The sequence below is a fragment of the Burkholderia sp. Bp8998 genome, from assembly GCF_003854235.1.
Classification (GTDB): Bacteria; Pseudomonadota; Gammaproteobacteria; order Burkholderiales; family Burkholderiaceae; genus Burkholderia.
Genome location: NZ_QTQF01000047.1, coordinates 1 through 55,755, shown reverse-complemented (window position 1 = coordinate 55,755; position 55,755 = coordinate 1). Strand labels below are relative to the sequence as shown.

Genomic DNA, 55,755 nt, shown 5'->3' with positions numbered 1-55,755 from the left:
GTATTGCCCGCGACGTCGACCTGCCGGACCTGCACGTTGTTCAGCCCTTCGACCGCGCTGAAGCTGGTGTTCCAATGCGAACCGCCATCGATGCTGTACTGCACGGTGGCGCCGGTTTCGATGCCGGTGAGATTCAACGTACCGACGTTGGTGACGTGGTCGGTGGCGCTGCTACCGGAGTCGGTGGTCAGCGCGACGCTGGGTGCAGCGGCCGACGTATCGAGCGTGAAGCTGAACGACGTAGCCGACGATGTATTGCCCGCGACGTCGACCTGCCGGACCTGCACGTTGTTCAACCCTTCAACCGCGCTGAAGCTGGCGCTCCAATGTGCGCCGTTGTCGACGCTGTACTGCACGGTGGCACCCGTTTCGACGCCAGTGACATTGAGCGTGCCGACGTTGGTGATGTGATCGCCAGCACTGCTGCCCGAATCGACCGCCAGCGCCACCCCAGGTGCTGTCCCGGCCGTCGTATCCAGCGTGAAAGAGCACGAACATACGCACGACGCGTTGCCAGTCACATCGATCTGCCGCACCAGTACGTTATTCGTTCCTTCGACCGCGCTGAAACTCGTGTTCCAGTGTGCGCCGTTGTCGGTGCTGTACTGAACGGTCGCGCCGTGCGCCACCCCGCCGACCGACAGCGTACCGTCGGATGTGATGCTGTCGGTGGCCGAGATCCCGCTGTCATGTGCCAGCGCGACGACAGGGGCGGGCGGCGCAATATCGACATAGGCCGTTGCCCAACTCAGCGTACCGTTGCCCAGCCGGATCGCGTACGTGAAGCTGTCCTGCGCGTAGCCAAGCGTATTGAAGCTGTTCGACAGCCACGATGCGTCGAGGTGGCTCGCGTCATACCCGACCTTGCCGTCCGACGTGATCCAGATATGCGCGCCGTGCGCGCTGAAATCCGCGCTCACCGATTCCGCCCGGCCCGTATCCTGCGTCAGCAACGCGGTTTGTTCGAGCGCGACGGTGGTTTCGGTGCCGGAGTCGAGCGAGTAGAGCGTCTTGGCGGCCCCGCCGAGATCGTTCGCCATCACGTTCAGGTAAACGGTGGTGAGCGTATTGTCCGTGAGCCCCGTCTGAGCCGACGTAAACACGTCGTTCGTTGCCTGCGGCGTATTGCTCATGGAAACCGTGGTTCCGCTTGAAGTCGTCGCCATGTCGTGCTCCCCGTCCTGTCATGTTTTGATGCGGGCGCTGCGCTACCCGATGCGGCGCATGCCCGATGAACTGCAAATCGGTTCTCGTGTCAGCGCTCGCGCAATGCCATTTCCTTGGTCTTGATGACGGGCTTGAGCAGGTAATGCAGTACGGTCCGGCGTCCGGTGCGGATGTCGACGGTCGCGATCATGCCCGGCACGATCGCGACCGGCTGGCTCCGGCCGCTCGGCTTGCTTTGCCGGGTCCGCACCAGTACGCGGTAATAGCTGTCCGGTTTCTCGCCCGGACGGTCCGGCACGATCGTGTCGGCGCTGATATCCTCGACGACGGCGGGAAAGCCGCCATAGATCGAGAAGTCGTACGCGGACAGCTTGACCGTCGCGTCCTGCCCCGGATGCAGGAATGCGATGTCCGACGGTCGCACGCGTGCCTCGATCAAAAGCGTGTCGTCGAGCGGCACGATCTCCAGCAGGTCCATTCCCGGCTGGATCACGCCGCCCACGGTGTTGATCTTGATCTGCTTGACCATCCCCTTCAGCGGTGCGCGCACCAGCGTGCGCGTGACGCGGTCCTCGAGCGCGACGTTGGCCGCACTCAGCGCCGATTGATCCGCGCGTGCGAGGTTCAGTTCCTTCATCGCGTCGGCGCGAAAATGCGCGGTCGTTTCGTCGATTTTCTGGCGCGCCTCGCGATAGGCGGCTTCCAGCCGCGGCATCGCGAGCCGCGTCGCATCGAGGTCGCCCTTCATGTCGGTCGCCTGCCGTTCGAGCCGTAGCACCTCGACGTCGGATACCGCGCCTTTTTCCACGAGCGGGCTCGTCAACGCCAGTTCCTTCGCGACGAGCCCGTAGCTGTGCTGCAGCTGTGCCTCGCGCGAGCGCTTCTCCGCGAGTTCCTGACGGTGCTGGTCGGCCTGTTGCCTGAGCACGTCGAGATTGGCCTGCAATTCGCGCTGACGGGACTCGAACAACGAGCGTTCCTCGTTCAGCAGGCCCGGGTTCGTCCGTGCCAGGCGATCGGGCACGACGAATGCGGTGCCGTTCGCTTCGGCGCTGAGGCGCGCGATGCGGGCAAGGAGTGCGGCATCCTTCGCCTGTCCTTCCTTGTACGACGACGTGAACCGCGTATCGTCGATGCGCATCAGCGGCTGGCCTTTCTGCACGACCTGGCCAACGCGCACCATGATCTCGGAGACGATCCCGCCCTCGAGGTTCTGCACCACCTGCACGCGGCTGGACGGGATCACCTTGCCTTCCCCGACGGTGACTTCGTCGACTTCGGCGAACGCGGCCCACACGAGGGCGACGACGAAGAACGCGAGCGTCGCCCAGAGGATCCAGTGAGTGAAGTAGCGCGGCCCCTCCAGCGCGGCCGCGCAGCGTTCGCGCATGAACGCGGTATCGTCGGTGCGCGGCTTCAGCGCGGCGCCGATTCGCCCGCGCAGCGCCTTGAGCGCGGCGATGCGCGTCGTCGTCGGCGCGCCGGCGCCGTCGGGTTCAGCCAGCAGCGACATGGAGCTTTCTCCCTGCAAGAGCCGCGAGAACCTGGTTCTTCGGGCCGTCGGCGACGACGCGGCCCTGTTCCATCACGATCAGGCGATCGACGAGCGTGAGCAGCGACGGACGGTGCGTGACGAGCAGCAGCGTGCGGCCGGTGAGCTGGACCGACAGACGTGCCTTGAACAGCTCTTCGGAGCGGTTGTCCATCGCGCTGCTGGGCTCGTCGAGCAACAGCACCGGCGGCGACAGCAGCATCGCGCGGGCGATCGCGACGGCCTGGCGCTGCCCACCGGACAACGCTTCGCCGCGCTCGCCCACCGCGAGATCGAAGCCGTTCGGCAAACGGTTGACGAAGTCCGCGACGCCGGCGACCTGCGCGGCGCGCAGCACGGCGTCGTCGTCTGCGCCCGGCGTGCCCAGCACGATGTTGTCGCGCACGGTGCCGTTGAACAGCATCACGTCCTGCGGTACATGACCGATCCCGCGCCGCAGCGCGGCAGGGTCGTACTGACGCAGCTCGACGCCGTCGATCAGCACGTTGCCGGATGCAGGAGGGTAGAGCCCGAGGACGAGTTTTTCGATCGTGGTCTTGCCCGAGCCGACGCGCCCGATGATGCCGACGCGCTCGCCCGCGGCGATGCGGAACGACACGCCGTCGAGCGAGACGCCGCTCTGGCCCGGGTATGCGAAGCTGACGTTGCGGAATTCGATCTCGCCGCGCAGTGCCGGCCGATGGACGAAGTGCTGCTCGGGCGGACGCTCGCCGGGCAGGCTCATCACGCCGTCGATCGACGCCAGCGCGCTGCGCGACTGGTGGTAGCGGGTCAGCAGCGACGCCACCTGGCCCATCGGCGCGAGCGCGCGGCCGGTAAAGATCGTGCAGGCGATCAGTCCGCCGGTCGTGAGCCGGTCGTCGCCGATCATGTACACGCCGCACAGGACCACCGCGAGATAGGCCGCCTGCTGCGCGAACATCGCGAAATTGACCGCGCAGCCCGACAGCAGACGCGACTTGAGTCCGAGCCGCGCGATCTCGCCAAGCAGCTGCTCCCAGCGCGCCTGCATCGGTCCTTCCGCGCTGTTGACCTTGATCGTCTCGAGCCCGACCAGCGTTTCGATCAGCAGGGCCTGGCGCTGGCTCGCGTGGCGCTGGCTGGCCTGCACGGCCCGCGCGAGCGGCCCCTGCACGGCGATGCCCGCGCCGATCACGAGCGGCAACGCCAGCAGCGGCAGCCAGCCGAGCCCGCCGCCGACCCAGAACATCGCTGCGACGAACACGATCGAAAAGGGCAGGTCGATCAGCGCTGCCGCCGTCGCCGACGTGAGGAATTCGCGCACCGCTTCGAATTCCTGGATCTGCGATGCAAACCCGCCGACGGACGGCGGCCGCGCCGCCATCCGGATGCCGAGCACCTTCTCGTACAGGTTCGCCGACAGGATCACGTCGATCTTCTTGCCGGCCACGTCGATGAAATAGCCGCGCAACGTGCGCATCACCACGTCGAACACGATTACCAGCGCGATGCCGGCCGCCAACGCCCACAGTGTCTCGAGCGCCCGGTTCGGCACGACACGGTCGTAAACGTTCATCGTGAACAGCGGCATCGCCAGCGCGAACAGGTTGACCAGCGTCGACGCAAGCATCACTTCGGCATAGATCGGCCACGATTGCGCGACCACGCCCCAGAACCAGTGCCGCGGGCGCGGCACGACGCTTTCCGCGTCGCGCGCATCGAACCGGTGGGCCGGGCGCGCGAACAACACATGGCCGGCATGGCGTCGCGCGAGTTCGGCCGCGTCGACGGCTTCCTCGCCGATGCCCGTTTCAGGGAGGATCACCTGCAGGGTGCCGCACGCGTTGCGGCGAACCAGCACGCAGGCTTGCCCGTCGTCGAGCAACAGCACCGCGGGCAGGACCGCATCCGGGATGTCGCGCAGCGCGCGCCGGGCCAGTTTGGCCGAGAGGCCGGCGCGCGCCGCGGCGCGCACGAACAGTGCCGGCGTCAGGCGCCGGCCGGCGAGCGGCAGGCCTGCCACGAGCGTGTCCACACCCACCGGCCGGTCGAACAGCCGCGTCAGCACGAGCAGGCAGCCGAGCAGCGGATCGTCTTCGATACCCGATCCGTGCGGCAGATTCCAGCCGTGCGCGGCGCACGGCTCCCCAGCCGCGGCGGCGGCTTGCGTAGTGGCGGCCTGCATTACAGCGCGCCGCCGGCCTGGTGACGGCTCGACCGCCGCGGCAACGCGCCGCGCGCGCACATTCCGGCCATCAAGCGCTCCGTCTTGCTCATCGCTCACCCCGATTTTGTTTATGTGCTGTTTGTCGCTTGGTGCGACTGCTTGTGTGTGCGTCGGAGCAACAGCAAGGAGCGGGCCAGATGCGGCGACTGGCACGTGTGGCGGCGGGAAGGAGGCGTGTCGCGGGCGACAGCGGGGCCCGAATGCTGATTTGGTTTCAGGTCTGATACGTTTCGTCTGCGCGAGCGCTGTGCGCTTTCGTGCCGATGCAGCGGCAAGGGCGCGCGGGAGAAGCGGCGCACGCGACGGCACATGCGGAAACGCGGCCGGCGCGGGGCCGGATCCGGTATCGAAAATGTTTCAGTCGTGAAACGTTGGGTTTTAGGGGCGTATCGCGGGTGAGCCGAACAGTGACCGGTCGAAAGACCTCGTCGCTGCAATCAATCCACAACCTTGAACACCCGATTCTTCTCGATCACGCCGGCTTTCGGCAGTTTGCCGTCGTCCTCGGCCTCGGTGCGCAGATGCCGTTCGTCGAGCGCCGGCCCGGTATAGCGGCTGCGCGGCCGGATCACCTTGGCCACGCGCAGCTGTTCGATGCAGTGGGCCAGCAGCCCGACGCTGCGCGCGATCGCGAACAATCCGAAAGCCGCGTCGCGCGGCAACCGAAGCTGCACCGACAGCATCGCGAGCGCAACATCGATGGTCGGCCGCTGGCCAGTCAGTGTCGTGACCTTGTCGATGAAGCGTGCCAGTTCCGCCGGCGGATCGAGCCGCGCGAGCAACGCGGCCGCGCGCGGATCGCCATCCGGGTAAAGATGATGGCCGAAACCGGGAATCGGGATCGCGGACTTCAGGTGATGATCGGTCACGTGCTCGGCGCCGAGCCGTTCCACGTCGTCGAAGACCGCGCGCACGCGTCCCGATGCGTCGCCGTGCAGCGGCCCCGACAGTGTCGCGAGTCCGGTCAGCAGGCAGCCCGCGAGCGACGCGCCGGTCGATGCGGTGATGCGCGCGGCGAACGCCGAACTCGTGATCTCGTGATCGGCGACCAGCACCATCGCGCGGCGCAGCAGATCCGCGCCATGGTGGTCGAGGCCCCAGCCGGCTGCGAGCCGCTGATGGGTCCAGCGCGGGCATGCATCGGCGTCGTCATGCGCGCCGAACGCGCGCGCGACGATCGCGACGAGTTGACCGGCCTCGGTATGCAGCGCGCTGTCGAGCCGGCCGAGCGTCGAGTGGCCGTGTGCCGCCAACGTGGCCAGCATCGTGAACGCGCACTGGCGATCGCGATCGCCGGCCGGCATTGCGACCGCGGGCGTGTCGAACGACACGGGCACGGTGGCCTGCCAGAGCAGCGCGGCCGTTTCCTCGAGCGTGGCGGTGTCCGACAGTTGAATGCTGTCGCGGCCGCGATACCACGCACGGCCCTTGGAGAAGGTGGTGATACCGCTGTAGATACAAGGCTCGGCACCGAAGATCGTGCTCGCCGCCAGCGCCGCACGCTTGCGGCCGACCTGTTTCTTGCGGCACAGCGCGATTACGTCCTCGGCGCGATACAGGCTCTTGCGCGGATCGTCGGGATCCTGCATCACGGCGATGCTGCCGCGGCTCGCATACGCGTAGACGGTCTGCGCCCGCACGCCGAGCCGCCGCGCGGCTTCCGTCAGGGTGATCCAGTTGTGCATGGGGAGTCGTGATGAGGGCGCGGCCGGTGTCCGGCCGCTCGCGCCGACTATAGACCGGGTTCAGCTGAATGTCATCTCGGCCGGACGCCGCTCGAGCACCTCGACGAGAATCTCGCCAGGCGCGCGCACGAAACACCCGCGCACGCCGGCACGGATGCGCGTCACGGGCTGGACGATCTCGGCGCCGTGCTCGACCAGGTGCGCGTACGCGGCATCGAGATCGTCGACCAGCACGCCGAAGTGATCGATGCCTTGCACGCGGGCGCCGTCGGGCACGGCGGCCGATCGCGCGTCGGGCAGGGCCGTGATGAACAGGTTGATGGTGCCGATCCGCAGGTCGACGCGGCCGGGGCGCCGCACCACTTCGGCGTTCAGGCAGCGCGCGAACCACGCGGCGGTGGCCTCGGCGTCAGCCGAGCAGAGTTGCAGGTGATCCCATTTGAATTCGATCATGGTCGTCGGCTGGATGAGGGGGAGCCGCCGGAGCGGCAGGGGGTGAGCGGGGTCAGAGCTCGATGCGCGACAGCTTGCCGAGCAGCACGGAGTACGACAGCGTGCCGGCGAGGCAGATCGCGCCCATCAGGTTCAGCGCCCAGAAGAAGCTGCCGGTGTGCTGGGTCACGTAGCCGATCATCAGCGGTGTGGTGACGGCCGCGATATTGGCCGCGAGGCTCGTGATGCTGCTGGTGAGCCCGACATAGCGTTTCGGCGCGATCTCGGATACCGCCGCCCAGGACATCGAGCCGATCCCCTGCGCGAAGAACGCGACGGTCAGGATCGCGATCACCAGCGCGTTCGAGTGCACGAAGTTGACGAGCACGATCGACGCGCCGAGGAAAGTGCCGATCACGAGCGGCGCCTTGCGGGACGACGACATCGACGCGCCGCGCCGGATGCAGAGATCGGACAGGTAGCCGGCGATCAGGATCCCCAGCGTCGCGCCGATGAACGGCATTGCCTGGAACAAGCCGACCTTGATCATCGACATGTGCCGTTCCTCGACGAGGTAGGTCATGAACCAGGTCGTGAAGAACACCAGCAGCGTGTTGTTGCAGAACTTGCCGAGACAGATCGCGAGGATCTGCCGGTAGCCGAGCAGGCGCAGCGCCATCCGCCAGTCGAAACGATCGCGTGCGGTCACGACCGGACGCCCCTCGGTGATGTACTGCAGCTCGGCCGCGTTGACGCTGCGATGCCGCGACGGATCGCGATAGAGCCGGTACCAGACGACGCTGAACAGGATGCCGAAGCCGCCGGTCGCGAAGAACACGGCGCGCCAGCCGAATGCCGACGAGATCCACAGCAGCAGCCCGGTGAAGAGCGGCGTGCCGATGTACTGGCCCATCACGTAGACGCTCGTCGCGAAGCCGCGCTCCTGCACCGGGAACCACATCGTCACCGCGCGGGCGTTCGACGGGAAGGCCGGCGCCTCCAGCGCGCCCATCGCGAGACGCGAGCCGAGCAGCATGTGGTAGCCGTGCGCGAGCCCCTGCGTCAGCGTCGCCAGCGACCAGCCGACCAGCGACAGCGCATAGGCGACGCGCGAGCCGAGCAGGTCGGCGAGCGCGCCCGCCGGCAGCAGCGCGATCGAGTAGGCCAGGCCGAACACGGCGAACAGTTCGCCCATCTGGACGCGGGTGAGGGCGAGGTCCTTCGACAGGGCCGGTGCGACGATGCCGAGCGCCGAGCGGTCGACGTAGTTGAGGATGGTCGCCACCAGCAGCATCGACAGCACGCCGTAGCGCACTCGCGATCTTCTGGCGACGCCCGCGTGCGAGTCGAACTCGCTCATGATCGAAACCTGTTCTTCTGCGGTTTTCAATGTCGTCTCCTGTCTCCTGATGGGTGGGCCGGCGCGTGGTTGTCATGTGCGCCGGCGAGCGTCCGGTCAGCCGCGCCCGACGAAGGGCATCGCGGTTGCCATGATCGTCATGTTCAGAATGTTGGCGTCGAGCGGGAGGCTCGCCATCTGCACGATGGCGTCCGCGACGTGCGCGACGTCGACGCGCGGCTCGGGCGCGACGCGGCCGTCGGCCTGCAGCACGCCGCCGTTCATGCGCTCGGTCAGCGACGTGGCGGCGTTGCCGATGTCGATCTGGCCGCACGCGATGTTGAACGGCCGGCCGTCGAGCGCGAGCGAGCGCGTGATGCCGAGGACGGCATGCTTCGTGGCCGTGTACGCGATCGTGTTCGGGCGCGGCGTGTGCGCCGAAATCGAACCGTTGTTGATGATGCGGCCGCCTTGCGGCGTCTGGCGCTTCATCTGGCGCCACGCGGCGCGTGCGCAGAGGAAGACGCCCGTCAGGTTGGTCGCGACCACGTCGTTCCAGAATTCGAGCGAGTAGTCGTCGAGCGGCACGGCGCCCGCGTTGCGGCCGGCGTTGTTGAACAGCACGTCGAGGTGCCCGAACTCGCGCTCGATCCGTGCGAAGCTCGCATCCACCGATGCCTCGTCGGCGACGTCGGTCGGGATCGCTTTGGCCACCCCGCCGGCCTGCCCGATGATCTCCTTCGTCGCCAGCAGCGGCTCGATGCGCCTGCCGAGCAATGCCACGCTGAAGCCGGCTCGCGCCAGCGCGACGGCTGCCGCCTGGCCGATTCCGGTGCCGGCGCCCGTCACTGCCGCGATTTTTTTCCGTGCCTGCATTTTCACGACCTCGTCTTCAGTCCGTTGAACATGCAAAAAGCATTGCGCGGTGACGGTTCCCCAGCAATCTTGATTCTTTCAATCAATATCAACCGCCCTGTCGCGACGGGGCGGCGTCAGGGTTTTCCTGAGTTCGCGGGCACGTCGTTCACGCGGTCTTCACGGCGGAGGGCGCAGCGGGTGACGCGACCGAAGCGGCCCTGCAAGCAGATGACCGATGCCGCGCCGACACGTTGATTGAATCAATCAATATTGACCCGCGCCGAGTGCGCTTCGTAGGCTGTGCTCCGTTTTCCGACCCAAGGACGAGACCATGCCTGACAACCATCTCCCCCGCCTGCTGGTAGCGCGACGGGTTCCCGCGGCCGTGGCCGCACGTGCCGAAGCCGAATTCCATGCGTACGTGACGGATGCCGACATGGACGCGCCGTCCGTCGTCGCGTTCTGCAACCGCTACGAAACACCGGCGGTGCTGATCGGCAAGAAATCGGGGTTGCAGGCCGAGCACATCGCGGCATTGCCGCCGAGCGTGAAGATCATCGCGAACGCGAGTGCAGGCTACGACCACATGGATGTGGCCGCCGCGCACGCACGCGGAATCGTGGTCAGCAATGCGCCCGACGCGCTGACCGATTGCACGGCCGATTTCACGATGCTGCTCGTTCTGGCCGCGTGCCGGCGTGCATCGGAGTACGAGCGCATCGTGCGCGCGGGGTGGGGCAAGTCGTTCGGCATGACCGACATGCTCGGCACCCGTGTGAACGGCAAGACGCTCGGGATCGTCGGTTTCGGCCGGATCGGCCGCGCGGTCGCGCAGCGCGCACGCGGGTTCGGGATGAAGATCGTCTATACCGACCGGCGGCCGGCTCCGCCCGAGATCGAGGCGGGCGCGCGCTATTGCGCGGATCTCGACACGCTGCTGCCGCAGTGCGACATCCTCACGCTGCACGTGCCGGGCGGCGGCACGCCGCTGATGACGCGCCGCGAGTTCGGTTTGATGCGCGACGGTGCGGTGTTCGTCAACGCGGCGCGCGGGAGTCTCGTCGACGAAGATGCGCTGTACGATGCGTTGACGTCGCGGCGGCTGTTTGGCGCGGGGCTCGACGTCTATCGCAACGAGCCCGACATCGATCCGCGCTTCGCCACGCTCGACAATGTGTTCCTGTCGCCGCACATGGCCAGCGCGACGATCGAGACGCGCGACCAGATGGGTTTTACCGCACTCGAAAACGTCGCGGCGGTGCTGGACGGGAGGGTGGCGCCGAACGCGCTGTGAAGGCCAGCGCAGCCGTGCATTGGGCCGGCGACAAACTTCGGCACGTAATGAACGCGTGTCGTTTGGTCAGCAGCGAGTCTGATGCAGAGGCCGCGCCCCGCGAATGCGCGTTTCGAATACGCCGGTTGGTGGCAACGCACCAATCGGCCCGTTCTCTCGCAGGGCTTCTGGCACGATCCGTCTGGAGCCTTGCGCTCAATCGCATACTTCATGTGCGACGCTTCGCAGCGCAACGATCTTGAACATCCCCGGCACGCCCACCCGTGGGCCTATTCCCGGCTTTGTGGTATATCTCCAAAGTTATGGCAGCACGCCAGGGGCATCAGCAGCCCACATTTGATGCGCCCCTTTTTAGCGTGCTCCAGGGCCCACGGGCGGCTCCAGCGACATTTTCGCGGCCGGATCGCCGGATAACCAAAAACAATGCAGAACACGGCACAAGCCCTGAGAGACCTTGCGCTGGGGCCGCAGCACAACCGGCAGGTACAGCTTACCTTTCCGGACGACAACGCGCCCTACAAGATCCTGCTACCGAACGCATTCGAGGCGATTGAAGCGCTATCGAAGGATTTTGCGTACAAGATCGAAATTCTGTCGGATAACGACCATCTCGACCCGAAGGACTTCATCGGCAAACGCACGACGATCGAACTGCTCAGGGGTGATGGCAGTCGACAATATTTCAATGGTCATGTCTTTGCATTTAGACACATTCGTACCGATGGCGGATGGGTTTTTTATGAAGCACATGTCGGCCCGTGGGTGCGCTACCTGAAGTACGGTCAACACAATCGCTTGTTCCTCGATCAGAACCTCCACGATCAGACGGCAACGGTTTTCCAGGACTACGGCGTACTGCCCGACTGGGCGTGGCAGGTCGGCGAGGACGATCCCCGCATGACGATGGCCTGTCAGTTCGACGAAGACGACCACAACTACGTTCATCGGCGCTGGGAACATGCGGGCTATCTGTACTGGTACGAGCACACGGTCACGTCGCACAAGCTGACCGTCTCCGATCCGACGCGTCCCGCGCCCGCGATCGACGGCAAGGCGCACGAAATCCGCTTCCACAACGGCATGGGGGCAGAGGAGTCGGACAGCATTCTGAGCTGGTCCCCGTTCCAGCAGACCACGTCGACGCACGCGGAACTGTCCCGTTTCGACTTCAAGAGCCCGACGCCGACCCACGTTCAAACGAGCCTGTTGAGCCCCGAAGCCACGCTGCCGCAACTCGAATGGAACGAGTACGCCGGTGCGTACGGTTATCGAAACATGGAACACGGGTATCAGATCGCCAATCGCCGGATGGAGGAAATCGAAGCGACGATCAAGCGCTTCGACGCGAAGGGCAATAATCGCTTCGTGCAGCCGGGCCGCTGGTTCCGGCTCACCGACCGTTACGGCTCGGCGCTGAGCCGCGATCAGAGCGACGATGAATACCTGATCGTCTCGGTCCGGCACGCGGCGACCAACAACTATCTGCAGGACACGGGTGTGCTGGCGGAATACCGCAACGAGTTCACGTGCATCCCCAAGGCTACGCCGTGGCGGCCCGGACGCGGCTTCAACAGCGTCGACACGAAGATTCTCGCGCCGCAGACAGCGACGGTTGTTGGCCAATCCGGTACGAGTATTCATACCGACGAACACGGTCGCGTCCTGGTTCAATTCCATTGGGATCGCGACGGCAAGTACTCGACATGGGTGCGAGTCGCGAGCGGTTGGGCTGGCGGTGGCCAGGGGATGGCGGCATTACCCCGCATCGGTTCCGAAGTGATCGTGCAATGGCTCGATGGCAATCCGGACCACCCGATCATCACGGGCCGCGTGATGAACGCGCGCAACGTGCCGTCGTGGAAGCTGCCGGACGAGCATGCGCTGATGGGCATCCGTAGCCGGGAACTGACCGGCGCGGACGGCAACGCATCGTCGGGCCGCAGCAATCACCTGATTTTCGACGATACGGCGAACGCCATTCAGGCGCAGCTCCGGTCCGACCATGCGGCCAGCCAGCTCTCGCTCGGCAAGATCACCCGCATCGAGGACTGGCAGGGACGCAAGGACGCTCGGGGAGAGGGTTTCGAACTACGCACCGATGAGGTCGGTGCGATCCGCACCGGCAAGGGCATGGTGATCAGCACCGAGGTGCGTCCTGCGGCCCATGGGCACCTCTCTGACGTGAGCGAACCGGCATCGCGGTTGACCAAAGCGCAAACGTTACACGGGCAACTTGGCAAACTCGCGCAGCAGTATCAGGCGCAGGACAGCGGTTCGGGCCAGACGCCTATCGCTGACGCGTTGAAGTCTCAGGTGGACGGCATTCAGGGCGCCGGTGCGACGGGCAGCAGCGACAAGGGCGACTTCCCGGAGCTCAACGAAGCGCATCTGCTGCTGGCGGGTGCGGCCGGCATCGCCGTCACGACGCCCGCGACGGCGCACGTGACGGGCGGTCAGCACGTGGCTGTCACGGCCGGTGACAGCATGTCGGTTGCGACCGGGAAGTCGTTTTTCGCCAGCGTCTCCGACAGGTTCTCGCTGTTTGTGCACAAGATGGGCATGAAGCTGATCGCCGCGAGCGGCAAGGTGCAGGTGCACGCGGAAAACGACGAACTGGAACTGCTGGCCAAGAAGGTCGTTGCGATCATCAGCACGACGGACTGGATCAACATCACCGCAAAACAGGGGATACGCTTGACTGCAGGAAACAGTCAGCTTGAGGTCAGTGCGAAGGGCATCGTGGGCTACACGCCCGGCGAGAACAAGATTCACGCCGGCAGCCACGATACGGTGGGACCGGAAAGCGTGCCGGCCAAGTTTCCCGGCAATGATCTGTGTGAACAAGTTGCAAGTGGTGCCGCCCAGGCTGGCCAAGCATCGGTCGCACTGACATGAGCGAAGGAATATGACGATTTCTCCCCTGCAAGTCGCCCCTGACGCCTCGGGGCCGCTCACACATGGTTTCCTGTTGGTCGAACCCACGACGCTGGCTCATGCACCTGAGCTGGCGGCACTCGATATGCGTCCGTGTACGCCGCGCATGCTGGCACACCGCGAGGAATTGATGCCCCGACTCGTCGACATCGCTGCGTTGGACGACGAAGCGCGTACGCTGGCAACCGCGTACTGGGTCGCGGAAACCCATATCGAACGCCCGCCCGTGGTGTGCGCATGGCTGGACAGCGAAGCGACTGCCGACGCAATCTGTGAACACCTCGCGCGCAATCTGGTTGGTCCGGGAGCGGACGGTAACCCGGCATTCTGGCGTTACTACGATCCGCGTGTGCTGAGCCTGATGCTCGCGGTGCTCGATTCGACTCAGCAACGGGCATTGTTTGGCCCGATTCAGGCGTGGCAGTTCGCGTGGGCCGGATATCGCTGGCGCGTATCGCGTCCCGGCGCTGGCGCCGCGAATGCCGATCAACAGTCGGGCTGGCCTCGCCCCGAGCAATGGCCGCGCATCAATTGCAGTGAAGCCGCGGATCGAGTGCTACGCAGGCTACCCGCGATGTCAGCCGAGCAGGCGGCGCAATTCCCCATCGCACTGGACCGGGTGTTCAATGAAGCGACGCTGAGCGGCCACGCGATGGATGTCGATGTGCTTGTCGAGTATGCGTCGCAGCACTTGCGACACGATCTTGCACGCGACGCCGAAACTCTAGGATCAAAACCATGACGACCAAAGGTTGCCCGCTGTGCGATCGCCAATCGCTGCTGATCTATCCCGTGCGATACGCGATCGCCTGTCCGCGTGGCGCGGCGAAAGCCCCGGCGCTGTCTGGCAATTTCAAAATTGACGGCCGTGCGCCCCAAGCCGTTGCCTCCGCCAAATACACGTTGCGTGCACTGCGCCAAGGCTATCTGTACACCTACGACGAGAAGCGCAAACGGCTCAGTGCTTATATGGTCCTGGATGATGGCAGTCTGTGGTATTTCCCGCCCGACACGACACCGCCGCCGGGGGACGCCAAAAGCGCACTCACCCAAAGCTGCATCGCGGGCTGAACGCACGCACAGCCCCGGTTCGGTTTCAGTCGACCTATGATGTGACCGTCTCACCATTGCAAATTCGATCGGCGCGGTATGCGCCGACGACGTTGGCGCCGTCGGCGGTGAGATTGCCCGCCGACGCGACCGGCGTGCTGTCGGTCAGCTTCACGTCAGCCGCCGGTCGGTTCACGACGGCCATTCCGGACGGTCCTGTACGCGTCTACCTCGCTGGCGAGCGGCCATTCGTCTCGTCGCTGCTGGACGCGTTGCTGCTGCGTTCGGCCGCCGCGTACGTCGAGGTGGATCGATGCGGGCGGTGGCAGGCGCTGTCGAAAGTGCCATTTGGAGCAGTGGGTTTCGCCGACGACGAACGCTTGTTGCCGGACAGCCAAACCGTTAGTCGGACTGCGACGACGTTCCGTTATCTGTTGGAATATTTCGCGTTTCCCGAGCTGTTCGACTTCGTCGATCTCGACATGGGACGCGTGCGGCGCGCAGCGCACGCGCCCGATGCTCGGGAACTGACCTTGCACATTGTGTTGCGCGGCACACCCGCGGAGTCGTTTGCCGCGCAGGCGCTCGCGTCGCTCGACGCAACAGCGTTCAAGCTATTCTGCACGCCTGTCGTGAATTTGTTTCCGGCAGCCGCTCGCCCCATCGTTCTGAAGGGGCAGGATGCCTATCCGGTCCGGCCGGTGCGACTTGCAAACCATTCTCCGCTCGGCGTGTATTCAATCGACGCGGTCTACCTGGGCGAGTTGTCCAAGAAAACAGACAAAAACGAGGACATGCCGCTCGAAAGCGAGCAGCCCAGAATTCCGGTGCGGCCGTATCAGGCCCTCGGCCACCATCCACGTCCCGATTCGTCGACGGTCTACTGGGTTGCGTTCCGTGATCGCGACGCTGGATCGCCCGACCGTCAACGCATGATGCTGTCGCTGGTCGGGCTGGACGGACGATCGACGCGGCCAACGCTACCGCAAATCGATGTAATGACTACCGTGACGAATCGCGACCTGCCAGCGCGCTTGCCGATCGGCAATTCGGTAGGCGATCTGCTGCTTGAAAACAAGAAGCTGGAATGTCCGATTCAGTTGATCACGCGGCCGACGTTGACGGCTGAACTTCCACGCGGCAACGGTGCATTGTGGCGTGTGCTTTCGACATTGTCACCGCATCCGCTCGATCTGACGCGCGATGGCCTGTCAGCCTTGAAGGCATTCCTGCGACTTCACGCGGTGCGCACGACGCCGCTCGCGCAGCGTTGCATCGACGCGATCACCGATCTGAACTACAAGCCAGCGATCAAATGGATGTCGCTGGATAATCAGTTCCCGTCGTTCGTGCGGGGCATCGAAATCATGCTGTCGATCGACGAAACCGCGTTGAGAGAAATCAGCCTGATCGTGTTCACGAAACTGCTCGAACGATTCTTCGCGCCGTATGGGCCGATGAACAGCTACGTTCAGTTAGTGGTGCGCTCGGCGCAGACTGACCAGGAATTGATGCGCGGCGCGGCCACGCCCGGTGCGCAGCCGCTGATTTGATTGGGGTGACACGCCAAGGTTGCCGCGTCGTCGAGTACGAATGTGCGGACTGCCGCGCGCATTGCGATTCGACACAAGTACAGAGTATGGAGATCGGGCGCGATCTCGTCACCAAATAGCCGGGCCCGGGGGGCGTCGGTCTAGCGCGTTTTGCATGCGCAGCCCATGTCTGAGTACACATCGCGTCGCGCCGGCTCGCAGCGCTCCCAGATCCGTCACTTCAACGCGCCTTCAGCCACCAGCACCTCATGCGCCGCCTTGAACGCACTGAGCCCATGCGGAATACCCGAATAAGCGGTTGCATGCAGCAGCGTCGCCTTGAGCTCGTCGACGCTCACGCCGTTGTTCAGCGCCCCCTTCACATGCAGCTTGAGTTCGTTGGTATGGCCGCCGGCGGTCAGCATCGCGAGGTTGAGCAGGCTGCGCGTCTTGCGGTCGAGCGTGTCGTCGCCCCATGCCCAGCCCCACGCCCAGGCGGTGGTGGCCCGCTGGAACGCCATCATGAAGGCGTCGGCTTTTTCCATCGACGCATCGACGTATTCGGGGCCGAGCACTTCCCGGCGGATCGGCAAGCCTTTCTGAAACAGCGCGTCGTCTTCATTCATGATTGATCTCCTTCGTTAATCCAAAGCCCCGGCGCCCGCCGGACACCGGCCGCGCGCACGCGAGGCGTCCTTCGACGCGAACAGGTAGCAAGCCATTGCGGTGGCGACGAGGCCCACCATCCACGACACGTCCGCGCCACCGAGAATCGATGCCCATGGGCCGTGGAAGAAGCTTTCCTCCATGAACGGCACCTGGACCGCGACGCCGAACACGTAGATCGCAATGGCCTTGACGTTGAACGAACCATACACGCCGCCATTGCTGCTGATGATCTCCGCGACGCGGTAATGCCGGTTGTTGACCAGGTAGAAGTCGATCAGGTTGATCGCGATCCACGGCGCCAGCACGATGCGCAACGCGAATCGGTACCGCAGGCGAATGCTGTCGCCCTCAACGCATCACGAACGGGTCGCTGATCGGCTCGTCCGACGTGCGCAGCCACACGGATTTCGTCGTCGTATATTCGAGCGCGGCGCTCAGGCCGCCTTCACGGCCGTGCCCGGACAGGCCGAAGCCGCCGAACGGCACGAGCGGCGACACGGCCCGATACGTGTTGATCCACACGATGCCCGAGCGCACGCGCTTCGACACGCGGTGCGCACGCGTGAGATTGGTCGTGAAGATGCCGGCGGCGAGACCGTAGGCCGTGCTGTTTGCTTTCTCGATCGCTTCCTGCTCGGAGTCGAACGTGTCGACCGACAACACCGGGCCGAACAGCTCCGTCGTGATGCTGTCGGCATGTTCGACGCCGGTGCAGTCGAGGATCGTCGGCGCGTAGTAATAGCCGTCGCGCGCCAGCCGCTTCCCGCCGGCGAGTACCTTCGCGCCCTGGCGCACCGAACTGGCGACGACCGCCTCGATGTTGCGAAGCTGGCGCTCGGTGCACAGCGGCCCGTACTCCGTTTCCCGCTCGTCGGGCGACCCCACGCGAATGCGCGACACGCGCTCGACCAGCAGGGAAAGGAACCGCTCCTTGACGGAAGCCTCGATCAGCAGACGCGAACCCGCGACGCAGCTCTGGCCGCTCGCCGCGAAGATCGCGGCGACCTGCGCATTCACCGCGCTCTGGATGTCGGTATCGGCGAACACGATGAACGGCGACTTGCCGCCGAGCTCCAGCGACACCTTCGCGAGATTGTTGGCCGTGTTCCGCACGATCTGGCGCGCGGTCTCGGGGCCGCCGGTGAACGCGACCTTGTCCACGCCCGGATGGCTGCTCAGCACCGCGCCGCATTCCGGGCCGAAGCCGGTGATGACGTTGACGACGCCTGGCGGAAACCCGGCTTCGTGCACGAGGCGGGCGAACTCCAGCAACGGCCCCGGCGCTTCCTCGGACGCCTTGAGCACGACCGTGCAGCCGGCCGCGAGGGCCGGGCCGACCTTGACCGCGGACAGGAATAGCTGGCTGTTCCAGGGCACGATCGCGGCGACCACGCCAACGGGCTGCCGCTCGAGCCACACCTGCATGTCGGGCTTGTCGACGGGAATGCTGCTGCCTTCGAGCTTGTCGGCGATACCGGCGTAGTAGCGGTAATACTCGGCGACATACGCGATCTGGCTCGACGTTTCCCGGATGATCTTGCCGGTGTCGTTCGTTTCGATTTCGGCGAGCCGCGGCGCGGCGCGTTCGACGAGTTCGGCGAGCTTGTACAGCAGCTTGCCGCGCGCGGATGCGGACAATCCCGCCCAGGCCGGATCGGTCAATGCGCGGCCGGCCGCCGTGACCGCGCGGTTGACCTCGTCGGTGCGCGCTTCGGGCATCTGCGCCCATACGGTGCCGGTTGCGGGATTGATGCTGCCGAAGGTCGCGGCGCCGGGTTCGAACTTGCCGTCGATATACAGCTGAAAGTGCGCGTTCATGGCATCACCACCTTATTGGAACGCAGGCATCACGTCCCGGATCATCCGCTCGAGCGAAGCCTTCTTGCGCTCGAAGCTCATGCCGGTATCGATCCAGAACGAGTACTCGTCGAAGCCGAGCGCTTCGTAAGCCTTCAGGCGCGCGATGACTTCCGCGGGCGTGCCGATCACGTTGTTCTTGCGCATGGCTTCCGGCGTGTAGAACGGGTGCGCGGCGATTTCCTCGCTGGTCAGCGGCTTGATCATCCCGCGGCTGATCGGACGCTCGTTCTTGAACCACGCACCGAAGTAGTTGTAGAACACGTTGACTTCATCGGCGGCCACTTGCGCGTCGTCCTCGCTGCTCGCCACATAGGTGTGACGCAGCAGCATGATCTTCGGGCGCGGCATGTCGCTGAATTTCTCGCACGCGGCGTTGAAGTGGCCGACCAGCTTCTCGACTTCCTCGTCGCCGAGGTGCAGCGGCGTGACCTGCACGTTGCAGCCGTTGGCCACCGCGAACTCGTGGCTGTTCGGATCGCGCGCGGCCACCCAGATCGGCGGATGCGGCTGCTGCAGCGGCAGCGGCGACGACGTCGTCGCCGGGAATGTCCAGAACTCGCCGTCATGCGCGTAATCGCCTTCCCACAGCTTCTTCACGGCGGGAATGAGTTCGCGCATGCGCTGGCCCGCACCCCATGCATCGAGCCCCGGTATCAGGCGCTCGTATTCGAACGCGTATGCGCCGCGCGCGATCCCGAGTTCCAGGCGGCCGCCCGAGATGATGTCGGTCATCGCGGCTTCGCCGGCGAGCTTGATCGGGTGCCAGAACGGCGCGACGACCGTGCCCGTGCCCAGCCGCACGCGCTTCGTCTTGTTGGCGAGATCGGCGAGGTTGATGAACGGGTTCGGCGCGATCGTGAAATCCATGCCGTGGTGCTCGCCGGTCCAGACGGCATGCATGCCGCCGCGATCGGCGATCTGGCACAGCTCGACCATCTCGTCGTACAGCTGCTTTTGGCTGGTCTGGTCGGAGACGCGCTCCATGTGAACGAAAAGCGAAAAACGCATGATGTGACCTTTCAGGAAAGAAGCGGGCGGACGGTGCCGGTGCTGTGGTCGCCGAAATAGAGGCCGTAGCTTTTCAACTGGCTCTCCCTGCGATAGCGCTCGAGCATGCTGGCGACGGCGCTGTCCTGGAACGCGCTGGTCTCGATGTCGTCGAGGCTCACGAATTCACCGGCGACCGCCACTTCGTCCGGTGCGCTGCAGAGGAACGAGATGTACTGGTAGTGCGTCTCGGTATTGTTGTAGACCGAATAAATGAAGCTTGCCGAAGCGTCCGGCTGGTATTGCCTGAAGAGTTCGGCGAGCGCCTTGTCGGCGCCTTCGTTGCCGATTTCCCTGGTGGGCAGCGCCCACTTGCCGTCGGCCGTCTTCACCATGAGCACCTTGTCGTCGCGCGTGATGATCGCGCTCACGATCACCTTCGGGCCGGCGATCACTTCGGCCGACAGCTTCGCCGGCGTGAAATAGCCGCCGCGGTAATAGCCGAGCCCCGCGTAGCCGGCGGAATGGAACGCCTCGACCTTGCCGATGATGAGCGCGTGATCGCCCGCGTCGATCACCGCGTGCGTCGTGCAGTCGAACCACGCGCTGACGTCGTCGATCAGCGGGTTGCGATGGTTGCTCAGGTGCCAGCCGACCTGCGCGAAGCGATCGTCGCTCGGCCGCGCGAAGGTGTTGGACAGGTCCTTTTGCCCTTCCGCGAGGATGTTGATCGCGAAGTGGCCCGTGGTCGAGAACGTCTGGAAATTGCTCGATGTCTTCGCGATGCTGACGAGCAGCAACGCGGGGTCCAGCGACACGGACGAGAACGAGTTCGCGGTGAAGCCGAGCGGCTGGCCGTCATCGCGCGCGGTGGTGACGATCGTCACGCCGGTCATGAACGCGCCGAATGCATCGCGCAGCTCGCGAGTGTTGATCGTCGGGGCTTCCTGGCGGGTTGCTTGGCTCATGTCACACTTCCGATTTCAGGGTTTCCGCGTGCGGCACGGTCTGCAACCAGGCACGCAGCGCGCGATTGACTTCCTCGGGCGCGGTCAGGTTCACCATGTGGCGCTCGTTCTCGATCACGACGGCGTTGCCGTCATGCGCGGCCTGCGCCATCTGCCGCGCCATCTCGGGCGTCGAATTCGGGTCGTCCGATCCCGTCAGCACAAGGGCAGGGCAGGCGATCCGGTGCCAGCCGTCGGCATACACGTCGTCGCCCCTCGCGAACGCGGTGTACGCGGTGGCGTAGCCCGCGAGGTCGACGGACTGCAGCCACGCTTCCACCTTGTGCGCGGCGGCCTGCTGCGCTTCCTCCGCGTTGAACCAGCGCCGCAACGGCGTATCGACGTCGATGGTGCCCGAGCGCAGTTCGGCGGCGCGCTGCAGGACGGCTTCGCGCGCCTGCTCGGTGCGGCGGTACACACCGTTCAGGACTGCCACGCGCTTGACCAGATCGGGCCGCGTCACCGCGACGCCGGCGGCGATCAGCGAGCCCATCGAGTGGCCGGCCAGGTTGACGGGGCCGACCTGCAGCGCCTCGATGAACTCGATCGCCCACTGCACGAACTGCTGCAGCTCGGCGTCGGTGTCGAGCGCATCGCTCGTGCCGTGGCCCGGCATGTCGACGGCGATCACGCGGAAATCGCGCGACAGGTCATCGATCTGCGGATACCACGCGCCCGCCTGCATGCCCACCCCGTGAATCAGCACCAGCGGTTCGCCGGCACCCTGGTCGAGGTAGTGGGCGATGCGCTTATTTGACAGCGGCAGGGTTCTTGACGTCATTTCCGAGCTCTGCGAGATCCTTGTAGCGGTCGCCGATGCGGTGATGCGGACGGCCGGCGGTGGCGGCGCCGATGGCGATGACCAGTTCGTCGGCGGCCGGTGCGTCCGCGATCGAGAACTGGAGCGTCAGGTAGTGCGAGCGGCGGCCTTCGTCGTTCTTGTCCATCATCGGAATCAACAGCGGCGCATTGGCCGGGCCGCGCGTGTTGTTGAACGCGAGGTACGACTTCGCGCCGACGGCGGTGCGATAGGTGTTGCCGAAGTGCAGCGTGTGGATCAGCGCGGACGCATGCTCGATCTCACCGTCGAGGCCGACGATCGCGCTCTTGCCGAACGCCTCGACCGCGTCGCCCGAACCGGCTTCGTCGAGGATCATCTTCGTCAGGTGTTCGCTGAGCTGCGGCGCCAGCGCGCGGATCTCCGGCGACAGGTCCTCGACGTACCCGCGGCCTGCCCACGGGTTCTTGATCACGGCGACCGCACCAATCATCTTCAGCGGCTTGGCGGCGACCTTGTCGCCATCCACGTAGAGCGTCTCGACATGGAGGACGGATTTCCGAATCAGGCTCATGGCACCTTCCTTTCGTGCGTTGATTGTGGGATTCATTGTGGTATACCATGTTACGGCATGCCATGAGTGTTAACCCGTGTCTCAGAATTTCCCGAAACTGGAGGCGAGAAATGAGTGCGTACTGGATTGCCCACGTGCAGGTGCTGGATCCCGCGAAGTACAAGGACTACACGGACATCGCGCCGCTGGCGTTCCGGAAGTTCGGCGCGGTGTTCCTGGCGCGCGGCGGCGCATCGCAGGTGCTGGAAGGCGAGGCGTTCGAGCGCCACGTCGTGATCCGGTTTGCCGACATGCAGACGGCGCTCGCGTGCTATCACTCGCCCGAATACCAGGCGGCGAAGGCGAAGCGGGATGGACATTGCCGCGCCCAGATCGCGATCGTCGAGGGCCTCGAAGGCTGATCGCGTGGCTGACGGCGCGTGCGCGGGCGCGGGATGGAAAGCGCGGACAGTTGGGTCATAATATGGCATTCCATGCCTGCGCCCGGCGCATCGCCGGGTTCGGGCCACCCATCCGCTTCCAGAGTGCCGCTTATGCAAGACCTCAAAATCGACCGCAATGCCAAGACCTTGCGCGAACTGACGCTCGACAAACTGCGCGGCGCGATCGTGCAGGGGTATTTCCGGCCCGGCGCACGGCTCGTCGAACGCACGCTGTGTGACGAGCTTGGCGTGAGCCGCACCGTGGTGCGCGAGGTGCTCCGGCATCTGGAGACCGAAGGGCTGGTCGAGACCGTGTCGCGGCAAGGGCCGGTGGTCGCGCGGCTCGACCCCGCGCAAGTCGGCGAGATCTACGAGTTGCGCGGCCTGCTCGAAGCGAATGCCGCGCGCGCATGCGCCGAGGGCGCGACACCTGAAGTCGTGCGGCAGCTGCGCGAAGTCCGCGCGGTGATCGAGGATGCGTTCGAGAAGCAGGATCTGCCGCGTGTGCTCGAGTACACCGAGCGCTTCTATGAAACGCTGTTCGAAGCGGCCGGCAAGCAGGTGTCGCTGACGGTCGTCAAGACGCTCAACGCGCGCATCAATCGCTTGCGCGCGCTGACGATCGCGATGCCGGGGCGCGGCGGCGATTCGAACACCGAGATGAACCGGCTGCTCGACGCGATCGAGCGGCGTGACGGCGAGGCGGCTGCGGCGGCGTCCGCCGCGCACATCAAGCGGGTTTCCGAACTCGCACTGTCGGCGCTCGCGCAGCAGCAGGACGAAGCTGTCACCGACAACTGACGGAATCCCGGGCGCGCGATCGAAGCGCGCTTGAACTGCAAAGGCCGCCGGCATCATGCCCGCGGCCTTTTGTTTTGTCTGTCAATTGACCGGACGGAATCAGATGCAAGACCCGCTGTCGTTGCCTCATGGTTTTCCATGATTATTGACGCATTGTTGTGGACCATAAGATGGCATACCATAATCTCATCGAGTAACGCAGTGATCACGGAGTACGTCATGGCTGAGTCGACGACCGGACAAATCGCGCAACAGGCATTCGTGTCTGCGGTCGGGGCGCGCCCCCGTGTAGGGGCGATTCTCGAACATCGCGACGGACTCGTGCTCGTCGATACGCCGCAAGGCCTGCGCTTGCCGTCCGGCATCCGGCTCGAACCGGCGAGTGATGCGGCGAGCCTGCGCGGCGTGCTCGCGAAGCTCGGCCTCAACGCACATCTCGACTGCCTGTTCGCCGTATTCGAATCGGCCGGCGAGCGCGAGCCGGGCGTCCATATCTATTACCGCGGCCGCGTGATTCAGTCCGGGTCGCCGTGGTTCGACAGCAGCATCCGCATCGTGCCGCTCTGGCAGGTGCCGTGGGACGAGATCGCCGACACCGCCGTGCGCTCGATGCTCGAACGCTACGTGCGCGAACGCCGGCAGGACGCGTATGGCATCTATGTCGGCGACACGGAAGCCGGCACGGTGCAGCCGCTCGCGCTCGCGCACTGACGGCGCCGGCCGGAACCGGCGCGCCGCCGCGCGCGGATGGCCCGCAACGCCACCGCAGCTGCGACACGACGATGAACGACAAGATCGAGAAGCCGGCGCGGCTGGCGCCGCCGGCCTGAACACGTGTATTCGAATGGCTGCCGTTTCGGTGGCCGCGAGCCGCAACCGTTTCCCCCTGGAGAGAGACCATGAGCAGCAGAAGCAACCCGCGTTTCGCAGCATCGCGCCTCGTCTGTATCGCCCCGTTGGTCGCGCTGTGCGCCACGCCCGCGCTGGCCGCGGACCCGATCGTGTTCACGAGCTGGGGCGGCACGACCCAGTCGTCGCAACAGAAGGACTGGGCGCAGCCGTTCACGCAGGCGAGCGGCATCAACGTGCTGATGGACGGGCCGACCGACTACGGCAAGCTCAAGGCGATGGTCGACAGCGGCAACGTGAGCTGGGACGTGGTCGACGTGGAGGGCGACTTCGCGTACGCCGCGGAAAAGGCCGGGCTGATCGAGCCCATCGACTATTCGGTGGTGAAGAAGGCCGAGCTCGACCCGCGCTTCGCGACGCCTTCCGCGGTCGGCAGCTTCTATTACTCGTTCGTGCTCGGCTACAACAAGGCGAAGTACACGGGCGCGCAGCCGCAGAACTGGGCGGACCTGTTCGATACCAAGCGCTTCCCGGGCAAGCGCACGTTCTACAAGTGGTCGGCGCCGGGCGTGCTCGAGATCGCGCTGCTCGCCGACGGCGTCGCGCCCGACAAGCTGTATCCGCTCGACCTCGACCGCGCGTTCAAAAAGCTCGACTCGATCAAGGGCGACATCGTCTGGTGGAGCGGCGGCGCGCAGTCGCAGCAGCTGCTCGCGTCGGGCGAAGCGCCGGTCGGCATGTTCTGGAACGGCCGCCTGCATGCGCTCGCGCAGACCGGCGTGCCGGTCGGCATGTCGTGGAACCAGAACCTGACCGCCGCCGACATGCTCGTGATCCCGAAGGGCGCGAAGCATCGCGACGCGGCGATGAAGTTCCTGGCCGCCGCGACGAGCGCGCAGGCCCAGGCGAAGTTCGCGGCCGATACGGGCTATGCGCCGATCAACGTGAAGTCGGCCCCGCTGATGCCGCCGGCGATCGCCAAGACGCTGCCCGACCAGTACAAGACCTCGCAGATCAATCTCGACATGAAGTACTGGGCCGAGAACCGCGACGCGATCGCGAAGCGCTGGTACGCGTGGCAGTCGAAGTAAGCTGGCCGGGAAACAGGGAATCGGCACGCGTTCCGGTCAGGATGACGAACCGAATCGAACCGGACCGGCCGGGCAACGCATCTGCATGGGGCCAGGGCAGCCGGCGCTGAAGCGCCGGCCCTGGCCGAAAAAGGAGAAACCATGCCAAACGTATTGAGTACCATCGCGCATCCGCCCGCGGCGAAAGCGCGCAAGCGGCGCGACTGGCGCAGCATGCGGCTGCTGACGCCCGCGATGCTGCTGCTCGTGATTTTCTTCCTGTTGCCGGTGCTGTCGCTGCTGTTGCGCAGCGTGCTCGAGCCGACGCCCGGGCTGCACAACTACGCGCAACTGCTCGGCTCGACGACGTACGTGCGCGTGTTCGGCAATACGTTTCTCGTGGCGACGGTCGTGACGCTCGTCACGTTGCTGGTGGGCTTTCCGATGGCGTGGCTGCTCGCGATCGCGCCGCGCCGGCTCAGTGCCGTGCTGTTCGCGATCCTGCTGCTGTCGATGTGGACCAACCTGCTCGCGCGGACGTTCGCGTGGATGGTGCTGCTGCAGGGAACCGGGCCGATCAACCGCGCGCTGATGGCGATCGGCGTGATTCACGAGCCGCTGTCGCTCGTGAACAACCTGACGGGCGTGACGATCGGCATGACCTACATCATGCTGCCGTTCCTCGTGATGCCGCTGCACGCCACGCTGCGCAGCATCGACCCGTCGACGCTGCGCGCCGCCGCGGTGTGCGGCGCGAGCCGCTGGCAGGCGTTCTGGCGCATCCTCGTGCCGCTCGCGATGCCGGGCGTGGCCTCCGGCGCGCTGATGGTATTCGTGATGGCGCTCGGTTACTTCGTCACGCCCGCGCTGCTGGGCGGCCCGTCCTACATGATGCTCGCGGAACTGATCGCGCAGCTCGTGCAGGAACTGCTGAACTGGGGCCTTGCCGGCGCCGCGGCATTCGTGCTGCTCGCCGTGACGCTCGCGCTCTATGCGTTGCAGCTGCGCTTCACCGGCAGCGCGCGTGCCACCACCGGAGGTCGCTGAAATGTTGCTCGATTTCGATCGCCTGGGCGCGCTGCGCTGGGTTCTCGTGGCCGTGGGCGCGGCCGTCGCGCTGTTCCTGCTGTTGCCGATCTTCTTCATCGTCGCGCTGTCGTTCGGCGATTCGCAGTGGCTGATCTTTCCGCCGCCGGGCTGGACGCTCGAATGGTACCGGCAGCTGTTCACCGATGCGGGCTGGATCGACTCGCTGCTGACCAGCGCGAAGCTGGCGGTGATCGTCACGGTGCTGTCCGTCGCGATCGGGTTCCTCGCTTCGTTGGCGCTCGTGCGCGGCAAGTTCCGCGGCCGCGAGGCCGTGCGGGGTTTCTTCCTCACGCCGATGGTGCTGCCCGTCGTCGTGCTTGCCGTCGCGCTCTATGCGTTCTTCCTGCGCATCGGCCTGAACGGCACGATGACCGGCTTCGTGATCGGCCACCTCATCATCGCGCTGCCGTTCTCGATCATCTCGATCAGCAACTCGCTCGTGAGCTTCGACACGGCGCTGGAAGACGCCGCGCTGATCTGCGGCGCGTCGCCGCTCACGGTGAAGCTGCGCGTCACGCTTCCCGCGATCCGGCTCGGCCTCTTTGCCGCCGCGATCTTCGCGTTCCTCGCATCGTGGGACGAAGTCGTGGTGTCGATCTTCATGTCGAGCCCGACGCTGCAGACGCTGCCCGTGCGGATCTGGGCGACGTTGCGGCAAGACCTGACGCCCGTCGTCGCGGCCGCGTCGTCGCTGCTCGTCGCACTGACGACCGTATTGATGCTGGCGGGCGCCGTCGTGCGCCGCGCACGCGCTCACTGAGGTAACACGCCATGACTGCATTCCTGCAAATCCAGCGCCTGCGCAAGACTTACGACGACGTCGTCGCGATCGACCAGGTGTCGCTCGACGTCCGCAAGGGCGAATTCATGACCTTCCTCGGACCGTCGGGTTCGGGCAAGAGCACCACGCTCTATATCGTCGCGGGCTTTCAGGAGCCGACCGACGGCCGCGTGCTGCTCGAGGGCAAGTCGCTGCTGTCGGTCGCGCCGAACCAGCGCAACATCGGGATGGTGTTTCAGCGCTATACGCTGTTCCCGCATCTCACCGTGGGCGAGAACGTCGCGTTCCCGCTGCGGGTGCGCCGCCGGCCTGAAGCCGAAATCCGCGCGAAGGTGGAGCAGATGCTGAAGCTCGTGCATCTGTCCGAGTGCCGCGACCGGATGCCCGCGCAGCTCTCCGGCGGCCAGCAGCAGCGCGTCGCGATTGCGCGTGCGCTCGCCTACGATCCGCCGGTGCTGCTGATGGACGAGCCGCTTTCCGCGCTCGACAAGAAGCTGCGCGAGGAAATCCAGCTGGAGCTGCGCCGCATTCACCAGGAAACGGGCGTGACGATCCTCTATGTCACGCACGACCAGGAGGAAGCGCTGCGCCTGTCGGACCGCATCGCCGTGTTCAACCAGGGGCGCATCGAGCAGGTCGGCACCGGCGAGGAGCTCTATGCGAACCCGGCTTCGCGCTTCGTCGCGAGCTTCATCGGCAATTCGAATTTCCTGCCGGTCAAGGTGACGAAGCACGGCGACGGCCGCATGGGCGGCGTGTTCCCCAACGGCCTCGAGATGGCGTCCGACATGTTCCATCCGACGCTCGCCGCCGGCGACGAAGGCGCGCTGATGATCCGCCCGGAACAGATGCGCATCAGCTCGCTGCAACGCGCCGGCGATTCGCATGGTTCGAGTGGTACTGCGGGCCTGCCCGTGACCGTGCGCGACGTCACCTATCTCGGCGATGCGATGCACTACGCGGTGGCGACGCCGTGGCAGCAGGAGATCTCGATCCGAATGCCGGCCGCGCATCGGCACGACAACGGCATCGTGATCGGTGCGCAGGCGCTCGTCGACTGGGACGCGCGCGACGTGCGCCTGTTCGCGCAAGCCTGACGGCGGCAGCCATGTGTCCCGCACTGCCGTCCCTGAAAGTGCAGCGGCCCACCGCCACGCTGCGCGAGCTCGCGCTCGAGAAAATGCGCAACGCGATCCTGGATGCGCACTTCCAGCCGGGCGAGCGGCTGGTCGAGCGCGCGTTGTGCGAGATCCTGGGCGTGAGCCGAACCGTCGTGCGCGAGGTCCTGCGGCATCTGGAAACGGAAGGGCTGGTCGCGTCGATTCCGAACCAGGGGCCGATCGTCGCAATCCTCGACTTCGACACGGCGGCCGAGATCTACGAGATGCGCGCGTTGCTGGAAGGCGAGGCGGCGATGGCCTGCGCGCAGCATGCCGACGCGCCTCTGGTCGCCGACCTGTCGGCGTGCATCGACCAGATCCGGCAAGCGTTCGACGCGCAGGATCATCAGGCGGTGAAGGCGCTCACGTCGGCATTCTACGAGCGCATGTTCATCGCCGGGAAAAAGCATGTCGCGTGGGAGATCGTGCAGACGCTGATCGCGCGGATCAACCGGTTGCGTGCGCTGACGATCGCCTCCGACGATCGCGGGCACCAGGCGGTCGAGGAGATGCGCGCGATCCTCGCGGGCATCGAGACGGGCAACGGGGAGGCGGCGCGCGAAGCCGCCATCGCGCACGTGCACCGGGTGGCCGAGATCGCGCGCAAGCTGCTGGCCCATGGTCACGAAAATGCTTCGTGGCGTCAGGCGGGGTAGTGCGTTTTACTTCGTGACGCCGTTCTTGTCATCGCTACTTTGCACTGCGGCATTCTTATCCCGGAAGGAACGAACGTGGAATTGAACACGCTGTTGAAGGATCCGGCGCTCTTGCGTCATCAGGCTTATATCGACGGGCAATGGTGCGAGGCCGACTCGGGCGAGCGCTTCGACGTGCTCGATCCGGCGACGGGCGCGACGCTTGGCGGCGTTCCGTCGATGGGCGCGGCAGAGACGTCGCGCGCGATCGACGCCGCGAATGCGGCATGGCCGGCGTGGCGTGCAAAGACGGCGAAGGAGCGCGCGCGCATCCTGCGCCGCTGGTACGCGCTCATGATCGAACACGCCGATGACCTCGCGCTGATCCTCACGGCCGAACAAGGCAAGCCGCTTGCCGAGGCGAAGGGCGAAATCGTCTACGGCGCTTCGTTCATCGAATGGTTCGCCGAAGAGGGCAAGCGCGTGGCCGGCGACACGCTCGCGACGCCCGCGTCGGACAAGCGGCTCGTGGTCGTCAAGGAGCCGGTGGGCGTGTGCGCGGCGATCACGCCGTGGAATTTCCCGAACGCGATGATCACCCGCAAGGTGGGGCCGGCGCTCGCGGCCGGCTGCCCAATCGTCGTGAAGCCGGCCGAGGCGACGCCGTTCTCGGCGCTCGCGCTGGCGGTGCTTGCCGAGCGCGCGGGGGTGCCGAACGGCGTGCTCAACATCGTCACCGGCGACCCGAAGGCGATCGGCGGCGCGATGACGAGCAGCCGCGTGGTGCGCAAGCTGTCGTTTACCGGATCGACCGGCGTGGGGCGGCTGCTGATGGCGCAAAGCGCGCCCACCGTGAAGAAGGTCACGCTCGAGCTCGGCGGGAACGCGCCGTTCATCGTGTTCGACGATGCCGATCTCGATGCCGCCGTCGAAGGGGCGATCGCGTCGAAGTACCGCAACAACGGGCAGACGTGCGTGTGCACCAATCGCTTCTACGTGCACGACCGGGTTTACGACGCGTTCGCCGCAAAGCTGGTGGCGGCGGTGAAGGGCCTGAAGGTCGGGCACGGCATCGAAGGCGGCGTGACGCTGGGGCCGCTGATCAACGAAGCGGCGGTCGGCAAGGTCGAAGCGCATATCGCGGACGCCCTCGGCAAGGGCGCGACGCTCGCCGCCGGCGGCAAGCGGCATGCGCTCGGGCATGGCTTCTTCGAGCCCACGGTGCTCCTGAACGTCACCGCGCAGATGGACGTTGCGAGAGAGGAGACGTTCGGGCCGCTCGCGCCGCTGTTCCGCTTCTCGAGCGACGACGAGGTGGTGACGCTCGCCAACGATACCGAGTTCGGGCTTGCCGCGTACTTCTACAGCCGCGACATCGGGCGCGTGTGGCGGGTGGCCGAGCAGCTCGAATACGGAATGGTCGGCATCAATACGGGCCTCATTTCGAACGAGGTCGCACCGTTCGGCGGCGTGAAGCAGTCGGGGCTCGGCCGCGAAGGCTCGCATTACGGCATCGACGATTACCTCGTCATCAAGTACCTGTGCATGGCGGTCTGATCGTCGGTTGGCCTGGCTGACGTGTGTACGTGGTTGTCCGGAGACGTCAACGTACGCGCGGTCGCACGGGGAAACACATCGGAGCGTGGCCGGGCACGGAAATCGCTCCGACATGCAAATGAACGCTGCACTGACAAACGTCCGTGGTTCAGGCCGCCTGCATTGGTAAAAATCTCCCGCCCATGCGGGAATCGCGTGCAGCGTTGAAAAAGAGCGGCGGCGAAGCACGAGCTGATGCCGTACGGTGTCAAGGGGCAACGCCATGCACGCATTTACGAATTGGAGCCCATTGGTCTCGCTGATCGCCGGAATTCTGATCCTGGTGGTCCCGCGCCTGCTGAATTACATCGTTGCAATCTATCTGATCGTCATAGGGTTGCTCGGGCTTTTCGCCGGACATATCCACTGACGAGTCGCCTGGCCATTCGGTCTTCGGCAACGAACCCGGGCGCGTCGGAATCTAGATCTGTTCGACGCGCACCTCGGCTGAATCCCTGGGCACGGTCAATCGCGTGCGGCCAAGCAATGCATCCGCCGGCGCGCTTCCGTCCGGGTTCAACGGCTTCACCTTGTTGAACGTGACGGAAAAGTGTTCCGGCGTGACGGTGGCCGACGCATAACCCTGCGCGTCGTGGTCGGCGTGGCACAGGTCGGGGTTGTTCGCCATCAGGAAGCTGTCGAGTTTGGCCGGGGTGGCCGCCATCGACGCGAGCGGCGTACCGTTCCATGCGACTTTCATGTAGGAATAGAAGGACGCGCTGCTGATTCCGGCGCAGACGAAATCGACGATCACGGGCACCCCCGTCGCGGGATCGGGATCGTCCCGCACGACGCCGCACTGAAATGCATGCAGATCCCCGGTGATCGCGACGACGTTACGGATCCCGTGCTCCCTCAAGTAAGCGAGCAGTTCGTGCTTGTGTGCGGGATAGCCGTCCCACGCGTCGCAATCGACCACGAGGCGAGCCGCCGGTGTCTTGGGTGCGCCTGGCATCAGGAGCCACAGACGGTTCAGCATCACCTCGTTGCCCCACACCTTCCAGGTTGCCGGCGAGTCTTTCATCGCGGCCTTCCACCATTGCGTCTGTTCCGGGCCGAGCATCGACGGCGGGCGCCCCAACTGCTCGGAATCGCGCGCCTGGTAACGTTGCAGCACGTCCTGCTTGACGAAGTAGCGCGAGCCGGCTGCATCGTCCCCATGCACCGGGTCGTGCGCGTTCGCGCGCGCGATGGCTGCCTCGCTCACGACATGGTCGTCCCGATACAGCCGCTCGTCCGTCATCACCAGGTGCATTAGCAGACCGAAACGAAAATCGCGGTAGATGCGAATGTTCGTGTACGACGGATTATTCGGCTCGAAGCGCACATCGCCCCAGTCCACCGGCATGTACTCCGCCCACGCGCGACTCGCGCTGCGGCGCCGCCGGGTTTCCTGCCGCTCCTCGTTGGTGTAGACCTGATGATCCTGCCAGCAGTCGTCGGAAAACTCGTGGTCGTCCCAGATCGCGATCATCGGCAGGCGCTGGTGCAGCGTCTGGAGGCGCGGATCGGTACGATAGGTGCGATAGAGCGTCCGGTAGTCGTCGAGCGAATCGGCATACGCGCGGCCGTTCGCGAGCGGCTTGCCGTCGGGCAAGCGCAGCGGAGGATGCGCCGGCTCGGCACGGCCGGGGGGAGAGGTCCCGACCGCTTCATAGATGTAGTCGCCCACGTGCACGACGAAATCGAGATCGCGTTCGGCGGCCAGCAGCGTCATCGCCTGCCAGTGGTTGACGCTCCAGTCCTGGCAGGTGAGCCACGCGAAGCGAACCTGTTCGTTGGCCTCGTTTGCCTCCGGCGCCGTGCGTGCGACACCCGTCATGCTCACGTGGTCACCGGCGACGAACCGGTAGTGATAGGTGGTCTTCGGCGAGAGCGTCGTCACCTTCACGCGCACCGTGAAGTCGAAGATGGCCAGCGCCCTCAGCGGGACGCTGGCGACGCGCGTCGAGAAATCCGGCAGCGTCGATACTTCGAGTCGAAGCGGTACCGCGCGCACGCTGCTTCTTGCAGGGTGCTGGACGTCCCGGGATACCGGCACGCATCGCGTCCAGAATACGATGGAGCGATCGCGCGGATCGCCGCTTGCGACACCTTGCGGGAATCGATCGGGATTCGTGCGCACGGCACCGACCGACAGCTTCGCCCGTGGCGCGTTGTGCATGGCGGTGGCAGCCGCAATGGTAAAAAACGCCGACGACTTGAGGAAATGGCGACGATCCATTGGTCCTCCCGATCGACATGCGGTGGGTGCGGGAAGCACTGCGGCAGGCGTCCGCTTCTGTCGCTCGATACGCTTGCCACCGCCCCATGGCGCGCGCAGATGGAGCAGTCGATCCGGAACATTACTGCGAAGATCGACGCCTGAAAAGGCGTGGGAACCCCATTTCGAGCCGCACGCGACCCGGCGGCGGGCACCTTGTCTGCAATCGCCACGAAATTCCGCACATATCGCGGATTGCCCGGAAATCTGATTTCGCGGTATCCGCCCATGGCTCGCGCAAACGATCGGCAGGTCGAACGTGATGGTGCCGGCGAAATCATCAGACATGCTCATTCGCGGAGGATTCAGGAACACGAATTGCTCGATACCGTGTAGCAAACTCGGGGAGTGTGAAATGCACATCGGCCACACCGTCGGCAAGGCGGCCGCATGGCTTTCCGTTGTCGTCGCCCTGGCGCTTGCAGTACTGGTGATCGTCATTGTGACGTTCGACTGGAATCGAGCCCGGCCTTGGGTCGACGACAAGGTGTCGGACGCAATCGGACGGCAGTTCGCCATCAATGGCGACCTGCGTGTCGGGTGGCGCCGGCCCGTGAGCGAGCAGGGCTGGCGTGCATGGGTGCCATGGCCGCGATTCAGCGCACGCAATGTCACGATCTCCAATCCCGATTGGGCGCGCACGAAGTATTTCGTCACGCTGGACGAGATCAGTTTCGAAGTCGAGGCGCTGCCGCTGACGGCACGCCGCATCGTGATTCCGGCCATCGATCTGGTCAATCCGTCCGTCGACCTCGAACGCCTCAAGGACGGTCGGGTCAACTGGACGTTCAAGCTCAAGGAGCCCGCGCATCGGGGCGGATGGACGCTCGACCTGCATCAGATTGCATTTGCCCAAGGCAATCTCGGCTACTACGACCAGCAAAAGCAGTTCGACCTGAGCGCCGTGATCGACACGCTCGGCCGGCCGATCCCGTTCGACGCGGCGGTGAAGCAGCAGGAGGCGCTGGCGCACCACGAATCGGCACAGGCTGTCGGGCCGGCAGGTCAAAAAAAGCTCGCGGCCCAGACGCACGCCGGTGCGACGCAGCCGGGGGTGCCTGCGTCGGGTGCCGACGCGGCGTCCCGCGCATCGGCAGCGGCCTCGCAAGCGGTGGTCGCCGCTTCGCATGCCGCAGCGACGAAATCCAGCAACACGATAGCCCCGGCGCCGGCGGCGTCGAGCGCATCCGCAGCCGCCGCACCGGGTGCAACGGCCTCGGCGACAACGAGCGCATCGGCGGGCGCGGCGCCCGCGGCATCCGCCACCGTCGGCACGTACACGATCGGCTGGACCGTCAAGGGGACCTACAAGAAGGGGCATGTCGCCGGCACGGGCAAGATCGGCAATTTGCTGGACGTGCAGGGCACGCAACGCCCATTTCCGGTTCAGGCCGATTTGCGCTTTGGCGATACGCACCTCGCGCTCGTCGGCACGGTGACGGATCCGTCTCACCTGGCGGCGGTCGATCTCCGACTGTGGCTCGCGGGCACCAGCATGGCCCACCTGTATGACGTCACGGGCATCACCCTGCCCGAAACCTCTCCGTATGCGACCGACGGCCGACTGGTCGGCCAACTCCGGGCGTCAGGCAACGTCTTCAAGTACGAGGGCTTCACGGGACGCGTCGGCGGCAGCGATCTCAACGGCACGTTGGTGTACGTTTCGCGCGAACCGAGGCCGCTCTTGTCCGGTACGCTGGAGTCAAGGCTGCTGCAGTTCTCCGACCTTGCCCCGCTGATCGGTGCCGACACGAATGCCAGCAAGGCGCGGCGGGGCGCCGCCGTCGCGCAGCCCGCGAACAAGGCGTTGCCGGTCGAGCGATTCCGAACGGAGCGCTGGAAGAAGATCGACGCCGACGTCCGGTTTACCGGGCGGCGCATCATCAAGACCGCGAGCCTGCCGATTACCGACCTGTCGACCCACGTCATCATGCAGGACGGTGTGCTGACGCTCAATCCGCTGAACTTTGGCGTCGCGGGCGGTACGCTTGCTTCGAACATCCATCTGGACGGCAGCGGCGTCCCGCTCAAGGGGCGGTTCACGCTGCGGGCGCGGCATCTGAAACTCAAGCAGCTGTTCCCGACCTTCAAGGTGATGCAGACAGCGCTCGGCGAGGTCAACGGCGATGCCGCGCTATCGGCCACCGGCAATTCGCCGGCGGCACTCGCAGCGACTTCCAATGGCGAAGTGAAGACCTTGGTCACCGACGGCACGGTGAGTCTCCTGCTGATGGAAGCCGCCGGGCTGAACGTTGCCAACGTGGTGTACGAGAAACTGTTCGGCACACGTGACGTCAGGATCAACTGCGGCGTGGCCGATTTCGTGGTCACCAATGGCGTGCTCGACTCGCGCGTATTCGCGCTCGACACCGATGATGCAGTGATCGGCATGGACGGTAACGTGAACCTGCGAGACGAGACCATGAATCTCACGATTCATCCTCATACCAAGGGATTCCGGGTGATATCGCTGCGCTCGCCACTGTATGTCACGGGATCCTTCAAGCAACCGCACGTCGGGGTCAAGGCCGGGGCACTGATCGCGCGTGGCGGGGCCGCGATCGGGCTGGGCTTGCTGAATCCGGTTGCAAGTCTGCTCGCGTTGGTGCAGCCAGGCCGCAATCGCCCGTTGCCGTGCCAGCAGATGCTGACCGACATGGAGAAGCGCCCGACGGCGCCGCCGCCGGGAATCCGGCAGAAGACGAAGGCTGTGCCGGCGTACATGAACGGGCTGCCGGGTGCTGCGGCGGCATCGGCAGCTTCGGGAGCTTCGGCAGCTTCCACGCCGGCTGGTGCGAAACACAAGTAGTGATCGTGCACGTCCGCTCCCGTCGAACTGACGTGGCGGCCGGCATTCAGGTAGTGCGGGGCATGGATGAGCGCAGGTTTCTTTCAGATGGCCTGCGGGCATCTCCATCCGGCATCGATCGGTGGTCGGCCGGATTCGGTCGCGCTCGTTGGAGCGTTCAACATTGAATGGGTCAGGTGACTTGAAGGAGGGGAAAGAAAATGATGCGATTAATTGCATGGATATTGATTGCCGGCATCGCCGGTCTCGCCGGCTGCAATACGGTGGCGGGCGCAGGTCAGGACATTTCCAAGGGCGGCCAGGCAATCAAGAATGAGGCACAAGAAGCCAAATAGCGGCGCGAATGAACGCGCGCGCCAGTGAAACATGGAGACAGGTTGATCGGGAGAGCCCGCTCGCGGAGGCGAAAGCCGGAGAAGTGAGTGGGCTGGTCCCTATGGTCCCTGTTGCCCGAGGCCACCTATAATTGCTGTCAGCTTGTCCAGTCAATCGCGGTTATCAAGATGAGGGGGTGTCCAAATGGGGCAGTGCCGTCGCATCTATTCGCGCTTCGTCCTCTCAACCTCGATCGCCGGCCTGGCAATGCTGGCCGGCCCGGGCGTCGCGCATGCCGAGGACAGCCCTTCGAGCGTAACGCCCGGGTTCAAGCCATCGGAAAGAACGATCGACGTCTATGCGGTGTATGGCGACGGACGCTCGACCGAAGGCGGCGATATGCATTGGCGTGCATACGAAGTCGGTTTCGGCGACGTCTTGAATGACTATCTCTCGGTCTACCTCGCGTATGTGAACGAGGGGCATCCCCTGGATCACCACCGTGACGGCTTCGCCGCCCTGGGTTCGTTTCGTTGGCCGGTCGGCAATCGCCTGGCGCTCGAATTGTCGGCGGGGCCGTATTTCAGCATGGACACGACCCATGTCGACAATCAGGCGCGTAATGAAAAACGATGGGGTGTGCGTGCGTCGGCGGCGGTGCGGTATTACGTCGTTCCCGAGCGCTTCTACCTCAAGGTGCAGTACAACCACGTCCAGATGATTGGCGGATTCAATTCCGACGCGGTGCTTTTCGGCATCGGCTCGGATTTTGGCGGCGATCCTGGCCCGGCATTTTCGGACGGCAAGACGCAGGTGAGCGTTTGGGCAGGGACGTCGCAGACGAACCGTCCGCAAGTGCCGATCGAAAAGGGATATATGGTCGAAGTCAAGCGGCCGCTGGGCAATGCGTGGGCCTATTCGGCGAGTTTCATCTACGAAGGCAACAATGGCGTCGCCGGCCGACGAGGTGTGGCCGCGCAACTCTGGTACGTCGCGCCGATCAGGAGCAAATGGGCGCTTTCGGCAGGTGTCGGTCCGTATCTCTCGCGTGATCGGAACGAGCCCTCGAGTAAAACGAGACTCAATGCGTTGCTCAGCGCGCAGGTGACCTATCAGGTCACGAACGATTGGGCGGCGAGCTTGCGTTTCAATCGAGTCGCAACCGGCAACGACAAGGACCAGGACATGTTCATGGTCGGCGTGGCGCGCAATTTCTAGGGGTTATTCCCATGCGCAGGCCCGTTCTGTTTAGCGCGTCGAGAAGCGGCACATTAGCCGCTTGCTACTCGAGCCTGGCGCCGGAACGGTATCGACTCGAAAGCGGATATCTCCGTCCAGCCACGACACTTTAAAAATGCCGCAATGGGATCGATGTAAAGACGCTAAAACATACTACCGACATCGGTTGATGAAACAGAAAATGCCATCCGCGCGGCAGTACAGAAGCCAAAACCGGATGAACCGCATTCCTGGTCGGCATGCGTTTAGCTGACGCTATCGATTGTCATCACGGTTGTGCATATAATATCGACGGAGTAGTCGATGGCCTTGTGCCTCGACATGGGTGGCTGTTCGGCCATTTATCAATTTTCAAGGAATCCTTTCATATCCATGGCTACCTACCTCGAACTTAAAGCGCAGGCAGAAGCGCTGGCGCAGCAAGCGGAAAAAGCGCGGCTCGCCGAACTGGAAAGCATCATCACGGCGATGCGTGAACAGATTGCCGAGTATGGCCTCACGCCGGATCAACTGTTCGGGCGACGCCGTTCCGCGCCATCGGGCAGCGCCGCCGCGCCGGTCGCACCGAAGTATCGCGATCCGAAAACGGGTGCAACGTGGAGCGGGCGCGGCAGGGCCCCGCAATGGATTGCAGGCGCGAAGAACCGGAATCGGTTTTTGATCGAGCAGTAAACGGAGTCGACGGTTGAGTCCGATGCCGTCAACACTACCCGATGGGAAATACCGCGCGACGTGTCGTGAGCGGACGATCTTTGCCGCCAAGGCAATGGGACACGGCGAGGTATTTCCGGACGCCGAATTGACCGTAACGGATGGATGGGCCACCTTCACCCGCAATGGCGTTGAAGTGTGGAATTGCAGTGCGCGCTACGCCGCGGCGCACTTCGACGTTCAATCCGCCTAGGAAGCGCCGCAGATGAGCGAACTGGTTCAGATTGCGCCGGGTGTCGTGTTCTCATCCGACGTGCTTGGCATCGCGTGGGTGCGAAAATATCGGCTGGACGGCGGGAATGGGCCGCCAACCGGCAATGCACAGTCCGCAGCCCGGCCGGGCCGACCTGACGAGGAGGGCGACCTGGCCGGTCACGCAAGCCTGTCGGGCCAATTGTCGTTGCTGTAGGCCAGGCGATGGCGGGTCAGGCATTCCGCAACCAGATGTCAACTTCACTTGATCTTGAACGAATAGTCACCGTGCGTGCGATGTCCGTCCGGCGCGACTGCGACCCAATGCACCGTGTACGTGTCGGGCGGTAACGTTGGCAGCGCAACACGTATCGACTTCGTGTCGTTCGGATCGACTTCGGCCTTTGCAGTATTCACTTGCTTGCCATTTGAACTCCTGACGGTCAGCGAACTGAACGCAGGCTCGAGCGGTCCGTCGAACTCGATCGCCACGCTGGTCGGCGCTGCCACTTCGGCTCCCGCCGTCGGAGACTGCTTTTGCGGAAACACATGGGCGAATGCCGTCGACGCGATCAGGGCGCCTGTCGCGATGGCTGCTGCGCGCGAACCGTGACGAAGTCGCTTGAATGTTGCCATGGTTATTCCCCTTTGCCGAAAAATGGCTTGCCGACCGAGTTCGGCATCACGTCATCCAGAAACAGATGTGCCTGAAACAGGACGCCTACGCCCTTTCCGCTTGCATGATTGACTGGAATGACCGCTTCGGCGCCAAACTGGCCCCATCGGTTGAGCCAGAGCAGGCCGGGATTGATGCTGCCGGTCGTATGTCCCGAACAGGGGCCGCCGGTACAGGTGCTCATCGGGAACTCGACGACCGGGATCAGGTGATTGAACGGCGCCTCGAGTCCCACGTCCTGCACGAAATTCTGCAGATACGGCAGGCTGTATTGCACGGTGACGCCCCAGCTTAGCGAATCCGGATCGGCGCTGTTCATCGTCACGCGCGGGCCGAGGGTCCCAGTGATCGCGAGCGGCTTCAGATACTTCAAGCTATCCGGCAAATCGCCGAATCCCTTGCCGACGTAAAGCGTTGGCGTGATCGCCGAGTGCGGGTCGGCGATCGACCTTGCTCCGGTGCCGCCCAGCTCCGCGACCGCGCCAACCGAGGCCATGAGTTCGTGCTTTTCATTCACGTAAAAGCGGTATTTGACGCCGATCGCGACGTTGTCGAATCCGCGGGCCGAACCGCCATTCGGCGCGTTGATGTTGACGTAGGTTCCCACCACTGACAGGGCAAAAGTGGGCGTGATCAGCTTGTCCCATTCGAGCGACGTCGTGTTGGCGTTCTGCTCGTCGCCATCGTCGGTCAGCGATTTGGCGTGGCCAAACTCGAGATTGATCTCGTCGCCAACGCCAGGGTCGTCGACCGCCATCGTGGCGGGGAACCCCCGGTTGCCGGCGATGGCGTGCGCGGACGCAAGCGAGGGCAACAGTAGCGGGACGGCGATGGTAGCCGGAGCAAGCAAGGCTGCAAGCATCGGCATCGTGCCGAGTGCGGGAATGGCGCGCATGGTTCGATCCTTGTGAGGGCGCGTGAATGCGCTCGCGAGCCTGTCGACAGACGCGCGAGGACGCTGCGATGCAATGGCATTTGCATCGCAGCCGGGCTGACTCGATCAGGATGAGAACGGGGGCGCGCGCGGCTGCGCCGCGGCGAAGCGGAAAATGCGGTATGACGACTGAAGCGGGGGCGTCGTAGCCGGATGGGCGGCCCAATCCGTCGGCACGAATCCCGAGGCTCCGCCCAGTAACGCGGGCATGTCCGCAAGCAGCCCGCAATACGCGCATGCTTGCCAGTGAGTCGCCTTGCCGGGCAACGGCGCGTGATCGGGGCCAGCGGTGTCCGCGCGGTTCTGCGCGGTACAGAATGCCCCGGATAGGGCGTCGAACTCATGCTCGGACGAAAGGCTTTGCGATACCGTTGGCGCGAGCGTCGCCATCAGGATTGCAAGCAATCCCAGGATGCTGCCAATCTTCCTGTGAAATAGCGCTGACATGACCCTGGCGGAATCGCACACCACTCGGCACGTTGCGGGGATTATGGCACGGGCGCCGCACGGTCCGGATGGGGAAGCTCCCTACTTGTGCGTGGGCATCGGGAGGTGCTTCGCACCTGTTCGGACAGTTCGCCAGCGTCTGCATTTGCACATGCGAGCGCCAGTTCCACGCGCAGGGTTTGGACCGAAACTTGCTGGATCCAGAGCGTTGAGCGACGTCCCGAACGGAGACAACCATGGAACAGGAGTTGAAGTTACGAATCGCCCCCAAGGATCTTGCCAAGCTTCGCCGCGCGCCTTTGCTTGCGCACGGTCGGGCTGAGCCTGATCCGCCGACACGCCTCACCAGCACCTATTTCGACACGCCGGATCTGGCTCTACACGGGGGCAGGGCATCGCTGCGCGTGCGGGCCGATGGCCGGCGGCGGGTCCAGACATTGAAGCTCGAGGGCGTTGTCGAGGCGGGTGTGTTCGACAGGAGCGAGTTCGAAGTGCCGGTCGATAGCGACGCACCCAATCTCACGTTGTTGCATGAGGCGATACCCGCCGACACGGATTGCGGCAAGCTGATTCGCGATCCCGCCGTTGCCGCACGCCTCGCGCCCGTGTTCGTCACGCACATCAATCGAACCGCGATCCCGCTGCAACTTGCATCGGAAGACCAGATCGAAGCAGCGCTGGACGAGGGAACCATTGACGCGCCAGCGGGCTCCGTGCCGCTTGCCGCGGTCGAACTCGAACTCAAGCAGGGTAACAAGCAAGCGCTCCATGCGGCGGCACTCGAACTCCTGAAGGCCGCGCCGTTGCGAATCGACTATCGCAGCAAGGCCGACGTCGGTTACGAATTGCTTGCCGCGGAGCACGCGTATGCGGTAAAGGCGAGACCCGTCTGCCTTGGAAAGCGCGATTCGATTGAAGACGCGTTCTGCACGATCTTGCGCAACTGCCTCGATCAGGTTCACGCCAACGCGCGCGGCGTCGTTTCCGGTCACGCGCCGTCGTGCGTGCACCAGATGCGGGTCGGACTCCGGCGTTTGCGCTCGGCGCTGGACTTGTTCGCCAAGGTAATTCCCGCGTATTCCGGGCTCGACGATGAACTGCGCTGGATTGCGGCGGAACTCGGCGCGGCGCGCGATTGGGAAGTCCTCGCCGGGGCCACGCTCGATCATGCCGGAGCGGACATCAACGCAAAAGAGCTGGAGCCGATACGGCGGGCCTGCACGCAGATGGCAGCGACCACCCGCCAACGCGCGGCGACCGCGGTCGAGTCGGTTCGCTACACGCGGCTGATACTGGAGCTCACGCTATGGCTGGACGTCAAACGATGGCGCGACGCGATGACCGACGAACAGCGCACGGCGATCGACGGCCCCGCGAGGAAGTTCGCCGCCAAGGTGCTGCGCAGCCGACACCGGAAGCTGATCAAGCGTGGCAAGAAGCTTGCCGATCTGGACGATCACCGCCGGCACCGCGCCCGTATCGCGGCGAAGAAGGTTCGCTATGCGACGGAGTTCTTTCAGTCGTTGGCTTCCAGACGGGCCGTGCGTCACTACGTCGATGCACTGACGGAACTTCAGGACGATCTCGGCTGGCGCAACGATGCGGTTGTCGCGGATCGACTTCTGCGCATCGTGTCGCGGAAGTCGACCAAAGCCGCTCGTGGCGCGGCTTTCGCCAGAGGCTATCTGGCGTCGCGCGTTGCCGCCGATCACCGAACGCTAAGTCAGTTGTGGAAGCGTTTTGAACGCCTATCGCCACCGCACTGAATCGGCCCGGGATTCGGTTGGCGATCCGATACAAACGCGCCCACACATGGGAGCGCAGGAGGGACAACCGTATCAGGTGCCTGCTCCTGCGCGACTGTCACGACGCGACGGAAGGTTTTGACTATGGCGTCGGTCACGCCTTCAGAAGTGATGCAGCAGCGCGATACGCGTGACATATTGATTGGGGCCGGACGAGATGTCCGCCGCGCCCGGCACGTACGCGTAGTCGAAGTCGGTACCGGTATGCGCGTTCACCGCGCGCTGGTAGACACCTTCGACGAAGACCGAGGTCCGCTTCGTCAGGTCGTAATTGAGCTTCGTGCTCAATTGATGCCACTTCGGGTTGAATGCGCCGATGGTCGAATCGACCCGCGCCTGCGTGTAGGTGTACGCTGCGCCGACGGAGAACGCGGACGTGAAGTGATACAGCCCGTTGACTTCGAAATTGTCGAACTTCCACGACTTCCACGTGCCGCCCGGCGGTTGGGTCGTACCGGTGAAGTAGGCGTTCGACGTCGGATCGTAGACGTCGACATGTGAATACGCGAAACCGATCAATGCGTTCGAGAACGCGTAGTTCACGCCAATCCCGATGTTTTGCTGCGACGACGCGTCGAACGTGTTGTCACCCGTGATCGCCCCGTTCGAATCGGCGTTGCGTGCGTTGCCGATCTTGAGGTACGACGCGCCAATCGTCAGGTCGCCTTGCTGAAATTGCAGCGCCGCGCTGTAGAGCCGGTTGTTTGCAAAACCGCCTGGCTGGTTGCTGAAGCCATACATGGCCTCGGCGGTGAAGCCGTGCCAGACCGGCGACACATATTTGACCGCGTTGTTGACGCGAAACGAGTAGTCGGTGTTGTCGTTGTCGTACGGATGCGCGAACAGGTATCCGGTCCAGTTGCCGTTCGCGGTCAGCGGAGAGAACAGATCGACGCTTGGATCGTACTGCCGGCCGAGCGTGACGGTGCCGTAGCGGTTCGACGCGATACCGACGAACGCCTGCCGTCCGAAAGCGCGCCCGCCCTGGCTCATTTTCCCGTTGTTCACGTCGAAGCCGCTTTCGAGCTGAAAGACCGCCTGATAGCCGCCGCCCAGATCCTCGATGCCCTTGATGCCCCAGCGGCTGCCGTAGTCATAGCCGCTTTGCAGTTGCACGGTGCCGTGGCCGCGCGCGTTGCTCGTGTAGTTGATACCGTCCTCGATCTTGCCGTACAGCGTCACGCTGCTCTGTGCGTGTGCGGTCGCAGCCAGCACGGCGACGGGAAAGACGATTCCCCAATGTTTGATCATCGTGATTTACCCCCCAGGGTCATTTGTTTGCCGGTCGGACGCATGTCGCCTCGCGTTGCGCGATATGGGGCCGGCCCGAGGCGACGCGACGGGCGCAGTGTAATCAGCCGTTTTTCCGGCGTTAGTCCCCCGGCATGGAAAGGTGCTCTCCATTTACGTCGCTGTTTGACGGCGCGGAAAGCGGGTAAGCGTGGGAGGCGGACACGGACATTGCCTGCAGAGGCGCCTCGCCATTGCAAGGCGATCTTGATCGTGACGAGGAGGGTGGTCGCGGCCTTGTGCTCACTATCGCGACGGTCCGCGCAGGCACACGCAGCGGCCGCGACACTCGCGCGGTGGCCGAGATCGATATCGGTCTACTTCAGGTCCCGGGCCACGCGAAACCCGTTTGCCGAAAAACGTACGCTGCTGTCGTATTTGAAGCGTGTCGAGACGGGCATGTAGGCCGCACCATCCCGCCACGAGCCGCCGCGGATGACACGTACCTGGCAATTCGGCTCGTCCCACGAGCGGCCGTCGGCAGGCGCATTCTTGTACGAGGTGTGCCAGCAATCGCTGACCCATTCCCACACGCCGCCAGCCATGTCGTAGAAGCCGAGCGGATTGGCCGCGAACGTGCCGACGTTATCGGGTGCGTCGGCACGCCACGGTGGGCCGCAGTCCTTGCAGTTCGCGTTGCCCGTGCGCATCTCGTTGCCCCACCAGTAGCGTGTCGCGGTGCCGCCACGCGCCGCGAATTCCCATTCCGCCTCGGTCGGCAGCCGGTAAGTCTTGCCGCTTATTTTCGACAGCCACTTCACGTATTGTTGCGCATCGTCCCAACTCAGGTCGCGCGCAGGCGCGTTCGCGACCGTATTGCTGTCGCCGGGGAGGCGCGGGCACGCACCCGCATCACGGCACGCGTTCCATTGCGCGACCGTCACCACATACTTCGCCAGCGCGAAGGAATGATCGAGCGTCACGCGATGCGCAGGTTTTTCCGACGGATCGCCGGAATTGCTGCCCATGGCGAACGTCCCCGGACTGACGATCAGCATCGCGGGGCAGGCAGGGCAATCCCGGATTTCATTGGCGGCCGTCGCGCCACCTTTCTGCGGTGGTGCCGATGGGGCCGCCACTGCAGCGGGTGGCGGTGCTTTCGGCGGTGAGCCAGCCGTGTGCGCAGGCTGCGCCGACGTCGATGCCGGCGCCGGCGCCGGAACGGGGGCCGGGGCCGGCGTGGGGCTCGCCGTCTGTGCGGGCGCGGACGCCGCGGGCGCCTTGGGCGCGGCCGCGCGCAGACGTGCGAGACGGGCCTGCGCCAATTGCGCGAAGCGGCCGTTCGGGTAAGTCTTCAGATAGGCCTCGTAATCGCCGGCCTCCTTGCTGTCCTTGATCGATTCCCAGAACGTGATTTCGTATTGTTCGGTGCTGTCCTTGGGCATCACGCCGCGGCTATCGAGCGCGACGATGCCGACGTCGGCCAGCATGCCGGATCGTTGCGCCGTGCCGCCGCCGGTATGCACCACGCCGGTTCCGGCGCGACGCGACCCGGTGAACGCAAGCGTCGCGGCCGTATCGGAAAGGGACGACGCGATCCACGGCGTCTGCCGATGCCCGGTGGCGCTTGCGACCATCGCGCCGACACGGTCGAGGACCTGTTCGATACCGAGTCCCGGCATCGCGAGCGCCTGCAGCAGCGCAGCCGTGTAGACACCATGCGTGGCACCGTCGGCCGCGCCTTTGCCCGGCGCTGCCGCGTAGGCGACGAGCGTATGCGGCGGTGGCTTGCGGGCCGCGACGTTGCCGGCACCGGGAGGCGCGATCAGGCAGGAATCCAGAATGATCAGATCAATGCGGTCGCCGTGCGGCCGCGACGTCGCATCGAACACGGTCTGCAGGTCGATACCCGTGCGCGACAGGCCGGCCGGAGAACCGACGTCGGCATCGACCGGCGCGAGCCAGGTCGTTCCGCCCGCGCTGGCGCCGTGGCCCGCAAAATAGACCAGCCCGGTGCCGCTGCCCGCGATGTGGCGCGCGAAGGTGGCAAGCCCGTCGAGCATTTGCTGCCGGGTCGCGTCGCGCAACGTGATGACGTCGAAGCCGAGCGCCTGCAGCGCATCGCCCATCGCATCGGCATCGCGAACGGGATTGGCGAGCGGATGATCGCGATATGCGCCGTTGCCGATCACGAGCGCGACGCGATGCGGCGCAACTGACGGTGCGCGCGCGGAAGCTGCCGGCGGTACTGCAAAAGGATGCATGTCCTCGCCGGAGCAGGGGCCCGAGGCCACCGAGATCGACGCAAGCAGGCATGCGGGCAAGAGTATTCGCCACATATTCGGCCCCCCAGGGTGCGCCGTCGGACGAGGTGCCGAAGGCGGAGCGCAGCCGTTGCCGGGTGTCCTGTCGCGACGCGCGCAATGCCGATGTGCGGCGGGCACGGGCAGGACACATTCAAGATAGCACGTGCGCTCAGCGGCGATCTCCGGATCCACCCGCGTGTTTTGCAAAAAACAGACATACGCGGACACGCATCGCGGTCGGCCCGTCACCCCGGGACATCGTTATGTGTCTTCCTGTCGATTACGTCCTAAGCTGATAGACACGCTCCACTGTCCGACGCCGCGCGCCGCCACCAACGCGAGGAGCAATACGATGCGAAGAAGGGCTACGTTGTTGGCTTTGGCCGCCACCGTCCTGGCGCCGAGGATCGCGTTTGCCGCCGGGCGTACGTCTTCGCCGCCCGGCGCCGAGGCATACATCATCTGGCCGTCGGACGGTGCGACGATCACGGGCGGCAAGTTCTGGGTGCGCATGGGCCTGCGCAACATGGGCATCTGCCCGAAAGGCATCGAGCGGCCCAACGTGGGCCATCATCATCTGCTCATCGATACCGATCTCCCGCCGCTGGACCAGCCGATACCGTCGGACCGGAATCATCTCCATTACGGCGCCGGTCAAACCGAGGCGCGCATCGAGCTGCCACCCGGCAAGCACACGCTGCAACTGCTGATGGGCGACCACGACCACGTGCCGCACGATCCGCCGGTGTACTCGAAGAAGATCACGATCACGGTCAAGTAGCGCGCCATGCCGCGCCTGCCGCCCGAACCGGGAATTGCCGCCATGAACAAGCTCATCCTCTTCGCCGTTGCCTTGACGCTGCTATGGACGGGGGCTGCGACCGCGGAGACCAGCACGCATCCCCCGAAGGCCGTCGTCTACATCGGATGGCCCAATGATGGCCAGGTACTGCCGGCCGGACGTCCGTTCCGGGTGTGGTTCGGCTTGCGCGACATGGGTGTCGCCCCGTCGCACGTGTCGTTTCCGAACACGGGCCACCATCACCTGCTGGTCGATACGGACCTGCCGCCGATGGACCAGCCGATTCCGTCCGACCGGAATCACCTGCATTTCGGCGCGGGCGAAACCGAAACCACGCTGGAGCTTCCGCCGGGCAAGCACACGCTGCAACTGCTGATGGGCGACGCCAACCACGTGCCGCACAATCCCCCCATCTACTCGAAGAAAATCACGATCAACGTGAAGTGACGTTGCGTACATCGGGCCACGGACGCGCGGCATGCGCGTGCGGGCGCGCTTCGGACGTCAACGCTGCCGCCCGTCGCGCGCACATGTGTCTGTGCATGCCCGACATCCTGAGCCGGAACTGTCGGCGACGACCCGTCATGCATCCTTGATCCGTGCGCCACGCACACGTCGCTCCATCCCCGTCTTCATCGCCCGGACCCGCACCGGCAAGCCGCCCGGCGAGATTCCCGCTGATCCCGCGCACGGCTGGCACGCCCCATGCGGTATGAGACGCGAGCGGGCCACGCTGCAGCAGCCACACCAACACATCCACCCGATCCCGCATCGTCGCCGCGTTTCTCCGAAGGAGTCGATCGTGAACATCCGCCTGTCGCCGACCGTCACGCGCAACCGCCAGGGTCTCATGCGGTCGCTGGCCCGCATCGCCGGTTCCGCCGGCGCATGCGCGGCGTTGCTGTCCGGCTGCATGGACCTGAACATGCCCGTCTACCAGCGCCCGGAGATGCCGGCCAAGACCACGTGGGCGCACGCGCACGGGCCGGTATCCGCGTCGGACGCGGTCAATGCCGAATGGTGGAAGCGCTTCGACGATCCGACGCTCGACGCGCTTATCGACAAGGCCATCGCGGGCAACGTCGACATCAAGGTGCTGGCGGCGCGCATCGGCGTGGCCGGCGCACAGGTCGGCGAAGTGCAGGCGGGCGCGCTGCCGAGTGTCGATCTCGGCGCGGGCATGGACTTCGAGAAGAACACGCATCAGGCGCCGACGAGGACCTACAACGTCGGCAGCCAGGTGAACTGGGAGATCGACATCTGGGGCAAGGTCGAGAAGGGCGTGCAGGCGCAGAAGGCCGAATACCACGCGACCGAGGCCGACTGGCGCGCAGGCTACCTGACGCTCGTCGCCGACGTGTCGAGCACTTATTTCGAGATCCTTCGGTTCGACGACCAGATCGAGCAGGAGCAGCGCACGCTCGACAAGAACCGGCAGATCCTCGCGATCTACCAGTCGATGTTTGCGAACGGTGTCGCGCCGCAGACGGAAGTGCTGCGGCAGAGCGCGGAGATCAACGGGCTGGCGAACCAGCTGATCGAACTGCATCGATCGCGCGACACGGCCGAGAACGCGCTCGCGACGCTGCTGGGCGTGCCGGCCGGCGAGTTCAGGATGCCTGCCGGCCATCTCCGGCAGCGTGTCAAGCTGCCGGACGTGCCGATGGGACTGCCCGCGCAACTGCTCGCGCGCCGGCCGGATGTCGTGGCCGCGCAGTATCGCGTGCTCGAATCGTATGACGAAGTGGGCGCGGCGAAGCTGGCGCAATTGCCGTCGATCAGCCTGACGGGGCGCGGCGGCACGGCGGCGTTTGCGCTGTCGGATCTCTTCAAGGCCTTCACGTTCAGCTTCCTGCCGAGCATCAACCTGCCGATGTTCGACCCGAGCGTGCGCGCGCACATCAAGACGACCGAGGCGCAGACCCAGGTGGCCGTGCAGCAGTACCGGCAGACCGTGTTCACCGCGTTCAAGGAAGTGGAAAACGCGCTCGTCGACCTCGACGCGCACAAGCAGCAGCGCGTGCAGCTTCAGCAGCAGAGCGCGCGTCTGCGCACCGTCGCCGCGCAGGTCGAGGCGCAGCTCAAGGAAGGGCTCGTGTCGCAGCTCGAGGTGCTCGAATCGGAACGCGCGGTGGCATCCGCGGAACTCGCGCTGCTCGCGAATCATCAGCAGATTCTGAGCGACACGGTCACGCTGTACAAGGCGATCGGCGGCGGCTGGCGCGCGGTCGAAGTCTCGAATGCGGGCAGCGAGCCGGTCCGGCAAGCGATGCAATGAACACGCCAGCCCTGCGCAGCCGCGCGATCGGCGCCAGCCGATTGACTACCGCCATCCGTCGCCTAAACTTTTTTCACGATCGTGCCGCCACGTGCGTTGGCGGCGCGGCTTCACACGGGTGGTTCGAAAGCGCGTCGCGTTTCCTGCGCCGCATGCCCATTGGCGGGCGCATGTCGATCGTTGGCCGAATCATGGATCCAGACGCCGCTTCGATTGCCGAGAAACAAGCCGCGCTCGATCGGCAGTTCGACATCGTGCTCAAGCCGGTGTCCCATCCGGAGCTGAGCGAGATCCGGATCGACAAGGCGCTGTTCGCGGTCGGGCGGACCAACACGCCGTTCGCGTCCGCGCGGCCCGAGCTGGTGGCCGACCTGTCGCGCCGGCATGCGCGCATTTTCTTCGAAGGCGGCGCGGCCTATGTCGCCGATCTCGGCAGCAAGAACGGTACGGCCGTCAACGGTGTCGATGTCGGCGACAAGCCGCACCTGCTGCGCGACGGCGACGAACTGCGCTTCGCCGGCACACTGGCGTACCGCGTCGCGTTCGTGCCGCGCGCGACGCATCAGCCGGCGCGGCCGGCCGTCGTCACGCTGTCGCCGGAGCGCGCCGATCTCGGCCTGCAACCGGTCATCATTACCGCGTTCCCGTTCCTCGTGAGCAAGACCGACGACACGTTCGCGTGCTACCGGAACGCATATCCGCATCAGGTCAACTATCTGTCGCGGCGTCATGCGCACATCTACGTGCAGGACGGGGAAATCTTCGTGGAAGACCTCGGCAGCACGAACGGCACGTTCGTCGACGGCCGGCGTCTCGACGAGCATGCGGTGCCGCTCGGCGACGGCGCGATGCTCGCGTTCGGCGGCGATCATTTCGTCTATCGCGTCGGGGTGCAGCGCGAGCCGGGGCCGGACTCGACCGTGACGGCCGCGTCGGCGCCCGGCGCCGCCGCGAATGCGGTCGTCGCGGACCCGGACCGGACCACCTTCGTCGATACCGCGCATTCGTTCCTCGACATCTTCTGCACGGTGCCGGCGGTTCAGCAGGACGACGAGGTCAACCCGCACGCCGCGCACGGCGCCGCCGAAACCGCGCATGACGCGCGGCACCGGCGCGGCAGGATCGAAGTCTTCCTGTCGGAGCTGAGCGAGGCGTTCGGCGGCAGCGGGCACGTCAACCTGCACCGGCTCGGCTGGTGGAGCGGCGGGTTGCTCGCGGCGCTGGTCCTGCTGTTCGCGACGCTGTATTTCCGCGACGCGCCGCTGCGCGAGATGCACGCGTTGCTGGCGCGCGGCGACACCGCGCAAGCCGCGCAACTCGCCGACCGCCATCTCGCGAGCCATCCGGACGATGCGGCGTTCCTCGCGCTCGGGTCCGAGGCACTCGTCCGGTCGAAAGTACCGGACTGGATCGCCGCGATGAACGTGCGCGCGTTCGACCGCGCCCGCGCCGTCGTGCAGGAGATGCGCGCGCTCGCCCGCCATAACCCCGACGCACGGCCGCTCGTCGACGAAGTGGCGTGGGTCGGCGAGCTGCAGGCGTTCGTGGCCGGTCGCGGCGGCGCGGAAGCGCCGATCCGCATCTACCGCGACGAAGCGCCGATCAAGGCCTTGACCGGCCGCTGGAACGACGATCCGGGTGCGCATCAGCGGCTGCTCGACCGGATTTCGTCATACGTTCCCGCGTTCGGCGCGCTGTATGCCGACGCGCTCAGTCAGCTGCGCAAGCTGCAAAGCGACAACTCGGTCTACGTGGCCGCGCTCGAGCGGTTGCAGCGCGCGATCGCGACGGCGCTCGACGACGACCGGCTCGACGCGCTCCCGGCGCTGCTCGCCGATGACGAGCAGCGCTATCCGCGCCTCGGCGGCCTCGACGCCGTGCGTGCCGATCTGCAGCAGTACCTGCAGTTCGAGAGCGACGCGCGGGCCGGGCACGGGCCGGCCGTTCTGGATCGCCTCAGGCAGTTCCGCTTCGCGACGCCGCAATTCGCCGCACATGTTGCGACGCTGGAACGGCTCGCTTCTTCTGGAGGGCGCGGTGAAGCTCGACAGTCTCCTTAAGCGCGCGCGGCAGGCAACGCCGCCGGAGCCGCCGCGTTCGCTGGGCGAGGCGCTGGAGGATCACAGCGTCGAAGGCATCGCGATCCTGACGGCGCGGCCGTGGCGGCTCACGCAGGCAACGATCATCGCGATGGTCGGGCTCGTCGTGTGTGCACTGCTGTGGTCGTTCGTCGGCCGTGCCGACGTGACCGTGACCGCGCAGGGGGCGCTCGCGCCGGAGTCCGAGGTGCGCCGCATCTACGCGCCCGTCGACGGCGAACTGGTGGACATCTATATCGCCGAAGGTCAGCCGGTCGAGAAGAACGACGTGATCGGCCGGATCAACGCGCGCGGCGCGATCGAGGCGGCGACCAACGCGCTCGATGCACGCCTCAAGCTCGACGACGCGGAGCGCGAATGGAAGCAGTTTCCGGACAAGAAGCAGCTGATGGAGCGCAAGGCCGACGCACTGAAGCAGCAGATCGAGGTCGAAGAGCACCTGCACCAGAACCGCATTGCCGAAGGCACCAGCAAGCTCGCGCAATCGCAGCGTGCGCAGATCGACGAAGCGCGCAGCAATATCGACAACGCGCGCCACGCACTCGATCTCGCGAAGGACGAACAGGACAAGTACGCGCGCCTGTTCGCGCTGCCGGGCGGCGGCGGCGTGTCGCAGAGCCAGGTGGAACAGAAGCGCAGCGCGTACCTGCAGGCCCAGGACAGCTATCGCGTCGCGCAGGCGCGGCTCTCGCAGCTCGAGGCGCAGCAGAGCCACGAGTTCGCGCAGGCGAAGGCGCAGCTCGAGGGCAGCGGCGAGACGCTGGCCGGGCTGCGCATCCAGTACGACGCGACCGTGCGCGACATCGCGAACACCGAAGAGAAGCTGCGTCTGCAGGTGCAGACGGCGCGCCTCGCCGCGGATGCCGCCGCGCGCATCCGCTTCGAGAACATCGACAAGGACAATTTCCTGCTCGTACTGGCGCCCGTCTCCGGCGTGATCACCGACGTGACCACGACGCAGCCCGGCGACAAGATTCTCGCCAACACACCGCTCGGCAGCATCGCGCCGTCCGACGCGCGGCCGGTGGTGAAGGTCGCGATCGCGGAGCAGGACCGCGCGTTCCTGCGTGAAGGCTTGCCCGTGAAGCTCAAGTTCAATGCGTTTCCGTATCAGCGCTACGGCGTGATCGACGGCACGCTCGAATACATCTCGCCGGCGACGAAGCCGCAGGCGCAGACGAAGGAACCCGTCTACGAAGGCCGCGTGGCGTTGGTGCGCAACGCGTACACGATTGCCGGCACGACCTACCCGCTGCGCTACGGAATGACGGCCACGGCGGAAATCGTGGTGCGCGAGCGCCGCCTGATCGGGTTCGCGCTGGACCCGTTCAGGCAGATCGCGGGTTGACGGAGACTGCCGCGGCGTAGTCGAGCGGGGCAGGCGGTGATGCGAGGCACCGGCGGCGAATCAGGGCGATCGCCGCTGACAGGATCAAGGGGAACGACATGACGGCAATAGTGCGTATCGACGACGAGGTGATCGGCACCGACGACTTCATTCGCGTGCTGAAGCTCACCGGGCAGTTCGAGGGCCTCGTCGAGCAGCAGGTTCGCGACCGGCTGACGGTGATCGCGGCGCGCAAGATGGGCATGCAGGTGACGCCGGCGGAAATCCAGGAGCGTGCCGACCAGTTTCGCCGCGTGCGCGGCCTGCACCGCGCCGCGGACATGAACCGCTACCTGGACGTGTTCGGCGTCAGTCTCGACGAGTTCGAGCGATTCATCACCGACACGCTGTACCAGGAAAAGACGCTCGACACAGTATGCAGCGATGCGGCCGTCGAAGCGTACTTCAAGCTCAATTCGCCGAAGTTCGACAGCATCGAGGTCAGTCACATCGTGCTGGATTCGGAAGGCAAGGCGCGCGAAATGATGGCGATCCTGGAGGACGATCCGGACTGCTTCGGCGACATGGCGCGCGAGCATTCGATCGCCGACACGAGCGAGCGTGGCGGCGTGATCGGCAAGGTGCTGCGCGGCTCGCTGAAGACGGATATCGAGGCCAAGGTGTTCAACGCGCGGGTGGGCGACCTGCTCGGGCCGTTCGCGGCGCCCGACGGCGCGTTCTTCGAGATCTTCTCGGTGACCGCGAAACACCCGGCCGCGCTCGACGCCGACGTCGCGTCGGAGGTGCGTCGCCTGCTGCGCGAGGAGTGGCTCGCCGAGCGCGCGCAGGAACACGTCATCGACGCACGCTGATCACGGAGAACCGCCGCGATGGACGCACAAGCCCCCGCCCCGGCCAGCAGCACCCCGTCGCTCGCGGCGTTTCTCGCGTCGGTGGAGCCGCTGTCGCTCTTCTCGCCCGCCGAACTCGAGCGCATGGCCGCGCAGGCGGAGGTGCGCACCTACGCGTTCGGCGACACCGTCTGCAATCGCGGTGAACCGGCCGAGGGCCTGTATGTGCTGCGCTTCGGGTCCGTGCGCCTGATCGCCGACGAGCGCGGCAAGGAAACCAGCGTCGGCGTGCGCAAGGAGCGCGAGGTGTTCGGCGAAATGGCGATGCTGCGTGACTACTGGCACGAGGTGTCGGTGCGCGCGTCGACGAAGACCGAGATACTGTGCATCCCGCGCAGCGCGATCGAGCCGATCCTGCGCGACAATCCCGCCGCGCAGTCGTTCGTGACGAGCTATGTCGCGATCAGCTCGGCCGGCGGGTTCGTGACGCGGCTGTTCGACCTGCGCGGCAAGCTGACGCGCGCCGAGCTCGAGGAGTACGTGTCGAGCGTCGGCGTGAAGCGCGTGGCGGCCGGCAAGGAGATCGTCCGGCAGGGGCCGGGCGGCGACCTCCGGCTGTATGTCGTGCGCCAGGGCGAGGTGAGCGTCTCGTGCCGCGAGGACGGCAACGACTATCCGCTCGCGACGCTCGGCGCGGGCGAGATCTTCGGCGAGCGCGCGTGCCTGCTGCGGCAGGAGCAGGCGGCGACCGTCACCGCCGTCACCGATACGCGCCTGCTCGTCATCCCGGAAAAGACCGTGCACTTCATGCTCGAGCGCAACCCGAAATTGCGCGAGGTGCTCGAGGAGCGCATCCGCTTCGTCGATCAGGAGCTGAAGCGGCAGAAGAAGCTCGCCGAACGGCGCCGCCACCCGCTGCAGATCGATATCGGCGCCGACGCCGCGTTCGGCGAGCGCATGATCAAGCGTTTCGTGCTGGTCGAGCAGGCGGAGGAAATGGATTGCGGGGCGGCGTGCCTCGCGATGATCTGCCGTCACTACGGCGTCGCGATGACGCTCGGCAAGCTGCGCGATCTCGCGAACGTGACGACGCAGGGCGCGACGCTCGACAGTCTCGCGCGCACCGGCGAGGCGGTCGGCTTCGCGACGCGCGGCGTGCAGTGCACGTACGAGGCGCTGCTCGGGTTCGACCTGCCGTTCATCGTGCACTGGGAGGGCTACCACTACGTCGTCGTATACGGTGTGTCGAAGTCGTGGGTGCGTATCGCCGATCCCGCGCTCGGCTTCAGGAAGCTGAGCGTCGAGGCGTTCGAGCGCGGCTGGAGCGGCACGTGCCTGCTGTTTACCGCGAGCGGGCCGGCCGCGGCGCCGGCCGAGTCACGTTCGCCCTGGGTGCGCTTCATCGGCTATCTGCGCCCTTACAGGAAGATCCTCGCGCATCTGTTCCTGGCGACATTCGTGATCCAGGTGCTGGGCGTCGTGCCGCCGATCATCATCCAGAGCATCCTGGACGGGGTGATCGTGCACCAGAACGTCAGCCTGCTGCACCTGCTGATTGCCGGGCTCGTCATTTCGCACGTGTTTACCCAGCTGATGACGACGATCCGCGCGCATCTTTCCAACTTCATGGTGCGCAGCCTCGACTTCGCGATGATGTCGCAGTTCTATAAACATACGATGTCGCTGCCGTATTCGTTCTTCGCGCGCCGCAAGAGCGGGGACGTGTTCGCACGGTTCCAGGAGAACCAGACGATCCGCGCGTTCCTGACGGAGTCCACCGTGACCACCGCGCTCAATCTCCTGATGATCTTCATCTACTTCACGATCATGTTTCTCTACAACGTGAAGATGACGCTGGTGCTGATCGCGTTCGTGATCCCGATCATGGCGCTCACGGCGCTCGCGACGCCGAAGCTGAAAGGCTATGCGCGCGAGGTGTTCGCCGCGTCCACCGATGCGAAGTCGCTGCTGATGGAGACGCTCGGCGGCGTCGAAACCGTGAAGGGCATGGGGATCGAGCGGTCGGTACGGCTGAAGTGGGAGCGCAAGTATGCGAAGGCGCTCGACGTCCAGTACCGCGCGCAGGCATTCAATATCGTGGTGGCGCTGTGCAGCCAGCTGCTGAATGCGGCAACCACCATCGTGATCCTGTGGGTCGGTGCGAACCTCGTGCTCGCGCATGAACTCAGCATCGGGCAACTGATCGCCTTCAATGCGTTCATGGGCAGCGTGCTGGCGCCGCTGATGGGACTCGTCGGCATGTGGAGCCTGATGAACGACGCGGCGGTGGCGATGGAGCGGCTCGGCGACGTCCTCGACATCGAGCCCGAGCAGCAGCCGTCCGAACTGGCCTCACGCGTGCTGCTGCCCGACCTGCAGGGCGACATCGGCTTCGACGGCGTGTATTTCCGCTATGGCGGCAACGAAACGCCTTACGTACTCGAGAACATCAACTGCACGATCAAGCGCGGCGAGATGGTGGCCATCGTCGGGCGCAGCGGTTCGGGGAAAACCACGCTGGCGAAGCTGCTGGTCGGATTCTATGCGCCCACGGACGGCAAGATCGTGGTCGACGGCTACGACATGAGCGCGATCGACAAGGCTTGCTACCGGGCGCAGATCGGTTACGTGATGCAGTCCAATCTGGTCTTTTCCGGATCGATTGCCGAGAACATCGCGTGCGGCGACGCGAGCCCCGACTGGCGCCGCATGGAGGAGGTCGCACGGATGGCCGACGCGCATGCATTCATCAGCAAATTGCCGCTCGGCTACGAGCAGGTGGTGGGCGAGCGCGGCGTCGGCCTGTCGGGCGGCCAGATCCAGCGGCTCTGCATCGCCCGCGCGCTGTATCACGACCCGCGCCTGCTCGTGTTCGACGAGGCGACCTCGTCGCTCGACACGCAGTCGGAGAGCAACATCCTCGCGAACATGCATGAAATCCTGCAAGGGCGCACCGCGGTGATCATCGCGCACCGGCTCAGCACGATCATGCGCGCGGACAAGATCCTGGTCCTGTACGAAGGCGCGATCGTCGAACAGGGCTCGCACGACGAGCTGGTCGCCCTCAAGGGCATGTATTACCAGCTCGTGCAGAAACAGCTGGGTGCCGCATGAAACTCTTCGACCCGCACGGATTCGGCAACTCCGCGATCTCGTATGCCG

Annotated in this window: 47 protein-coding genes and 2 pseudogenes; 28 read left to right on the top strand and 21 right to left on the bottom strand. The window is 65.2% G+C overall.

The annotated features are described in order from the left end of the window. From DIE06_RS32505 to DIE06_RS32475, 7 genes are all read right to left on the bottom strand, one after another. Nucleotides 1-1,133, bottom strand: a 1,133-nt coding sequence (locus tag DIE06_RS32505; RefSeq protein ID WP_260433847.1) for an Ig-like domain-containing protein, incomplete at its 3' end; no start/stop codon positions are given. 122 nt (nucleotides 1,134-1,255) lie between these two features. Further along, a complete protein-coding gene (locus DIE06_RS32500) occupies nucleotides 1,256-2,680 on the bottom strand; it encodes an HlyD family type I secretion periplasmic adaptor subunit (RefSeq protein ID WP_124664936.1) in 1,425 nt (474 codons plus the stop codon). After that, a complete protein-coding gene (locus tag DIE06_RS32495; RefSeq protein ID WP_124664935.1) occupies nucleotides 2,664-4,865 on the bottom strand; it encodes a type I secretion system permease/ATPase in 2,202 nt (733 codons plus the stop codon). The genes DIE06_RS32500 and DIE06_RS32495 overlap by 17 nt, the downstream gene beginning before the upstream one ends. 479 nt (nucleotides 4,866-5,344) lie before the next feature. After that, entirely contained in the window at nucleotides 5,345-6,592 is a 1,248-nt protein-coding gene (locus tag DIE06_RS32490; RefSeq protein WP_124664934.1) for a citrate/2-methylcitrate synthase, read from the bottom strand. A 60-nt stretch (nucleotides 6,593-6,652) separates the two neighbouring features. Then, complete coding sequence (locus DIE06_RS32485; protein WP_124664933.1) at nucleotides 6,653-7,045, bottom strand: VOC family protein; 393 nt, start codon at nucleotides 7,043-7,045, stop codon at nucleotides 6,653-6,655. Nucleotides 7,046-7,097: 52 nt separating this feature from the next. Beyond that, entirely contained in the window at nucleotides 7,098-8,384 is a 1,287-nt protein-coding gene (locus DIE06_RS32480; protein ID WP_124664943.1) for an MFS transporter, read from the bottom strand. A 96-nt stretch (nucleotides 8,385-8,480) separates the two neighbouring features. After that, nucleotides 8,481-9,239: an SDR family oxidoreductase gene (locus DIE06_RS32475; protein WP_124664932.1), complete on the bottom strand. Its 759-nt coding sequence runs from the start codon at nucleotides 9,237-9,239 to the stop codon at nucleotides 8,481-8,483. Between the two features lie 313 nt (nucleotides 9,240-9,552). Here DIE06_RS32475 and DIE06_RS32470 point away from each other — a divergent pair, with 313 nt between their 5' ends. The 5 genes from DIE06_RS32470 (at nucleotide 9,553) to tssF (ending at nucleotide 16,052) form a co-directional block, all read left to right on the top strand. After that, a complete protein-coding gene (locus tag DIE06_RS32470) occupies nucleotides 9,553-10,515 on the top strand; it encodes a D-glycerate dehydrogenase (protein WP_124664931.1) in 963 nt (320 codons plus the stop codon). A gap of 423 nt (nucleotides 10,516-10,938) precedes the next feature. After that, on the top strand, nucleotides 10,939-13,410 hold the full coding sequence (locus DIE06_RS32465) for a type VI secretion system Vgr family protein (RefSeq protein ID WP_124664930.1): 2,472 nt from the start codon (nucleotides 10,939-10,941) through the stop codon (nucleotides 13,408-13,410). Nucleotides 13,411-13,420: 10 nt separating this feature from the next. Then, nucleotides 13,421-14,191, top strand: coding sequence for a DUF4123 domain-containing protein (locus tag DIE06_RS32460; protein ID WP_124664929.1), 771 nt, complete (start codon nucleotides 13,421-13,423; stop codon nucleotides 14,189-14,191). Continuing rightward, complete coding sequence (locus DIE06_RS32455; protein WP_311767652.1) at nucleotides 14,188-14,520, top strand: toxin VasX; 333 nt, start codon at nucleotides 14,188-14,190, stop codon at nucleotides 14,518-14,520. The genes DIE06_RS32460 and DIE06_RS32455 overlap by 4 nt, the downstream gene beginning before the upstream one ends. Beyond that, nucleotides 14,442-16,052 (top strand): type VI secretion system baseplate subunit TssF, encoded by a 1,611-nt coding sequence (gene tssF, locus DIE06_RS32450; RefSeq protein WP_260433846.1) that lies wholly within the window; start codon nucleotides 14,442-14,444, stop codon nucleotides 16,050-16,052. The genes DIE06_RS32455 and tssF overlap by 79 nt, the downstream gene beginning before the upstream one ends. Nucleotides 16,053-16,267: 215 nt before the next feature. On the opposite strand, the gene DIE06_RS32445 is transcribed toward tssF, so the two are convergent. Genes DIE06_RS32445 through DIE06_RS32415 form a run of 7 tightly spaced genes read right to left on the bottom strand, consistent with a single transcriptional unit; the run spans nucleotide 16,268 to nucleotide 21,906 of the window. Further along, on the bottom strand, nucleotides 16,268-16,657 hold the full coding sequence (locus DIE06_RS32445) for a carboxymuconolactone decarboxylase family protein (protein ID WP_124664928.1): 390 nt from the start codon (nucleotides 16,655-16,657) through the stop codon (nucleotides 16,268-16,270). A gap of 15 nt (nucleotides 16,658-16,672) precedes the next feature. After that, nucleotides 16,673-17,014 (bottom strand): cytosine permease, encoded by a 342-nt coding sequence (locus DIE06_RS32440; RefSeq protein ID WP_260433845.1) that lies wholly within the window; start codon nucleotides 17,012-17,014, stop codon nucleotides 16,673-16,675. A 34-nt stretch (nucleotides 17,015-17,048) separates the two neighbouring features. Next, entirely contained in the window at nucleotides 17,049-18,518 is a 1,470-nt protein-coding gene (locus DIE06_RS32435) for an aldehyde dehydrogenase (RefSeq protein ID WP_124664927.1), read from the bottom strand. A gap of 12 nt (nucleotides 18,519-18,530) precedes the next feature. Then, a complete protein-coding gene (locus tag DIE06_RS32430; RefSeq protein WP_124664926.1) occupies nucleotides 18,531-19,568 on the bottom strand; it encodes an LLM class flavin-dependent oxidoreductase in 1,038 nt (345 codons plus the stop codon). Between the two features lie 11 nt (nucleotides 19,569-19,579). Beyond that, complete coding sequence (locus tag DIE06_RS32425; protein ID WP_124664925.1) at nucleotides 19,580-20,515, bottom strand: flavin reductase; 936 nt, start codon at nucleotides 20,513-20,515, stop codon at nucleotides 19,580-19,582. 1 nt (nucleotide 20,516) lies between these two features. After that, nucleotides 20,517-21,335, bottom strand: coding sequence for an alpha/beta fold hydrolase (locus DIE06_RS32420; RefSeq protein ID WP_124664924.1), 819 nt, complete (start codon nucleotides 21,333-21,335; stop codon nucleotides 20,517-20,519). Then, complete coding sequence (locus tag DIE06_RS32415; RefSeq protein ID WP_124502075.1) at nucleotides 21,304-21,906, bottom strand: amino acid synthesis family protein; 603 nt, start codon at nucleotides 21,904-21,906, stop codon at nucleotides 21,304-21,306. Before DIE06_RS32415 ends, DIE06_RS32420 begins: the two co-directional genes overlap by 32 nt. Nucleotides 21,907-22,016: 110 nt before the next feature. Between DIE06_RS32415 and DIE06_RS32410 the strand changes: the two genes are divergently transcribed. The 10 genes and pseudogenes from DIE06_RS32410 (at nucleotide 22,017) to DIE06_RS32365 (ending at nucleotide 30,679) form a co-directional block, all read left to right on the top strand. Beyond that, complete coding sequence (locus tag DIE06_RS32410) at nucleotides 22,017-22,307, top strand: DUF1330 domain-containing protein (RefSeq protein WP_124664923.1); 291 nt, start codon at nucleotides 22,017-22,019, stop codon at nucleotides 22,305-22,307. 132 nt (nucleotides 22,308-22,439) lie between these two features. Further along, nucleotides 22,440-23,129: a GntR family transcriptional regulator gene (locus DIE06_RS32405; RefSeq protein WP_124664922.1), complete on the top strand. Its 690-nt coding sequence runs from the start codon at nucleotides 22,440-22,442 to the stop codon at nucleotides 23,127-23,129. 267 nt (nucleotides 23,130-23,396) lie between these two features. Next, nucleotides 23,397-23,840 (top strand): annotated as a pseudogene (locus DIE06_RS32400) (flavin reductase); the annotation flags it as partial. A gap of 188 nt (nucleotides 23,841-24,028) precedes the next feature. Then, complete coding sequence (locus DIE06_RS32395; RefSeq protein ID WP_124664921.1) at nucleotides 24,029-25,069, top strand: ABC transporter substrate-binding protein; 1,041 nt, start codon at nucleotides 24,029-24,031, stop codon at nucleotides 25,067-25,069. Nucleotides 25,070-25,210: 141 nt separating this feature from the next. Beyond that, nucleotides 25,211-26,095, top strand: a complete 885-nt coding sequence (locus DIE06_RS32390; protein ID WP_124664920.1) for an ABC transporter permease — start codon at nucleotides 25,211-25,213, stop codon at nucleotides 26,093-26,095. A gap of 1 nt (nucleotide 26,096) precedes the next feature. Next, nucleotides 26,097-26,897 (top strand): ABC transporter permease, encoded by an 801-nt coding sequence (locus tag DIE06_RS32385; protein WP_124664919.1) that lies wholly within the window; start codon nucleotides 26,097-26,099, stop codon nucleotides 26,895-26,897. Nucleotides 26,898-26,908: 11 nt separating this feature from the next. Continuing rightward, on the top strand, nucleotides 26,909-28,015 hold the full coding sequence (locus DIE06_RS32380) for an ABC transporter ATP-binding protein (RefSeq protein WP_124664918.1): 1,107 nt from the start codon (nucleotides 26,909-26,911) through the stop codon (nucleotides 28,013-28,015). A gap of 11 nt (nucleotides 28,016-28,026) precedes the next feature. After that, nucleotides 28,027-28,734, top strand: coding sequence for a GntR family transcriptional regulator (locus DIE06_RS32375; protein WP_124664917.1), 708 nt, complete (start codon nucleotides 28,027-28,029; stop codon nucleotides 28,732-28,734). Nucleotides 28,735-28,809: 75 nt separating this feature from the next. Continuing rightward, complete coding sequence (locus DIE06_RS32370; RefSeq protein ID WP_124664916.1) at nucleotides 28,810-30,270, top strand: NAD-dependent succinate-semialdehyde dehydrogenase; 1,461 nt, start codon at nucleotides 28,810-28,812, stop codon at nucleotides 30,268-30,270. Between the two features lie 262 nt (nucleotides 30,271-30,532). After that, a complete protein-coding gene (locus tag DIE06_RS32365) occupies nucleotides 30,533-30,679 on the top strand; it encodes a DUF3096 domain-containing protein (RefSeq protein WP_124615271.1) in 147 nt (48 codons plus the stop codon). 51 nt (nucleotides 30,680-30,730) lie between these two features. Here the strand turns inward: DIE06_RS32365 and DIE06_RS32360 are convergent, their stop codons facing one another. Next, nucleotides 30,731-32,533 (bottom strand): alkaline phosphatase, encoded by a 1,803-nt coding sequence (locus DIE06_RS32360; RefSeq protein ID WP_124664942.1) that lies wholly within the window; start codon nucleotides 32,531-32,533, stop codon nucleotides 30,731-30,733. Nucleotides 32,534-32,927: 394 nt separating this feature from the next. On the opposite strand from DIE06_RS32360, the gene DIE06_RS32355 reads away from it, so the two are divergent. The 5 genes from DIE06_RS32355 (at nucleotide 32,928) to DIE06_RS32330 (ending at nucleotide 38,055) form a co-directional block, all read left to right on the top strand. Then, on the top strand, nucleotides 32,928-35,381 hold the full coding sequence (locus DIE06_RS32355; RefSeq protein ID WP_124664915.1) for an AsmA family protein: 2,454 nt from the start codon (nucleotides 32,928-32,930) through the stop codon (nucleotides 35,379-35,381). 200 nt (nucleotides 35,382-35,581) lie between these two features. After that, a complete protein-coding gene (locus DIE06_RS32350) occupies nucleotides 35,582-35,716 on the top strand; it encodes an entericidin A/B family lipoprotein (protein WP_124664914.1) in 135 nt (44 codons plus the stop codon). A gap of 184 nt (nucleotides 35,717-35,900) precedes the next feature. Next, nucleotides 35,901-36,914, top strand: a complete 1,014-nt coding sequence (locus DIE06_RS32345) for a hypothetical protein (protein ID WP_124664913.1) — start codon at nucleotides 35,901-35,903, stop codon at nucleotides 36,912-36,914. 393 nt (nucleotides 36,915-37,307) lie between these two features. Further along, nucleotides 37,308-37,607, top strand: a complete 300-nt coding sequence (locus tag DIE06_RS32340; RefSeq protein ID WP_124664940.1) for an H-NS family nucleoid-associated regulatory protein — start codon at nucleotides 37,308-37,310, stop codon at nucleotides 37,605-37,607. A 244-nt stretch (nucleotides 37,608-37,851) separates the two neighbouring features. Further along, entirely contained in the window at nucleotides 37,852-38,055 is a 204-nt protein-coding gene (locus DIE06_RS32330) for a hypothetical protein (RefSeq protein WP_124664912.1), read from the top strand. Nucleotides 38,056-38,099: 44 nt separating this feature from the next. Here DIE06_RS32330 and DIE06_RS32325 read toward each other — a convergent pair whose 3' ends face one another. The 3 genes from DIE06_RS32325 to DIE06_RS32315 all read right to left on the bottom strand — a co-directional run bounded on the left by DIE06_RS32325 (nucleotide 38,100) and on the right by DIE06_RS32315 (nucleotide 39,895). Next, the gene (locus DIE06_RS32325; RefSeq protein ID WP_124664911.1) at nucleotides 38,100-38,474 is read right to left on the bottom strand and encodes a copper resistance protein CopC; all 375 of its coding nucleotides are present in this window, start codon (nucleotides 38,472-38,474) and stop codon (nucleotides 38,100-38,102) included. A gap of 2 nt (nucleotides 38,475-38,476) precedes the next feature. After that, entirely contained in the window at nucleotides 38,477-39,409 is a 933-nt protein-coding gene (locus tag DIE06_RS32320) for a hypothetical protein (protein ID WP_185733528.1), read from the bottom strand. A 105-nt stretch (nucleotides 39,410-39,514) separates the two neighbouring features. After that, nucleotides 39,515-39,895 (bottom strand): DUF2946 domain-containing protein, encoded by a 381-nt coding sequence (locus tag DIE06_RS32315; RefSeq protein WP_185733527.1) that lies wholly within the window; start codon nucleotides 39,893-39,895, stop codon nucleotides 39,515-39,517. A 236-nt stretch (nucleotides 39,896-40,131) separates the two neighbouring features. On the opposite strand from DIE06_RS32315, the gene DIE06_RS32310 reads away from it, so the two are divergent. Continuing rightward, a complete protein-coding gene (locus tag DIE06_RS32310; protein ID WP_124664909.1) occupies nucleotides 40,132-41,661 on the top strand; it encodes a CYTH and CHAD domain-containing protein in 1,530 nt (509 codons plus the stop codon). Nucleotides 41,662-41,802: 141 nt separating this feature from the next. Here DIE06_RS32310 and DIE06_RS32305 read toward each other — a convergent pair whose 3' ends face one another. The 3 genes and pseudogenes from DIE06_RS32305 to DIE06_RS39645 form a co-directional block, all read right to left on the bottom strand. Next, nucleotides 41,803-42,951, bottom strand: a complete 1,149-nt coding sequence (locus tag DIE06_RS32305) for a porin (RefSeq protein ID WP_124664908.1) — start codon at nucleotides 42,949-42,951, stop codon at nucleotides 41,803-41,805. Nucleotides 42,952-43,307: 356 nt separating this feature from the next. Further along, a complete protein-coding gene (locus tag DIE06_RS32300; protein ID WP_409364528.1) occupies nucleotides 43,308-44,567 on the bottom strand; it encodes a formylglycine-generating enzyme family protein in 1,260 nt (419 codons plus the stop codon). Continuing rightward, nucleotides 44,568-45,194: pseudogene (locus tag DIE06_RS39645) on the bottom strand (caspase domain-containing protein); the annotation flags it as partial. 394 nt (nucleotides 45,195-45,588) lie between these two features. Here DIE06_RS39645 and DIE06_RS32295 point away from each other — a divergent pair. The 7 genes from DIE06_RS32295 (at nucleotide 45,589) to DIE06_RS32265 (ending at nucleotide 55,707) form a co-directional block, all read left to right on the top strand. Further along, a complete protein-coding gene (locus DIE06_RS32295) occupies nucleotides 45,589-46,017 on the top strand; it encodes a DUF4399 domain-containing protein (protein WP_124615301.1) in 429 nt (142 codons plus the stop codon). Nucleotides 46,018-46,059: 42 nt separating this feature from the next. Further along, entirely contained in the window at nucleotides 46,060-46,485 is a 426-nt protein-coding gene (locus DIE06_RS32290) for a DUF4399 domain-containing protein (RefSeq protein WP_124664938.1), read from the top strand. A 403-nt stretch (nucleotides 46,486-46,888) separates the two neighbouring features. Continuing rightward, nucleotides 46,889-48,316, top strand: coding sequence for an efflux transporter outer membrane subunit (locus tag DIE06_RS32285; protein ID WP_124664937.1), 1,428 nt, complete (start codon nucleotides 46,889-46,891; stop codon nucleotides 48,314-48,316). Nucleotides 48,317-48,507: 191 nt separating this feature from the next. Further along, nucleotides 48,508-50,376, top strand: coding sequence for an FHA domain-containing protein (locus DIE06_RS32280; RefSeq protein WP_124664906.1), 1,869 nt, complete (start codon nucleotides 48,508-48,510; stop codon nucleotides 50,374-50,376). Continuing rightward, a complete protein-coding gene (locus tag DIE06_RS32275; protein WP_124664905.1) occupies nucleotides 50,354-51,763 on the top strand; it encodes an HlyD family secretion protein in 1,410 nt (469 codons plus the stop codon). Before DIE06_RS32280 ends, DIE06_RS32275 begins: the two co-directional genes overlap by 23 nt. 98 nt (nucleotides 51,764-51,861) lie before the next feature. Then, nucleotides 51,862-52,614 carry a peptidylprolyl isomerase gene (locus DIE06_RS32270; protein ID WP_124664904.1) on the top strand — a complete coding sequence of 251 codons (753 nt, stop codon included), beginning with the start codon at nucleotides 51,862-51,864 and terminating at the stop codon, nucleotides 52,612-52,614. Nucleotides 52,615-52,632: 18 nt separating this feature from the next. Next, nucleotides 52,633-55,707 (top strand): peptidase domain-containing ABC transporter, encoded by a 3,075-nt coding sequence (locus tag DIE06_RS32265; protein ID WP_124664903.1) that lies wholly within the window; start codon nucleotides 52,633-52,635, stop codon nucleotides 55,705-55,707. Nucleotides 55,708-55,755: the final 48 nt, after the last annotated feature.

Bases quoted from the DNA above. Each gene is read 5' to 3' on its own strand.
- DIE06_RS32265 (WP_124664903.1), top strand. From the start codon at position 52,633: ATGGACGCACAAGCCCCCGCCCCGGCCAGCAGCACCCCGTCGCTCGCG.
- DIE06_RS32320 (WP_185733528.1), bottom strand. From the start codon at position 39,409: ATGCGCGCCATTCCCGCACTCGGCACGATGCCGATGCTTGCAGCCTTG.
- DIE06_RS32460 (WP_124664929.1), top strand. From the start codon at position 13,421: ATGACGATTTCTCCCCTGCAAGTCGCCCCTGACGCCTCGGGGCCGCTC.
- DIE06_RS32500 (WP_124664936.1), bottom strand. From the start codon at position 2,680: ATGTCGCTGCTGGCTGAACCCGACGGCGCCGGCGCGCCGACGACGACG.
- DIE06_RS32325 (WP_124664911.1), bottom strand. From the start codon at position 38,474: ATGGCAACATTCAAGCGACTTCGTCACGGTTCGCGCGCAGCAGCCATC.
- DIE06_RS32310 (WP_124664909.1), top strand. From the start codon at position 40,132: ATGGAACAGGAGTTGAAGTTACGAATCGCCCCCAAGGATCTTGCCAAG.
- DIE06_RS32350 (WP_124664914.1), top strand. From the start codon at position 35,582: ATGATGCGATTAATTGCATGGATATTGATTGCCGGCATCGCCGGTCTC.
- DIE06_RS32285 (WP_124664937.1), top strand. From the start codon at position 46,889: ATGCGGTCGCTGGCCCGCATCGCCGGTTCCGCCGGCGCATGCGCGGCG.
- DIE06_RS32300 (WP_409364528.1), bottom strand. From the start codon at position 44,567: ATGGTCGCAAGCGCCACCGGGCATCGGCAGACGCCGTGGATCGCGTCG.
- DIE06_RS32455 (WP_311767652.1), top strand. From the start codon at position 14,188: ATGACGACCAAAGGTTGCCCGCTGTGCGATCGCCAATCGCTGCTGATC.
- DIE06_RS32355 (WP_124664915.1), top strand. From the start codon at position 32,928: ATGCACATCGGCCACACCGTCGGCAAGGCGGCCGCATGGCTTTCCGTT.
- DIE06_RS32430 (WP_124664926.1), bottom strand. From the start codon at position 19,568: ATGCGTTTTTCGCTTTTCGTTCACATGGAGCGCGTCTCCGACCAGACC.
- DIE06_RS32420 (WP_124664924.1), bottom strand. From the start codon at position 21,335: ATGACGTCAAGAACCCTGCCGCTGTCAAATAAGCGCATCGCCCACTAC.
- DIE06_RS32410 (WP_124664923.1), top strand. From the start codon at position 22,017: ATGAGTGCGTACTGGATTGCCCACGTGCAGGTGCTGGATCCCGCGAAG.
- DIE06_RS32375 (WP_124664917.1), top strand. From the start codon at position 28,027: ATGTGTCCCGCACTGCCGTCCCTGAAAGTGCAGCGGCCCACCGCCACG.
- DIE06_RS32365 (WP_124615271.1), top strand. From the start codon at position 30,533: ATGCACGCATTTACGAATTGGAGCCCATTGGTCTCGCTGATCGCCGGA.
- DIE06_RS32390 (WP_124664920.1), top strand. From the start codon at position 25,211: ATGCCAAACGTATTGAGTACCATCGCGCATCCGCCCGCGGCGAAAGCG.
- DIE06_RS32305 (WP_124664908.1), bottom strand. From the start codon at position 42,951: ATGATCAAACATTGGGGAATCGTCTTTCCCGTCGCCGTGCTGGCTGCG.
- DIE06_RS32490 (WP_124664934.1), bottom strand. From the start codon at position 6,592: ATGCACAACTGGATCACCCTGACGGAAGCCGCGCGGCGGCTCGGCGTG.
- DIE06_RS32495 (WP_124664935.1), bottom strand. From the start codon at position 4,865: ATGCAGGCCGCCACTACGCAAGCCGCCGCCGCGGCTGGGGAGCCGTGC.
- DIE06_RS32470 (WP_124664931.1), top strand. From the start codon at position 9,553: ATGCCTGACAACCATCTCCCCCGCCTGCTGGTAGCGCGACGGGTTCCC.
- DIE06_RS32405 (WP_124664922.1), top strand. From the start codon at position 22,440: ATGCAAGACCTCAAAATCGACCGCAATGCCAAGACCTTGCGCGAACTG.
- DIE06_RS32315 (WP_185733527.1), bottom strand. From the start codon at position 39,895: ATGTCAGCGCTATTTCACAGGAAGATTGGCAGCATCCTGGGATTGCTT.
- DIE06_RS32270 (WP_124664904.1), top strand. From the start codon at position 51,862: ATGACGGCAATAGTGCGTATCGACGACGAGGTGATCGGCACCGACGAC.
- DIE06_RS32445 (WP_124664928.1), bottom strand. From the start codon at position 16,657: ATGAATGAAGACGACGCGCTGTTTCAGAAAGGCTTGCCGATCCGCCGG.
- DIE06_RS32465 (WP_124664930.1), top strand. From the start codon at position 10,939: ATGCAGAACACGGCACAAGCCCTGAGAGACCTTGCGCTGGGGCCGCAG.
- DIE06_RS32485 (WP_124664933.1), bottom strand. From the start codon at position 7,045: ATGATCGAATTCAAATGGGATCACCTGCAACTCTGCTCGGCTGACGCC.
- DIE06_RS32340 (WP_124664940.1), top strand. From the start codon at position 37,308: ATGGCTACCTACCTCGAACTTAAAGCGCAGGCAGAAGCGCTGGCGCAG.
- DIE06_RS32480 (WP_124664943.1), bottom strand. From the start codon at position 8,384: ATGAGCGAGTTCGACTCGCACGCGGGCGTCGCCAGAAGATCGCGAGTG.
- DIE06_RS32415 (WP_124502075.1), bottom strand. From the start codon at position 21,906: ATGAGCCTGATTCGGAAATCCGTCCTCCATGTCGAGACGCTCTACGTG.
- DIE06_RS32395 (WP_124664921.1), top strand. From the start codon at position 24,029: ATGAGCAGCAGAAGCAACCCGCGTTTCGCAGCATCGCGCCTCGTCTGT.
- DIE06_RS32380 (WP_124664918.1), top strand. From the start codon at position 26,909: ATGACTGCATTCCTGCAAATCCAGCGCCTGCGCAAGACTTACGACGAC.
- DIE06_RS32345 (WP_124664913.1), top strand. From the start codon at position 35,901: ATGGGGCAGTGCCGTCGCATCTATTCGCGCTTCGTCCTCTCAACCTCG.
- DIE06_RS32295 (WP_124615301.1), top strand. From the start codon at position 45,589: ATGCGAAGAAGGGCTACGTTGTTGGCTTTGGCCGCCACCGTCCTGGCG.
- DIE06_RS32360 (WP_124664942.1), bottom strand. From the start codon at position 32,533: ATGGATCGTCGCCATTTCCTCAAGTCGTCGGCGTTTTTTACCATTGCG.
- DIE06_RS32280 (WP_124664906.1), top strand. From the start codon at position 48,508: ATGGATCCAGACGCCGCTTCGATTGCCGAGAAACAAGCCGCGCTCGAT.
- DIE06_RS32435 (WP_124664927.1), bottom strand. From the start codon at position 18,518: ATGAACGCGCACTTTCAGCTGTATATCGACGGCAAGTTCGAACCCGGC.
- DIE06_RS32425 (WP_124664925.1), bottom strand. From the start codon at position 20,515: ATGAGCCAAGCAACCCGCCAGGAAGCCCCGACGATCAACACTCGCGAG.
- DIE06_RS32385 (WP_124664919.1), top strand. From the start codon at position 26,097: ATGTTGCTCGATTTCGATCGCCTGGGCGCGCTGCGCTGGGTTCTCGTG.
- DIE06_RS32290 (WP_124664938.1), top strand. From the start codon at position 46,060: ATGAACAAGCTCATCCTCTTCGCCGTTGCCTTGACGCTGCTATGGACG.
- DIE06_RS32330 (WP_124664912.1), top strand. From the start codon at position 37,852: ATGAGCGAACTGGTTCAGATTGCGCCGGGTGTCGTGTTCTCATCCGAC.
- DIE06_RS32475 (WP_124664932.1), bottom strand. From the start codon at position 9,239: ATGCAGGCACGGAAAAAAATCGCGGCAGTGACGGGCGCCGGCACCGGA.